Annotated in this window: 49 protein-coding genes, 5 tRNA genes and 4 pseudogenes (2 of these 58 running past the window's edge); 19 read left to right on the forward strand and 39 right to left on the reverse strand. The window is 49.7% G+C overall.

Going from position 1 to position 57,671, the window contains the following annotated elements:
• Window positions 1-256: the 3' portion of a VOC family protein gene (locus tag VN24_RS00810; RefSeq protein WP_045668872.1), read on the forward strand. The gene continues 167 nt to the left of window position 1, outside the view; only the last 256 of its 423 coding nucleotides appear in the window; its start codon lies off the left edge, out of view; its stop codon occupies window positions 254-256.
• A gap of 111 nt (window positions 257-367) precedes the next feature.
• On the opposite strand, the gene VN24_RS00815 is transcribed toward VN24_RS00810, so the two are convergent.
• The 9 genes from VN24_RS00815 to VN24_RS00855 form a co-directional block, all read right to left on the reverse strand.
• Window positions 368-1,294: a cyclase family protein gene (locus VN24_RS00815; protein WP_045672834.1), complete on the reverse strand. Its 927-nt coding sequence runs from the start codon at window positions 1,292-1,294 to the stop codon at window positions 368-370.
• Window positions 1,295-1,585: 291 nt separating this feature from the next.
• Window positions 1,586-1,660: transfer RNA gene (locus VN24_RS00820), tRNA-Gly, on the reverse strand.
• Window positions 1,661-1,663: 3 nt separating this feature from the next.
• A tRNA-Leu gene (locus VN24_RS00825) sits at window positions 1,664-1,750 on the reverse strand.
• A gap of 16 nt (window positions 1,751-1,766) precedes the next feature.
• Window positions 1,767-1,839, reverse strand: a tRNA-Thr gene (locus VN24_RS00830).
• A gap of 10 nt (window positions 1,840-1,849) precedes the next feature.
• A tRNA-Glu gene (locus tag VN24_RS00835) sits at window positions 1,850-1,924 on the reverse strand.
• A gap of 44 nt (window positions 1,925-1,968) precedes the next feature.
• A tRNA-Ser gene (locus VN24_RS00840) sits at window positions 1,969-2,059 on the reverse strand.
• A gap of 172 nt (window positions 2,060-2,231) precedes the next feature.
• Entirely contained in the window at window positions 2,232-3,233 is a 1,002-nt protein-coding gene (locus VN24_RS00845; RefSeq protein ID WP_045668873.1) for a Gfo/Idh/MocA family protein, read from the reverse strand.
• Between the two features lie 97 nt (window positions 3,234-3,330).
• The gene (locus VN24_RS00850; RefSeq protein ID WP_045668874.1) at window positions 3,331-5,019 is read right to left on the reverse strand and encodes a glycoside hydrolase family 13 protein; all 1,689 of its coding nucleotides are present in this window, start codon (window positions 5,017-5,019) and stop codon (window positions 3,331-3,333) included.
• Window positions 5,020-5,036: 17 nt separating this feature from the next.
• A complete protein-coding gene (locus tag VN24_RS00855) occupies window positions 5,037-6,041 on the reverse strand; it encodes a LacI family DNA-binding transcriptional regulator (protein WP_045668875.1) in 1,005 nt (334 codons plus the stop codon).
• Between the two features lie 363 nt (window positions 6,042-6,404).
• Between VN24_RS00855 and VN24_RS00860 the strand changes: the two genes are divergently transcribed.
• From VN24_RS00860 to VN24_RS00870, 4 genes are read left to right on the forward strand one after another with little or no spacing between them, the layout of a single operon-like run.
• Window positions 6,405-7,619 (forward strand): ABC transporter ATP-binding protein, encoded by a 1,215-nt coding sequence (locus VN24_RS00860; protein WP_052702717.1) that lies wholly within the window; start codon window positions 6,405-6,407, stop codon window positions 7,617-7,619.
• Window positions 7,579-8,400, forward strand: a complete 822-nt coding sequence (locus tag VN24_RS00865; protein WP_045668876.1) for an energy-coupling factor transporter transmembrane component T family protein — start codon at window positions 7,579-7,581, stop codon at window positions 8,398-8,400. The genes VN24_RS00860 and VN24_RS00865 overlap by 41 nt, the downstream gene beginning before the upstream one ends.
• The gene (locus VN24_RS28360; RefSeq protein ID WP_274520405.1) at window positions 8,397-8,525 is read left to right on the forward strand and encodes a hypothetical protein; all 129 of its coding nucleotides are present in this window, start codon (window positions 8,397-8,399) and stop codon (window positions 8,523-8,525) included. The genes VN24_RS00865 and VN24_RS28360 overlap by 4 nt, the downstream gene beginning before the upstream one ends.
• Before the next feature lie 19 nt (window positions 8,526-8,544).
• Window positions 8,545-9,183 (forward strand): PHP-associated domain-containing protein, encoded by a 639-nt coding sequence (locus VN24_RS00870; protein ID WP_238590793.1) that lies wholly within the window; start codon window positions 8,545-8,547, stop codon window positions 9,181-9,183.
• Between the two features lie 92 nt (window positions 9,184-9,275).
• Here VN24_RS00870 and VN24_RS00875 read toward each other — a convergent pair whose 3' ends face one another.
• The 5 genes from VN24_RS00875 to VN24_RS00895 all read right to left on the reverse strand — a co-directional run bounded on the left by VN24_RS00875 (window position 9,276) and on the right by VN24_RS00895 (window position 15,752).
• Window positions 9,276-9,494 carry a hypothetical protein gene (locus VN24_RS00875; RefSeq protein WP_045668877.1) on the reverse strand — a complete coding sequence of 73 codons (219 nt, stop codon included), beginning with the start codon at window positions 9,492-9,494 and terminating at the stop codon, window positions 9,276-9,278.
• A 45-nt stretch (window positions 9,495-9,539) separates the two neighbouring features.
• Window positions 9,540-11,222 (reverse strand): alpha-amylase family glycosyl hydrolase, encoded by a 1,683-nt coding sequence (locus VN24_RS00880; RefSeq protein ID WP_082083545.1) that lies wholly within the window; start codon window positions 11,220-11,222, stop codon window positions 9,540-9,542.
• A gap of 20 nt (window positions 11,223-11,242) precedes the next feature.
• The gene (locus tag VN24_RS00885; protein ID WP_045668878.1) at window positions 11,243-13,018 is read right to left on the reverse strand and encodes an alpha-glycosidase; all 1,776 of its coding nucleotides are present in this window, start codon (window positions 13,016-13,018) and stop codon (window positions 11,243-11,245) included.
• A gap of 232 nt (window positions 13,019-13,250) precedes the next feature.
• The gene (locus VN24_RS00890; protein ID WP_052702718.1) at window positions 13,251-14,276 is read right to left on the reverse strand and encodes a LacI family DNA-binding transcriptional regulator; all 1,026 of its coding nucleotides are present in this window, start codon (window positions 14,274-14,276) and stop codon (window positions 13,251-13,253) included.
• Window positions 14,277-14,441: 165 nt separating this feature from the next.
• Window positions 14,442-15,752, reverse strand: coding sequence for a sugar ABC transporter substrate-binding protein (locus VN24_RS00895; RefSeq protein WP_045668879.1), 1,311 nt, complete (start codon window positions 15,750-15,752; stop codon window positions 14,442-14,444).
• A gap of 322 nt (window positions 15,753-16,074) precedes the next feature.
• Between VN24_RS00895 and VN24_RS00900 the strand changes: the two genes are divergently transcribed.
• Window positions 16,075-16,845 carry an ANT(4')-I family aminoglycoside nucleotidyltransferase gene (locus VN24_RS00900; protein ID WP_045668880.1) on the forward strand — a complete coding sequence of 257 codons (771 nt, stop codon included), beginning with the start codon at window positions 16,075-16,077 and terminating at the stop codon, window positions 16,843-16,845.
• Window positions 16,846-16,944: 99 nt separating this feature from the next.
• Here the strand turns inward: VN24_RS00900 and VN24_RS28365 are convergent, their stop codons facing one another.
• Together VN24_RS28365 and VN24_RS00910 are read right to left on the reverse strand one after the other, a co-directional pair.
• Complete coding sequence (locus VN24_RS28365) at window positions 16,945-18,573, reverse strand: PEP-utilizing enzyme (RefSeq protein ID WP_045668881.1); 1,629 nt, start codon at window positions 18,571-18,573, stop codon at window positions 16,945-16,947.
• 17 nt (window positions 18,574-18,590) lie between these two features.
• Complete coding sequence (locus VN24_RS00910) at window positions 18,591-19,409, reverse strand: PEP/pyruvate-binding domain-containing protein (RefSeq protein ID WP_052702719.1); 819 nt, start codon at window positions 19,407-19,409, stop codon at window positions 18,591-18,593.
• Between the two features lie 180 nt (window positions 19,410-19,589).
• Here VN24_RS00910 and VN24_RS00915 point away from each other — a divergent pair, with 180 nt between their 5' ends.
• From VN24_RS00915 to VN24_RS00935, 5 genes are all read left to right on the forward strand, one after another.
• The gene (locus tag VN24_RS00915) at window positions 19,590-22,529 is read left to right on the forward strand and encodes an AAA family ATPase (protein WP_045668882.1); all 2,940 of its coding nucleotides are present in this window, start codon (window positions 19,590-19,592) and stop codon (window positions 22,527-22,529) included.
• 197 nt (window positions 22,530-22,726) lie between these two features.
• Window positions 22,727-23,401 (forward strand): hemerythrin domain-containing protein, encoded by a 675-nt coding sequence (locus tag VN24_RS00920; RefSeq protein WP_045668883.1) that lies wholly within the window; start codon window positions 22,727-22,729, stop codon window positions 23,399-23,401.
• A gap of 23 nt (window positions 23,402-23,424) precedes the next feature.
• A complete protein-coding gene (locus tag VN24_RS00925; RefSeq protein WP_045668884.1) occupies window positions 23,425-24,318 on the forward strand; it encodes an SDR family oxidoreductase in 894 nt (297 codons plus the stop codon).
• Between the two features lie 70 nt (window positions 24,319-24,388).
• Window positions 24,389-25,093 (forward strand): hypothetical protein, encoded by a 705-nt coding sequence (locus VN24_RS27925; protein ID WP_202967407.1) that lies wholly within the window; start codon window positions 24,389-24,391, stop codon window positions 25,091-25,093.
• A gap of 370 nt (window positions 25,094-25,463) precedes the next feature.
• A complete protein-coding gene (locus tag VN24_RS00935; protein ID WP_202967422.1) occupies window positions 25,464-26,834 on the forward strand; it encodes a glycine--tRNA ligase in 1,371 nt (456 codons plus the stop codon).
• Between the two features lie 14 nt (window positions 26,835-26,848).
• Here the strand turns inward: VN24_RS00935 and VN24_RS00940 are convergent, their stop codons facing one another.
• On the reverse strand, window positions 26,849-27,454 hold the full coding sequence (locus VN24_RS00940; RefSeq protein ID WP_045668886.1) for an SRPBCC family protein: 606 nt from the start codon (window positions 27,452-27,454) through the stop codon (window positions 26,849-26,851).
• 186 nt (window positions 27,455-27,640) lie between these two features.
• On the opposite strand from VN24_RS00940, the gene VN24_RS00945 reads away from it, so the two are divergent.
• Window positions 27,641-28,507 carry a helix-turn-helix transcriptional regulator gene (locus tag VN24_RS00945; protein WP_045668887.1) on the forward strand — a complete coding sequence of 289 codons (867 nt, stop codon included), beginning with the start codon at window positions 27,641-27,643 and terminating at the stop codon, window positions 28,505-28,507.
• Between the two features lie 98 nt (window positions 28,508-28,605).
• On the opposite strand, the gene VN24_RS00950 is transcribed toward VN24_RS00945, so the two are convergent.
• Window positions 28,606-29,016 (reverse strand): helix-turn-helix transcriptional regulator, encoded by a 411-nt coding sequence (locus VN24_RS00950; RefSeq protein ID WP_238590794.1) that lies wholly within the window; start codon window positions 29,014-29,016, stop codon window positions 28,606-28,608.
• A 122-nt stretch (window positions 29,017-29,138) separates the two neighbouring features.
• Between VN24_RS00950 and VN24_RS00955 the strand changes: the two genes are divergently transcribed.
• Complete coding sequence (locus VN24_RS00955) at window positions 29,139-29,864, forward strand: alpha/beta fold hydrolase (protein WP_045668888.1); 726 nt, start codon at window positions 29,139-29,141, stop codon at window positions 29,862-29,864.
• A 337-nt stretch (window positions 29,865-30,201) separates the two neighbouring features.
• On the opposite strand, the pseudogene VN24_RS28645 reads toward VN24_RS00955, so the two are convergent.
• Window positions 30,202-30,291, reverse strand: a pseudogene (locus VN24_RS28645) (hypothetical protein); the annotation flags it as partial.
• A 132-nt stretch (window positions 30,292-30,423) separates the two neighbouring features.
• On the opposite strand from VN24_RS28645, the gene VN24_RS00960 reads away from it, so the two are divergent.
• Window positions 30,424-30,879 (forward strand): GNAT family N-acetyltransferase, encoded by a 456-nt coding sequence (locus VN24_RS00960; RefSeq protein WP_045672841.1) that lies wholly within the window; start codon window positions 30,424-30,426, stop codon window positions 30,877-30,879.
• A 387-nt stretch (window positions 30,880-31,266) separates the two neighbouring features.
• Here the strand turns inward: VN24_RS00960 and VN24_RS00965 are convergent, their stop codons facing one another.
• Window positions 31,267-32,127: a helix-turn-helix transcriptional regulator gene (locus VN24_RS00965; protein ID WP_045668889.1), complete on the reverse strand. Its 861-nt coding sequence runs from the start codon at window positions 32,125-32,127 to the stop codon at window positions 31,267-31,269.
• 224 nt (window positions 32,128-32,351) lie between these two features.
• Here VN24_RS00965 and VN24_RS00970 point away from each other — a divergent pair, with 224 nt between their 5' ends.
• A complete protein-coding gene (locus tag VN24_RS00970; protein WP_045668890.1) occupies window positions 32,352-33,146 on the forward strand; it encodes an SDR family NAD(P)-dependent oxidoreductase in 795 nt (264 codons plus the stop codon).
• 113 nt (window positions 33,147-33,259) lie between these two features.
• Here the strand turns inward: VN24_RS00970 and VN24_RS00975 are convergent.
• Window positions 33,260-33,520: pseudogene (locus VN24_RS00975) on the reverse strand (DUF2164 family protein); the annotation flags it as partial.
• Between the two features lie 407 nt (window positions 33,521-33,927).
• On the opposite strand from VN24_RS00975, the gene VN24_RS00980 reads away from it, so the two are divergent.
• Window positions 33,928-34,188 (forward strand): hypothetical protein, encoded by a 261-nt coding sequence (locus VN24_RS00980; RefSeq protein WP_045668892.1) that lies wholly within the window; start codon window positions 33,928-33,930, stop codon window positions 34,186-34,188.
• Complete coding sequence (locus VN24_RS00985) at window positions 34,185-34,565, forward strand: pepsin/retropepsin-like aspartic protease family protein (RefSeq protein WP_045668893.1); 381 nt, start codon at window positions 34,185-34,187, stop codon at window positions 34,563-34,565. Before VN24_RS00980 ends, VN24_RS00985 begins: the two co-directional genes overlap by 4 nt.
• Window positions 34,566-34,730: 165 nt before the next feature.
• Here the strand turns inward: VN24_RS00985 and VN24_RS26705 are convergent.
• The 4 genes and pseudogenes from VN24_RS26705 to VN24_RS01000 all read right to left on the reverse strand — a co-directional run.
• A pseudogene (locus tag VN24_RS26705) lies at window positions 34,731-35,047 on the reverse strand (DUF817 family protein); the annotation flags it as partial.
• Window positions 35,048-35,186: 139 nt separating this feature from the next.
• A pseudogene (locus tag VN24_RS00990) lies at window positions 35,187-35,642 on the reverse strand (GrpB family protein).
• Window positions 35,643-35,681: 39 nt separating this feature from the next.
• Window positions 35,682-37,169, reverse strand: coding sequence for a hypothetical protein (locus VN24_RS28780; RefSeq protein ID WP_045668894.1), 1,488 nt, complete (start codon window positions 37,167-37,169; stop codon window positions 35,682-35,684).
• A 324-nt stretch (window positions 37,170-37,493) separates the two neighbouring features.
• Window positions 37,494-40,037: a glycoside hydrolase family 31 protein gene (locus VN24_RS01000; protein WP_045668895.1), complete on the reverse strand. Its 2,544-nt coding sequence runs from the start codon at window positions 40,035-40,037 to the stop codon at window positions 37,494-37,496.
• A 371-nt stretch (window positions 40,038-40,408) separates the two neighbouring features.
• Between VN24_RS01000 and VN24_RS01005 the strand changes: the two genes are divergently transcribed.
• Window positions 40,409-42,277: a glycoside hydrolase family 66 protein gene (locus VN24_RS01005; RefSeq protein ID WP_082083551.1), complete on the forward strand. Its 1,869-nt coding sequence runs from the start codon at window positions 40,409-40,411 to the stop codon at window positions 42,275-42,277.
• 58 nt (window positions 42,278-42,335) lie between these two features.
• Here VN24_RS01005 and VN24_RS01010 read toward each other — a convergent pair whose 3' ends face one another.
• The 14 genes from VN24_RS01010 to VN24_RS01075 form a co-directional block, all read right to left on the reverse strand.
• Window positions 42,336-43,334 carry an ROK family protein gene (locus tag VN24_RS01010; protein ID WP_045668896.1) on the reverse strand — a complete coding sequence of 333 codons (999 nt, stop codon included), beginning with the start codon at window positions 43,332-43,334 and terminating at the stop codon, window positions 42,336-42,338.
• Window positions 43,335-43,348: 14 nt separating this feature from the next.
• Window positions 43,349-44,047 (reverse strand): copper homeostasis protein CutC, encoded by a 699-nt coding sequence (locus VN24_RS01015; protein ID WP_045668897.1) that lies wholly within the window; start codon window positions 44,045-44,047, stop codon window positions 43,349-43,351.
• A gap of 23 nt (window positions 44,048-44,070) precedes the next feature.
• Window positions 44,071-44,910 (reverse strand): carbohydrate ABC transporter permease, encoded by an 840-nt coding sequence (locus tag VN24_RS01020; protein WP_045668898.1) that lies wholly within the window; start codon window positions 44,908-44,910, stop codon window positions 44,071-44,073.
• A 1-nt stretch (window position 44,911) separates the two neighbouring features.
• Window positions 44,912-45,838 (reverse strand): carbohydrate ABC transporter permease, encoded by a 927-nt coding sequence (locus VN24_RS01025; protein ID WP_052702721.1) that lies wholly within the window; start codon window positions 45,836-45,838, stop codon window positions 44,912-44,914.
• An 84-nt stretch (window positions 45,839-45,922) separates the two neighbouring features.
• Window positions 45,923-47,206: an ABC transporter substrate-binding protein gene (locus VN24_RS01030; protein WP_045668899.1), complete on the reverse strand. Its 1,284-nt coding sequence runs from the start codon at window positions 47,204-47,206 to the stop codon at window positions 45,923-45,925.
• A gap of 96 nt (window positions 47,207-47,302) precedes the next feature.
• Entirely contained in the window at window positions 47,303-48,316 is a 1,014-nt protein-coding gene (locus VN24_RS01035; RefSeq protein WP_082083552.1) for an asparaginase, read from the reverse strand.
• Between the two features lie 21 nt (window positions 48,317-48,337).
• Window positions 48,338-49,519: an ROK family transcriptional regulator gene (locus tag VN24_RS01040; protein WP_045668901.1), complete on the reverse strand. Its 1,182-nt coding sequence runs from the start codon at window positions 49,517-49,519 to the stop codon at window positions 48,338-48,340.
• Window positions 49,520-49,967: 448 nt separating this feature from the next.
• Entirely contained in the window at window positions 49,968-51,443 is a 1,476-nt protein-coding gene (locus VN24_RS01045) for a protein adenylyltransferase SelO (protein ID WP_045668902.1), read from the reverse strand.
• A gap of 349 nt (window positions 51,444-51,792) precedes the next feature.
• Complete coding sequence (gene hxlB, locus VN24_RS01050; RefSeq protein WP_045668903.1) at window positions 51,793-52,341, reverse strand: 6-phospho-3-hexuloisomerase; 549 nt, start codon at window positions 52,339-52,341, stop codon at window positions 51,793-51,795.
• A complete protein-coding gene (hxlA, locus tag VN24_RS01055) occupies window positions 52,334-52,990 on the reverse strand; it encodes a 3-hexulose-6-phosphate synthase (protein ID WP_045668904.1) in 657 nt (218 codons plus the stop codon). Before hxlA ends, hxlB begins: the two co-directional genes overlap by 8 nt.
• Entirely contained in the window at window positions 52,987-54,270 is a 1,284-nt protein-coding gene (locus tag VN24_RS01060) for an MFS transporter (protein ID WP_045668905.1), read from the reverse strand. The genes hxlA and VN24_RS01060 overlap by 4 nt, the downstream gene beginning before the upstream one ends.
• Window positions 54,267-55,232: a sugar kinase gene (locus VN24_RS01065; protein WP_193790092.1), complete on the reverse strand. Its 966-nt coding sequence runs from the start codon at window positions 55,230-55,232 to the stop codon at window positions 54,267-54,269. Before VN24_RS01065 ends, VN24_RS01060 begins: the two co-directional genes overlap by 4 nt.
• Window positions 55,229-56,008, reverse strand: a complete 780-nt coding sequence (locus VN24_RS01070) for a sugar phosphate isomerase/epimerase family protein (RefSeq protein ID WP_052702722.1) — start codon at window positions 56,006-56,008, stop codon at window positions 55,229-55,231. The genes VN24_RS01065 and VN24_RS01070 overlap by 4 nt, the downstream gene beginning before the upstream one ends.
• A 128-nt stretch (window positions 56,009-56,136) precedes the next feature.
• Complete coding sequence (locus VN24_RS01075; protein WP_045668906.1) at window positions 56,137-57,162, reverse strand: LacI family DNA-binding transcriptional regulator; 1,026 nt, start codon at window positions 57,160-57,162, stop codon at window positions 56,137-56,139.
• 309 nt (window positions 57,163-57,471) lie between these two features.
• On the opposite strand from VN24_RS01075, the gene VN24_RS01080 reads away from it, so the two are divergent.
• Window positions 57,472-57,671: the 5' end (the start) of a VanZ family protein gene (locus tag VN24_RS01080; RefSeq protein WP_045668907.1), read on the forward strand. Its footprint extends 232 nt past the window's final position; 200 of the gene's 432 nt are visible here — the first part of the coding sequence; its start codon is at window positions 57,472-57,474; its stop codon lies off the right edge, out of view.

Consider the following 57,671-nt stretch of genomic DNA (forward strand, 5'->3'; position numbering starts at 1 on the left):
GCGTCTTACCATTAGCGGCAGCAATGTGATGTTTTCGGATGTTTTTCCCGGCATGCCTTTCACAGCAGGAAACAACATCAGCCTTTCGATCGTAACCGACAACAAGGACGAAATTGAATCCGCCTTTAATAAACTCGCTGACGGCGGCACGGTAGGCATGGAGCTGCAAGAAACGTTCTGGAGCCCGTTATACGGCAGTGTGACCGATAAATTCGGCATCATTTGGCAGTTTAATCTCGGCACCGGGGAATGGTAACGCATATCAAGAGTGAATACGTCCGGCTATTTGAGAACCTTGCGCCAATCGGCGCAAGGTTTTTGTGTTGACCAGCCTTTAGTCATTGTTCATTCCATTTACGGAAGCGAACTAGTCGACGGCAGAGGTTACTTTAGCCCACGCGCGAACAGGGAAAGCGCTCATACCTTGAAGCTTCATCGGCACCGCAGAGAATCGGAACCCTTCCGCCGGGAGTTGCTCCAAGTTGCACAGGTTCTCCACGATCGGAATTCCTGCTTCAAGCAAAATCGAATGAACGGGACGATGCGGATCGCGGGTGTCATCGATGTTAAGACTATCCAGTGCGACGAGATGGGCTCCCTCTTCACGTAAATATTCCGCAGCATCTCGGGTAAGATACGGGTGTTCCTCAAAATAAGCAGGCGTACCCCACAATTTCCCATGTCCTGTCTCGATAAGAACAGCACGGTCGCGGACATTACATGCAGCAAGTGCTTGCCGTGAAATTGCCCTCCCCTTCATCCCTTCGAGACGGATGACAACGCCATCAAGATCGGCGACCGAATCGATAGGCAATCCGGCAACGTCCGCCTTCCCGGCAAATCGGTGAGCAGGGCTGTCAATTGCGGTACCCGAGTTGGCAACCATATCGACTCGTCCAATATGAAAGGTCACTCCGGGTGCGTAACGCCCTTCAGAAGCCTCATAGCTCAGATAATCGGAGACTTGCGGTTTCGGAAAGCCCGGATAAGTTTCCATACCGCTCACAATCGTGTGGCTGAGATCAATCAGGTTCGGTCGTTGCCCGGTTGAGCTTGCGGTTGTCGCCTTGCGCTTATGGCGTTCTTGGATAATCTGTTTGTTAAGAATCCGCACCTCTTCCACCATAAGCAGGCGCAGATCTCTGATGATGTAGTCCGCTAACTCGCGGTCCGGGATATCATCGCCGTCGATGTCAAGTCGAAAGCCTTGTCCTTGAATTCCCCCTCCATTGGAAAAATCCACTTCGAAATCGAATTGTACCCGCTTATCCTTAACTGACGTAATGTCTGTCATAACCGATTCTCCCTTTCCAAAGTTAATGCATGATTCACATTTATAGTAAATCGAATATGAATGGTTTTCATACGGATATTCCGAATCTATCCATCGGAAAAAATGAACCGGATTGGACTGCGGGGGACGGGGAAGTCCGAAACGGCGGCAAAGCTGACTGAACAGCTGAAGAGGCGTATCCACGCTTCATTCCTCCTTGCGTCCATCAAGCTCCACTCTTTTTTTCATGTTACTATATTCGATATAACAAAAAAACTCTTCGCTGAGCGCAAAGAGTTTGATGTGAACATATGGAGCGGAAGACGGGAATCGAACCCGCGACCCTCGCCTTGGCAAGGCGATGCTCTACCGCTGAGCCACTTCCGCAGATGGTGCGGTCAAGAGGACTTGAACCTCCACGTCATTGCTGACACTAGAACCTGAATCTAGCGCGTCTGCCAATTCCGCCATGACCGCAAGTATGAAGTTACAGTGCCGCCGAGAGGACTTGAACCCCCAACCTACTGATTACAAGTCAGTTGCTCTACCAATTGAGCTACAGCGGCAAAAGTTGAATGGTGACCCGTAGGGGATTCGAACCCCTGTTACCTCCGTGAAAGGGAGGTGTCTTAACCCCTTGACCAACGGGCCGCGATGGACTTTCAGGATTCATTTCACCCGAATGATGAAATGAATGGCGGAGAGCGAGGGATTCGAACCCTCGATACGCGGTTAACGTATACACGATTTCCAATCGTGCTCCTTCGACCACTCGGACAGCTCTCCATATCTATCATAATCAGCTGCAGCTAATATTTTTCCGTGACAACGAAGAATAGAATAACATACTCCATACCAATAATGCAATACTAAAAATTTGTAAATTTTAAAGCCCTTGAAATTGATATTAAAAATGGCAACATCAAGGGCTTTAAAATCAGGTTGCACGTCCGGCCGCTTACGGCTGCAATTCGGACAACGCAACGGTTCGTCCTTCTTTCGCGGACCGATTGGACGCTTCCATCAACGATGTGAGATCAGCGGCGAGACGAATATTTTCGTCGGCCCGGGTCCCTTCCTTAATATGAGTCACCCAAATCTGAAACGCGCCGGGAACGTTCGGGAGCTTGTCGATCACGCTCCATTCCGGTTGACCCGTGCCGGTTTGCCTTGAGCTTCTGAACATCAGTTGGTTGTCGTGCGTGCTGAACAAAAGAGTGCCGTCTTTCCCGTGAACTTCAATCGAAAAAGGTGAATGCGCGTTAACGAAACCGGCCTCCACAATTCCGATCGCGCCGTTGTCATACTGCAGCACGGCCACCGCATTGTCTTCCGCTTCTCGTCCGGTAACATACCCGTAGGCTGCTTGGACGCGGGCCGGCTTACCGAGAAACAATCGCGTCAAATACATCGGATGGCAGCCGAGATCGATCATCGCTCCTCCCCCGCTTTCAGCCGGGTTGAAAAAGTGCTCCGGCAGCCAGCCGGCCGTTGCTCCATTGTGCGACAGGCGGACGCGGACAAGCGTCAAATCGCCAAGCAGCCCTTTTTCCAGCATCGATTGAATCGTCCGGGTGTAGCCTTCATACAGGCGGGGCAGCGACACGGTCAGCGCCACATTCGCTTCGTCTGCAGCCGCGATAATTTCGCCGGCTTCATGCGCGGTAGCCGCGACTACCTTTTCGGTAAAAATATGCTTGCCTGCCCTTGCCGCTTTGATCATCACCTCGTGATGGACGCTTGTCGAGGTCGTTACAATTACCGCATCGATGCGATCGCTTGCAAATAGCTCTTCAAGCTCGGCATAATAAGGAACGCCGCGTCTTTCCGCTTCACGGCGCCCGCGCTCAGGATCCTCGTCCCAGACGGCGGCAATTTCGGTATCCGGGTGTTTCAACGCTTCCTCGGCGTAATCTTTCGCATGGACATGCCAGAAGCTGAGTAACCCGATTCGGATCATTTTTGTATGCGCCTCCCGCTCCAGAATACATCCACTATAACGCATAACCCATTTCAGCGCACTACAGTCCATTGTATTAATCCCTTACAAATCAATTTCAGTGAATCCCATGCAATTTATATACTCGGGCTTCATACGGCCGGAGTGCAATTTGACGTATGTCATCGTCGTCTGCCACTTCATAATTGCTGATTAATAACTGTTTCGTTTCATATTGGACGGACTCTTCCAGCGTAAAATCTGCCGGCGTTTCAAAAAAGTTGAGAACGACAAGCAGCTGCTCATTTCCGAGCGTCCGCACGTAAGCAAAGACGTGATGGTCGTCCTCCATAAGCGGGCGATAATCAGCGTAAACGGTTACGTTATGTTCCTTCCGAAGACGGATCAATTTTTTGTAATAATGAAAAATGGAATCCGGATCGTTCAGCGCCTGCTCGGCATTAATCGTCGTATAGTTCGGATTGACGGCGATCCAGGGGCTTCCGGTCGTAAAGCCGGCATGCGGCCCGTCATTCCACTGCATCGGCGTGCGCCCGTTATCCCGGCCCTTGCTGTAGATTGATTTCATGATCACTTGTTCGTCATGTCCGGCAGCGATATATTCGTTGTACATATTCAGCGTTTCAATATCTTTGTACTCCAGAATCGAATTGAATTGAACGTTCGTCATGCCGAGTTCTTCGCCCTGGTAAATATATGGCGTTCCCTGCAGCGTATGAAGCAGCGTCCCCAGCATTTTAGCCGACTGCTTATGGTACGTGGAATCGTTTCCAAATCGGGACAGCATGCGCGGCTGATCGTGGTTGTTGAGATATAAGCTGTTCCAGCCTTTGCCGTGCAGCCCGGTTTGCCATTTCGAGATGATCCGTTTAAAGTCGGCCAGGTTCCACGGCTTTACGTCCCATTTGCCGCCCGGACCGGAGTCGACATCCATCAGTTCGAAATGAAACACCATGTTCAATTCATTGCGGTCCTCACCTACGTACAATGCCGCATCTTCGGGTGTCACGCCGATCGCTTCGCCAACTGTCATGATATCGTACTTGGACAGCACTTCCCGGTTCATTTCTTGAAGATACTCGTGGACGCGGGGGCCGTTCATGAAATATTGTCCTCCGAAGTGGTAGGAACCGGAGCTGCCGTCGCCGACACTCGGAAGCTCTTGATCTTTCGATATCAGGTTAATGACATCCATCCGGAAGCCGTCGATGCCTTTATCGAGCCACCATGTCATCATCTTATATATTTCCTGGCGAAGATCCTGATTTTCCCAGTTCAGATCGGGCTGTTTTTTGGAGAACAGATGCAGGTAGTATTCGTCCGTTTGTTCTTCATACTGCCAGGCGGAGCCGCTGAAGAAGGAGCCCCAGTCGTTCGGCTCCCGGCCGCCTTGTCCCGGACGCCAAATATAATAATCGCGATAACGGTTATCCTTGGACGTTTTCGCTTCGGCAAACCAGGCGTGCTCATCGGAGCTGTGATTCACGACAAGATCCATAATCAATTTCATTCCGCGTCCGTGCAGCCCGTCAAGCAGAGCTTCCCAATCGGCAAGCGTTCCGAAATCGTCCATAATCGTTTGGTAGTTGCTGATATCGTAACCGTTATCATCATTAGGCGACTCATAAACCGGGCACAGCCAAATGACGTCGACTCCCAACTCTTTTAAGTAATCAAGCTTTGAAATGATGCCTTGAATATCGCCGATTCCGTCCCCGTTGCTGTCCATGAAGCTGCGGGGATAGATTTGATAGACGACGCTTTCCTTCCACCATATTTTGTTCATCGGTCTTCTCCTCGCCGTTAAATGACATTCTTTACCGTTTGTCTTTCCATAATTGCATGCGGCACAATGCTGCTTGGTACGGCTTCTCCGGTTTCAACCATCGTAATGAGCTTCTCGGCAGCGATTCGGCCCATTTCATTGAGCGGCTGATGAACCGTCGTCAATGCCGGAATCAACATGCTGGAAAGCCTCAAGTTGTCGTACCCGATAATAGAAATGTCATCCGGCACCCGCATCCCGTGCCGGCTCGCCTCCGTGATTGCTCCGATCGCCATTTCATCACTGGCGGCAAATACGGCTGTTAGCGGCCGTTTGATCTGCAGCAGTGATTTCATCGCTTCGCAACCGCTCTCATAAAGAAAATCGCCGTACCGTACCAGCTCATCGTCATATTCGATACCATGATCGTGCAGCGCGAGAAGATAACCTTCGAAGCGGGTCGTCCCTGCGATCGGATCTCCTTTCGTTCCGCTGATCATGGCGATATCCCGATGCCCCCGCTCGATCAAATATCGGGTCGCATCGTAGGCGGCCTGCTTGTCATCGACTTTCACATACGGGACATCGGGCCGCTCCGATTGTGAAGCGACAAGCACGACCGGAATTTGTGCCGATTGCAGTGCGCTGTAATATTCATCTTTCAACGTCTCACTTGCAAAAATGACGCCGTCAATTTGTTTCTCCCGGAGCAGCTGCAAATATTTCAGGGTCCGGGTACCGTCAATCTCGGTATTGCACACCAATACGCTGTAATTGTTGTCATGAGCGTAATTCTCGATCCCATACAAAATTTCCGAAGAAAACTCGCTGGAAACGAGCGGAAACAGGACGCCGATTGTCTGCGTGCGCTTATTGTTCAAGCTGCGCGCAATGGCATTCGGCTGATAGCCCATTTCTTCAATCGTCTGCAGCACCTTCTGTTTCGTCTTGTCCGAATAGCCCGTTAAATTATTCAGGATCCGGGAAACGGTAGCAACGGAAACATTGGCTCTTTTTGCAACATCTCTTATCGTGGGGTTCATCGTTGTTTTTTCCTCTCTGGCCATTGAGATCAAAAACGTAAGCGGTTACCGTAACCGGTTACCCTCATTATATCAGAGGTATATTTGCTGTCAATCATTAACAATGAACAATGTTATCGTGAATATAGGTAGGGGCAGAAAAAGAAGCTTCCAGCCGTATATGATCAGCAGGCTTGAAAGCTTCATCGTTTGAATATTGGAGCCGGCTCCTAACGGTTTGCCTGTCGTATGCATCGATGTTCAGAGTTAACGCGGCAAAAGAGATCCGTACTTCCGACGGAGTCCGCTTAGCCTCTCAAGCCTCTGCACGGTTGCTTCCTTTTCACGCTTGCCGACGCTGAGAATCAGATTCTTCTGAGGGACTTGAACGAGGTCTACGGCAAAACGATTATCGTCATTGAGCATCATACCGAGTTCATTGCGGACTATTGCGGAACCGTCGCCCTGATGGACGGCGGGCGGCTGCTGTGGAAGCGGCCGACGCGTGAAGCGTTGTCCGACGTCGAGGCGTTGACGGCGCGGGGCATCTTTCCGCCGCCGGTCACACAAGCCGCGGCGTCGCTCGGCATAACGGTCGGTACGGAAGGTCTTTATCCGATTCGGATGGAAGAGGCTGCGGACGCATTCGGGTCGGCAGCTATTGCGGACAAGAGGGAACCGGCACCGCCTTCGTCGCTGAGTTCATCTAGCAATGACGGCTTTGCAAAGACAACCGTCGAGTTCCGCAGCGTATCCCATGCGTTTCAGACTGTAAACCGGAAGTTCAAACCGGTGCTGCAGGACATCACGCTCAGCTTGCAAGCCGGCGAACGGATCGCGCTGGTCGGCAACAACGGTGCCGGAAAGTCGACGCTGATGAAATTAATGACGGGCATCACCCGGCCCAAAAGCGGAGCGGTATTCGTAAAAGGCACGGATACGCGTTCGGTCTGGCCCGAGAAGTTGAGCGACACGGTTTCTTTCATCTATCAGAATCCGGAAGCCATGTTCATCGACGATACGATCCGCAAGGATATCTCCTACTTCTTGAAGGCGCGGGGCGTACCGGACGTGGAAATGCGCGTCGACGAAGTACTGGAACGGTTCGAACTGACCCATCTGCAGCACCGCGACGGGCGGCTCCTGAGCGGCGGGCAGCAGCGAAAGGCGTCGCTCGCGATTGGAGCGGCAATGCGCCCGGCAGTGCTGCTGCTCGATGAACCAACCTCGAACCTGGACATGGCGGCGCGCCGCGAGGTTCAGCGGATGCTGCAATGGCTGGATGGCTACGTCGAGACGGTCGTTATGGCTTCACACGACATGCAGCTGGTCGCCGAATGGGCGGACCGTATCGTCGTCATGCACCAAGGGCGTATCGCAAGAGACGGCGACCGCGACGACGTGTTCCTTGACATGGCGCTGATGCGCAGAGCCGGTTTAGTGCCGCCGCAGATGCTCGAGTTAAGCCATCGTCTCAACCTCGTTCCGCCGGCATATACATTTGCAGAATTCATTCAGAGGCACAATTACACTCTTGTGCCCGGAGAGGAGCGTACCGTTGGAACTGGTCCGAAGCTTTCTGAACAAAATATCGGTTGAACAGATCAAGATTGAGCTGCTGAACACCGCTTATGGGAACGGACATACATTTCTGGCCCGGCTTGATCCTCGTACGCTGATCCTGTGGTATTTGTTTTTTGCCATCGCCCCCTGGTTCATCTTTAACGAATGGATCTTGTTCGGCTTGCTTGCGCTAATGACTGTAACGACGGTCATGTCGCGCGTCAGTCCGCTGATCATCGTCATTTTGATCTTCGGCCTTGTCAGCCAAGTCGGATATTTGTTCGTCTTTACGCTCTTTTTCGGCGGATCTCTCGAAGGGGCGCTGCCGCTGCTGGTGCTTACGATGAAGCTGTCGGTCATTTCGCTCGCCAGCATCACCGTTTTCTCAAGTTTGGATCCGGAACGGTTAAGCGACGGCCTGCTCAGTCTCGGCTTGCCGGGTCACGTCTCGTTCAGCATCGCTTACGGTTACCGGATTCTGCCCACACTACTGGAAGAATATCATCATCTCTTCCTTTCGTTCCGGCTGCGCGGCCGGTCGCCGGGCAAAAACGGCTTTTTATATTGGCGATCGATCTATTACTTTATAAAGATTTCGATTTTATGCTTCTACCCGCTCTTTTTGAGCACGGCGAAGCGCGCCCGCACGACTGTAGAGGCCCTCGAGACGCGCGGCTTCACTTACGCGTTTAACCGGGCTGAGGTGAAGCGCCTGAAGCTCTCTTACTTGCGCTTCAGCCGGCGCGACGGGGCATTTATCGCTTGCTCGGCCGTTTATGTAGCGGCTGTATTATGGATTGGAGGAATGCTACCATGAATTTCGATTTTCACACCCACGGCAAACTGACCAAATCTGTCCCTTTTTCCCTTGACTACTTTAAAGACATGATTGCCGAAGCCCGAGAGAACGGGCTGCAGGCGCTGGCGCTTACGGAACTTTAATACGCTGCGCTTTCATGATATGTATGACGCATTGGATGCGGCCTTTCCTTATGAGGAAGATTTCTACAAGATCGACGGTTTCCGCGTCTTTCCCGGCATAGAGGTCGACATTGCGGAGACCGGCCATATTCTGCTGATCGGCCGTCGCGAAGAGATTCGCTCAGTTCGTGCCGAGCTGGAGGAGCACACCGAAGAGGAAAACTTCATTCCGTTCAAGTCATTGCTCGACGCGACCGAGGACCGCGGATTGCTTCGAATCGGGGCGCACCCGTTCCGCGTCAGCACTCCGCTCCACCCCTTGGAAGCTCCGCTGCTGGCCCGGCTCGACGATCTGAACGCCAAAGATTTGTATGCCGCAGGCGAAGACGCCTATATGGACAGACTCGTTCCCTTTGCAGCCGGGCTTGGCAAACCGATTGTAGCCGGCAGCGATACCCATCAAAGCCTGCAATACGGCAGTGTATGGAACGAGCTGAATGATGACGTGCGCACGATCGGCGAGCTGAGAGCGGCTGTGTCCGACGGACGTTATATTCGGCGGGTGTCCCCATGCCTGCGAACGAAAGTGAAGGCGGCGAAAATGGTCAAGAAGCTATCCGCCACCATCGTACCGCCGTTCGAACGCTGCATTACCTCTGCTCGCAGAGGTAATAAGTGAAAAGCCTGCGTTCGTACATCTTTTTTCTTGTTATTGATCGAAAATGTTAAAATTCCTGCAAAAATGCTTTTTTTGTCCATCCCATCTCACGTTCAGGCCATAAGAGCCAGGAATTCCTGCACAATCGCAGGCATTCCCTCCAGACAAGCATTTCCGGTCGAAAAAGCCTGCACCATCGCAGGTTTTCCCTCCAGACATGCGTTTTCGGCCGATAAAACCTGCACCGTCGTTGCAGATTTAGCGACGAAGGACCTCCAGTTCACCGACTCCGCTGCTTTGCCGGCGATGAACTGGAGGTCCTTTTTCGTCATATTTGGGACGCGCTCTTTCATGCGAACGCTTATGAAACAGCCCCGTTAACGCCCCAAAATGACGGAGCTATAAGAAGGAAGCACCAGCACTTTACCGCCATCGGCCAATTCGCTGCCGTTCTTTGTTGACATGATAACTCGCGCAAACTCGTTCGGGATCGCGAGCGTCAGCTTTTGTTCATCACCTGTTGTATTGTGTACGACGAGCACGCGCTCATCATTCGTCGCTCTGATAAATGCGGTAAGTTTCATATTATCGCTCTCATACTCTTCCATACCGCCGTCACGCAGTGCTTTCAACTTGTTCCGCACCCCGATCCATTTGCGGTAATGGCTCAGCAGCGACTGGGGATCGTTTAATTGACGTTCAACGGAAGGGGTTTCGAGATTGAATTTGGAAGGTTCCCAGCTCGTCTGTCCCGCTTTTGCTTTGTCATACCAAACCATCGGCTCCCGCACAAATTCATCCGGCTTCATGCCCTGCATTCCGATCTCCTCGCCGTAATAAATAAACGGGTTGCCGGGCAGCGACAGCAGCAGGGAGGCGGCTGATTTCGCGCGCTCCACATTTCCGTACAAGGTGCTCATCGCCCTCGTCTGATCATGATTCGTGAGGAATGGAGCATCGACGAACGTCGGATCGGACATCCTGGCAAACAAATCGTAGGTCCTTTTCAACGTAAAGCCCAAATCGGCGCTCTGCTCCAGCTTCGCCATATTGACCAATTGTTCGGCTAGCCCAAAGTTAAACCCGGAATCAAAAGGCTGCAAATACGGAGCGATAATCGCCGGTGATTTATCCATCATTTCGCCGACGATGTATGCACCCGGGTTAACCTCGTTCATCGCCTCCCTGAATTCGTTCCACCAGGCGATGTTTTTGTCCAGCTTCTCTTTGGCGGTAACGTCATCTTTCGTGTCGATATAAATATGTTTGGCCGCATCCAGGCGAAATCCGTCCACACCTTTTTCCAGCCAGAACTTGCCGATCCGGATCATTTCCTGTCTCACTTCCGGGTTATCGTAATTCAGATCCGGCATATGATCGGAGAAAATACCCAAATACTTGCCGCCGCCCAGCGTATGCCACGCGTCCCCGCTGCCCGCAGCGCTTGCCGCGCCGCCTGTGTCCTCTTCCTTGTTCATCCAGTAATACCATGAACGGTACTTGCTGTCCGGATTTCGGGAATCGGCGAACCAGGGATGCTCCAAGCTTGTATGGTTGAAAACCATATCCATGATCACTTTTATGCCGCGCCGGTGCGCCTCTTCGATTAAACGCCCGAAATCTTCAACCGTCCCGTATTCGGAGTCGATCCCGTAAAAATCCGTTATATCATAACCGTGATAACTCGGGGAAGGATTGACCGGCATCAGCCAAATGCCTCCGATACCCAGATCGGTATCCGTATTCGGATCGCCGTCATTCAAGTAATCCAGCTTCTCGATGACGCCGCGCAAATCGCCGATCCCATCCCCATTCGAATCATAGAAAGAACGGACGAAAATTTCATAGTAGACCGTGGACGGCTGTTCATCGATTTCAATGTCCCGCTTCTGACTGCCTGTGTGTTCGGCGGTTGCAGTCGTCTCGCCGTTCTTTTCAGCTTGTCCCGACTTCTCCGCCTTCTGGGCGGGTTGCTCCGCTTGTTGCGTCTCATCGCTGCAGCCGGTCGCCGCAAACAGCAGCGCCAGAACAAGCAGTGTAATTATCCGATAGTTGTTCAATGTCTTCTGCTCCACCTTTTCTACTTAAATACCATATATCCATAAGGCGCTAGACTAACCGTCATGTCGCCGGCCACGTTAATCTGCTGCCCGCTTAACAGCTCGACCGCCGTGCCGCCATCCGCTTTCCAGAAGAAAGAAACGTTCACTTCCTGCTCGCGCGGACTGTTGTTGATCAGCATGCCGGCAACCTCATCCCCCCATTTTCGGATATAACCGTACACATTGCGCAGCTCGTCTTCCACCCATGTTTCAAAATGGCCTCTTCTCAGCTCCGGATGCGATTTGCGCAGTTTGATGATCGTTTGGTAATGTTCGAACAGCTCCCGGTTCTGTAAACTCTCGTCCCAGACCATCGGTTTGCGGCAGTAAGGGTCGTTTTCTCCGTCCATCCCGACCTCGTCGCCGTAATAAATCATCGGCATGCCGATGTACGTCAATTGGAAAAATGCGGCCAGCTTCATCCTCTCCAGCGTATGAAGTCCGACGTTCCACCCCATCCCGCCCTTCGCGCAGGAGGTTATAAACCGTTCCGTATCGTGGCTGTCGATCAAATTAAACATCGCGGCATTGGCCTGATCGGCATAAATCATGCGCGAATGGGTAAGCCGGCTGTTGAAGGAGCGGACGCCGATGTTTTGTTTGGCAAAAAAATCGATCAGCGCTTCCTTGAACAAGTAGTTCATGACGCCGTCGAACTGGTCTCCCCGCAGCCACGCCCTGGAGTCGTTCCAAACTTCCCCGATAATGACCGCTTCAGGATTCGCTGCTTTTACCACTTTGCGGAATGCCCGCCAGAAATCGTGATCCACCTCGTTGGCCACATCCAGCCGCCAACCGTCGATACCCGCCTCCTCAATCCAGTAACGGGCGATATTCAGCAAATATTCCCGTACTTCCGGGTGACTCGTGTTAAGCTTCGGCATGTTGGCGATATTGTTGGCAAACGTCTCATAATTGACTTTCGGCTGCTGCTGAACAGGAAATTCGTCGATAAAAAACCAGTCGGCGTATTTGGAGCTGCCGCCGTTTGCCAGTACGTCCTGAAACGCAAAGAACGTATCGCCGCAGTGATTGAAGACGGCATCGAAAATAACCTTCATTCCTCTGCGGTGTGCCTCGGCAACGAGAAGCTTCGCCGTTTGAATATCGCCAAACTGAGGATCGATGCGGTAATAGTCGGTCGTGTTGTATTTATGGTTGGAGGTCGACGCAAATAGCGGAGTCATAAAAATGACGTTCACACCGAGCTCGTCCAGATACGATAGCTTGTCGATGATTCCGGCCAAATCTCCTCCGTAATAAACGTTCCAATCGGTCAGCGGCTCGTTCCATTCGAGCGTGCCTTCGGAATCGTTGGACGAGTCGCCGTTGCGGAAGCGTTCGGGAAAAATTTGATACACGATCCCGTCATGAACCCAGTCGGGAATGACGAACCGATCCTGCTTCGCAATATAAGCGAACTGAAAAAATCCCGCCCCTTCGCGGTTCGCGGCAATGCCCTTTTCCCCGTACCAGAGATGCTGCCCGTCGCTGCCCGTCAGATGAAACAGATAGCGTACACGTTTGGTCGGGCTTACAATAACGCCTTCGAAATAGTCATACAGATCGTCCCAAGCGACTTTGGATATTTCCATTGCGCTTTCCAGCCCTTCGGACTGATACCGGTCACCGTGTAAAATGCTGCACCGGATAGCGTCTCCTTTTTTCATGCGCAGTCTCACTTTAAGCTCATGATCACCTACGGCGAAAGCGAACGGATGGTCGGCAATATGCAGCAAAGCTTCTTTCAACATCTCTAAACACACTCCTAACTGTTCAACTGTTTGGGCAAATCGCTTTGACATGAAAAAAAAGGCACAATCCTCCGAAACAAACGTTCAGAGGTTGTACCTTTGCAGATAGCATTGCCTTCAAGTTTTCAAAGCGGCCGATTGACCGACTTTCTAAATCATATCAAGAAATCATTTTCCCGTAAAGAAAAACGAAGCCGGAGCGCGGCTGACCGCTTAAGAGCAATGGGGGTCCTTAGTCGGACGTTTGCGCTACGGATTCTCTCTCCACAATGTTGTAGGGCAAGTAGTACGTTCCCGGCTTCATTTCCGCGGGGTTCTTGATCGCCTGAATCAGATGATTGACCCCTTCGACTCCAATGTCGGCAAAAGGCTGCGATACGGTTGTAAGTCCCGGACTGAACATACCGGAAATGGATAAATTGTCGAAGCCGATCACCGAAATATCTTCCGGCACTCGAAGCCCCGCATCGCGGACTCGTTTCATGGCGCCGAACGCCAGCTCGTCCGTTGCGGTAAATACGGCCGTAATCCCGGTTATGTCCCTCGCCGCGAGCAGTTCGTTCATCGCTTTATAGCCGTCCTCGAAACGGATTCCGCCGCTCACCAGCTGTTTGTCATGAAATGGAAGCTGGTAGAAATCGATCGCGTTTTTGGCGCCGATGTACCGCGGCTCCCCTACCACCGGGTTCGAAAGCGAACCGGAGATGATGCCGATCCGTTTATGGCCGCGCGTCACAAGGTAGCTTACCGCATCGAAAGAAGCTTTAATATCGTCGATTTTGAAAGCCGGGAGCATGGCGCTTTCATGATGGGCAAGAACGAGAACAACCGGAAGCTTCAAACGGCTGATCGCCAGATCGTAATCCTTTTCCACGAACTGGCTGGACAGCAATATCCCGGAGACCCCTTGCTGCTTGCAAAACGTTAATGCATCCATCAGCGACTGCTCCCCGCTTTCGTCGTGCAGCTCGTGAAGCACGATGCGGACATTTTGCGCTTTTGCCGTCCGGCTAATTCCTTTGTACAGCTCTCCGAAGTAATAGGACGAGATATACGGAATAATGATGCCGACCGAAATCTCCTTCGTTTTGGAGCTTAACAGCTTTGCTTTTTCATTCGGATAATATTCCAGCTGGCGGACCGCTTCCATGACCCGTTCCCTTGTTTCCGTGCTCACCTTGTCCGGATTGTTCAATGCCCTTGACACGGTGGCGATTGAAATGCCGGCATGCTTTGCTACATCTTGAATCGTGCTCATAATACGCGTCCTCCAGAACCTAATGAATCCCATGTAAGAAAATTTTTACGCTTTATTAATTATAGCGCATTCTGTCGGGTCGCGGATATTCATTGTTGTAGTAAATAAACAGGCCACCCGGATAAACGCCGAATGGCCGACAATTACGCTGCTATTAGCCCGTCTTTACTTGCTTGCGGCTATGTTGGTTTTCATTTTTTCCGCCGCTTTATCAAGCGTTGCTTTAATATCAGCGCCGTTCCAAATTTGCTCAAGCGCCGGCGTCATGCTTTCCCAGAAGTAATTCATTTCCGGAATACTCGGCATATGCTGCGTGTTTTTAATCTGCTTCATAAAGCCCTGCATCATCGGATCGTCTTTGAAAACCTCGTTCGTTTCATCCATGCCGCTGGCGACCGGAATGACGCCGGTAACCTGGTAATTTTTGATTTGCGCTTCTTTGGTCGTCATAAAATGCGCAAACAGTTTCGCCGCGTTCGGGTATTTCGTATATGCCGTCACAAAGTAGCCGCTCACGCCGGCAAAAGCGACCGGGCTTTTTCCTTCCGTCATAACCGGCAAAGGCACGACTCGTACTTTAAACGGCAGTTTTTTGGCCGGACCCATGTTCCAGCTGCCATCCATATTGATTGCCACTTTGCCGTCCTGCCACAGCCCGTCCTTGACGTCCCGTGTAAGATCGGTCAGCTTGAGCGGCAGGATGTCCTTGATCGAGCGGAAAAATTCCATTCCTTTTACGGCGCCTTCATTGTTAACGCCGACATCGTTCTTATCCGTCCCTTCCTTGCCGAAGACGTAACCGCCGTACCCGGCCATAAAGGAGTAATCAAAGAACAGCGAAGCTCCGGTTCCCTCGAACATAAAACCGTATTTATTGTTTTTAACATCGGTAAGTGGCTTTGCGACGGCCTTCACTTCGTCCCACGTGTCCAGCTTGGCGCCCTTCACCAGATCGTCGTTTACGTACAAAGCGTACGTGTACAAATATTGAGGATATCCGTACATGATGCCGTCGTAAGTGAGTGCATCTACGGCCGTCTTAATATTGGACGCCTTCGCATCCTCCTCGAAATAATCGTTCGGAAGAACGATCCCCGATTTCACCGCATCTCCAAGACGGTCATGTCCGAATACGATCAAATCCGCCCCAAGACCTGCCGGACCGTCGGTTTTCAGCCGGTCTACCGTCTCCGTGTAGAACACATCTTCCAGTTTTACTTTGACGTTATATTTTTTTTCAAATTCGGCAATCGATTGGACGACAAAGTCGTCCTTTTTCGTCCAGAGGGTCAGCTCGGCACCCGGTTCCGGTTTGAGTTCGTCTGTCGCGTTTTCCGCAGTCTGTTCGTTAGCAGCCGTATTGCTGCTTCCGGTTTGAGCGTTTCCGCTTTCGTTTTCGCTGCTTTTGCTGCCGCAGGCAGTCATCGATAATGCCATGACGGCGGTTAACGCTAACAGTCCAAGTTTCTTTTTCATTGGATACATAGCTCCTTTAGTCGATGAAATTCAAAACAATTGCAAACGCGACAGACCTGTCATTGGCCTATAAAACCGGATACAGAAAGTAGTTGCCGCCCCCTTTTTCATCTTTTACATTTATCGTTTACATCATGAATTTACATTAATCGATCCTTTGTTAAATTGTCAACAAAAAAGTCAAGATTTCGTCAGGTAATATTACATAATAATGACACAATAAAGATGAACTGCATCTTTTGACTTGTTAAGACAAGAGCGGTCCAGTACAATTTTCCATAAGAGACGAATATAAGGAGTGATCAAAAGGAGGTGCGCGCTGATGAACCTGAATGGACCGGAAAAAATGTCTCAAAGCGAAAGACTTCAAACATGCCATGAAATTGCTGAGAGACTGCATGAGGTTTACGGAGATCAAATCCAAGCGATAGGGGTTTACGGTTCGGTTTCGCGGGGAACGGACGGTCCTTATTCGGACATTGAGATGTTTTGCGTGTTACGCGAGTCGGGTGAAACGATTGAATTCAGCTATGAATGGTCGTCTGGTCCATGGAAAGCGGAGGTGGACATTTACAGCTCGGACATTTTGCTTAAACAGGCCGCTATTGTTGAAGGCAGATGGCCGCTTACTCACGGACCTTACTTTTTTACGCGCAGCTTGTACGATCCGGATCAATTTTTTCCGGCTCTTAAGAAGGCGGCGGAATCTCCGACCCGTTCGGATTTCAGCCGCGCAATAAGTGAAGTTCTTGTCGGTGAAATGTATGAGTTTGCCGGCAAGCTGAGAAATGTGAACCTGAATGGTCCTCACAGCTACTTGCCGTACTTGGCGATGGAATTCGCCCATTACGGAGCCATGTTGATCGGCTTGCACAATCGGAAGCTGTATTCAACCGGGGCGATGGTTCTGCCGGAAGCATTGGAGCTGCCGCATCGTCCTGCCGGATTCGATACCGTTGCCGAGCTGGTGATGTCCGGACAATTAACGGAGCCCGCGCGGATCGTATCCGCCTGCGAACAGTTTTGGAATGGACTCGTCGATTGGGCAGCCGAGCATGACTACGTCATCCATTCCAAACGAATCCCATTTTGATCGCGTAATCCTGCACTAACAGCCCTGCAAGAATATGTATAAAATTCTTTATCGGGAGTCCCGCCCGGATTTCGACAGTGAAAGACAATGCCCTCCTCATCAAACCGTTCCAATCGAAACAACCCCGTTCGTCCCATCTACCGTGACGTAATCCCCGTCCTTCAGGATGGACGTCGCCACCTTCGTCCCAACTACGGCCGGAAGCTTATATTCCCTGGCAACAATGCTCGCATGGGACAAGATGCCACCGGCGTCGGTAATGAGCGCCCCGGCAATCGGGAATAGAACGGTCCAAGGCGGTGTCATCGTTTTGCAAACTAGGATATCGCCTTTCTGAAGCTTGGCGAAGTCTTCTTGCCCGTTAATGACCTTCACTTTCCCGGTATATGTTCCGGCAGAAGCGGCATATCCCGTCATGGTGTTCAACTGAGCTTCGGTGACATCTCTTGGCAAACCGAAAATGCGCTCGACAACCGGATCTGGCAGCAGCTTCGGCGGAACTCCGAAATAAGGCTTGGGCTGTATGCTCTGATACTCCTGATAATGATGTTTATTTTGCTCGACCACCGTATGAAGAGGCTTAGGATCACGCAGAACCTCCAGCAAATCGTCCAGATACAGGAAGAAAATATCCTCTTGTCCGGAAATGACTTGATGCTGCACCAGGCTTCGTCCTACATTCTTGAGGAAGCAGCGGGATTTCGCAGCGATCATCGCGTCAATGTAGAAATGATGGTCTTCATCCACACCCCAACATGTTAAAGCCCATTCATAGATCTTCCGAAAACGGTTTGTCATTTCACCGGCGGGAAGACGCTCGAACAGCTCCTCCGCCTTTGCGCGGCGTTCCGCAACCACTTGCTTGAACTCCGCGTCGAAATCGTAATCTTGCTGCAGATAGCTCGCAATGATGGACAGGGCATAGGATGGATTCTCAACCCAGATCTCTTCTGTGAACGAATGGGTAATTGCCGTCCGGTGACCATAAATGTTTAAGAAACTTTGCAGATCCCGCCAGAAATCCCGGCCTTCGGCTGTCTGATTCAGCGCTTCGGCCGGATTTCCGGTTGCCGTAAGCACGGCGCGCAGCAGCGGTGAAGATTTAACCTGATTGGCCATAAGCCATAACCCGCGGTCGGTCTCCAGGGACATGTTCATGACACCCTGCAGAAGATCGTATACCTCCTTCGTATTCGCCGAACCCGTCAACTGCCCGTAAGTTTCCTCCAATGCGATCGCGAGCGAAGTGCGGGGGATAGTGATTTCAAAGTGGTACTGCCACGCTTTCGTATAGAATTGCTGCAATTCTTCTACATCCAGCAGCGCCTCTTGCAACGATAAGCTACCTGCGGATCGTTCCGACAGCTTATTATAGAACGGCATATAGAATTCATCGACGATGCGTTCCAAATACGGCTTGATCTGAGGATAGAGCTCCTCCATCTTGTTTTTGTGCTTGCTCATTCGCTCTTCGAACGGTTCGGGATGAGGAGGCATCGACTGATAATAATAGCCGTGGTCCGTCTTCACCGTGAATTGAATGAGCGGCATTTTCATCGTTTCGAACGCTCTTTGGGTTCCTTTTGTTACAGCAGGCAGCATAAAAGAAGCGAACAACGGCGTTAACGGTCTGGAGAAGTGCGTGTCATCCAGCATCCAGAATCCTTGCTGTTTGTCCGCTTCACTCAAGAACAACGTTTTCTTGAAGTCAGATAATGGAGTACTCACGCTCACGTTCCTCTCCTCTACGATGTAATCGGTCTTGCCTGCAGGATATAGGGCTTTCCTTGCCGGTACGCAAACTCCAGATCAACGGAGTATCCCAGAAGCGCTTCGATCGCCATAGCCATGTTCGTCAGCTCATCCAGTTGTTCATCCCGTAAACTGAAACTCGATTTTTCCTCGGCGGTTGTTTCCCTGGTGCGCGTCCCGACTGGATCGAGAACGAGCTTGCAGTCTTTGTCGCCAAGCTCCTTCTTCACAATCGCTGAACTTCGCTTGGAAAGGATATAATAATCCGGAGTGACTCGTCCGGACACAACCGTCTCCCCCAATCCGAAACTGGAATTAATGATGATTTCGTCTTCATTTCCTGTAACCGGGTTTTTGCTGAAGATAACACCAGCTACTTCCGCATCAATACATTCCTGAACAAGAATGGCCATGGCCGGTGCCCGGTCGCATGCCGGGACTTTTTCTACAAGATAGGATCTGGCATGGGCTTGACCGTCTGACTGCCGGCAGCGTTTTATCGATTCCAGCATGTTGACGGAGGTCACGTTCAGAATCGTCTCGTATTGTCCGGCAAACGAAGCGAATCCAAGGTCTTCGATGGAACAGGAGGAACGGACAACCGCCGGAGGGACAATATACTTGCGGTACGCCTCTTCGATTTCTTGATGCAGCTCTTCAGTGAAACCGTACGCAAACGCGTAAGACGGAATAATGAACCCTCCGGGAACCGGAAAATGGGACTGGAGGAGCAGCGCAATCGTTTTCGCTTTTCCGCCGATGACGAGAGCATCCTCTGCCGCTGCCTCTGACAATGGAATAATGCTGCGCACAATTGCCCCCCCTTACTCGTTATGCTTCCTGAATCCATATTACGTGAATTGAAAGCATACTTCTATCCGGAGAATGACGTATTTGCAGGAAAGGAAAACAGTGGAAGCGAGTAGAATAACTATATATTTGTTGAATGATCGAATGAACGATGCAACCCGGGGGAGGATCATTTTCCAATCATGACGAGAAAGACACTGCGGATCGTAGAAAGGGATCAATACGTTAACCAGATTCCTGCAATACTTGCAAACCTTGCGGATGGCAAGGGCACTGTTATTGCCATTACAGGTGAGCCGGGTATTGGGAAAACGCGGCTGGCCCAGGAGATTGTGAAGATCGCAGCCGGACATCCATGCAGCATTCTGCAGGGCCGATCTTATTCGGTCGGAAGCGATACCGCTTACACGCCGATTATTGAGATGTGCAATCAATATTTCCGGGGCCTTGCTCCAAAGATTGTAACCGCTTGGACGAGCGACCTGCCGGATTTAGGGAAGCTGTTTCGCCGGCTTCAGCTCCCTGAGCCTGCTAAAGTCGGGGATCCCGCATTAGAAAAGACACGTCTGTTTGAGTCGCTGGTCTGTCTTGTGGAACGAATGGCGGACGGAAAACCGCTTGTGATCATTCAAGAGGATTTGCATTTTGCGGATTTCGCTTCCTTGGAATTTCTCCATTACTTGAGCCGAGGAATGACCATCTATCCTCTTCTGCTCATTGTTACGATCGATACATTTGAACTTTCGAACAATGCCGGCGCGAATGCCTTTATCCAATCCTTGCGAAAAGAAGAGTTTTTTCGGGAATTTCGCCTGAACCGCCTGAGCGGGCAGGGAGTTGTCCATCTGCTTGAAGATCGGCTCGGGCCTGCCCTTCCGGATGGCTTCGTATCTATGATCATAAGACATTCCGAAGGAGTTCCTTTGTTTATTGATGAATTGCTGCAAGCCCTGCTTGAAACCGGTGTATTATCGATGCGAAATGACGTTTGGGTTCTGTCCATCCAGTCGATCGATACCATTCCGCATCGGTTGAAAGAGCTGATCAAAGATCGGATTGCGCGTATTCACTCCGAGGACCATAACGTCCTACTTTACATCGCCATCTCTAAGGGTACCGTTTCCCACCGCATTCTCCATCGTCTGACGAAGATGAACGAAGATGACTTCCTGACCGTCATTCATCGGCTCAAGGCTTCCGGACTTGTATACGAAGAGATTCAAGAGATGGAAGTCCATTACGGCTTCTATCATGCGATCGTGAACGACGTTGTTTATGAGGAGCTTCCGATCATGATCTGCCGCCGCGCACACAAAGCTTTTATTGACGTGCTGGAGGAGAGCGGCTTCGAGGATGTCGAGTACTTGGCCCGCTTGTATTTCGGGGCAGGAGCCGAAGTCGACCCTTTGCAAACGATACGCGTGTTTCTTAAGGAGGCGGAGCGGGCTCACCTGCTGTACGCATATGCGTCCGCCGCCAAGTATTACAAGTCCGTTCTCCAGCTAATCCATGCCAATAAAATATCGGAGGAGAAAAGCCGAGTCCCCTGGCTCCTGCAACGATTGGGCGAGGTTCACTACATGCTGGGAGAGCGCTCCGAGGCCGCACGGTATTGTCTGGAGTCCATACGCACCTATGTTCAATATGAGAATCAGACCGAGATCGCGCGATTGCACCGGTTACTGGCAAATATATTTTGGGAATCGGGAGACATTGAGCAATCTTTGCAATATTTGGAGGATGGGCTGGTCATTGCCAGAAAGCTGCCGGATTTCCCTGAAATCCGCTATCAGCTTCTGCATACAAGCCTGATGTTTCTGAGCCGGCTCAAGCGGCCTGATGAATACTACCAAGTATATGAAGAAATTCAAGCGGTACACCGGTTAATTGGAACCACTCAAGCCGCGGCTCAAGCGATCGTAGCGGAAATCGACTTTTGGACCAGCTATGTCCGCAAGGAAAATTATAAGCCCCGGAAGGTTCAAGTCTTGATCGAAAATCTGGAGCAGATGGAGGTTGACGATGAGACGCTGTTTCGCGGCCTCTATGTAAGCGCAATTAACTTCACCTTCTGCGGTCAATATGCGTTAAGCAGAACCTGTTCACAGAAAGCCTTGGAGGCTGCCAGGCGATTGCATATTGTGGAATATGAAATCCGCAGCTACTGGATACAGGTTCTGGCCGATCTCTTAAGCGGCGAATGGAAGCTGACAGTGCCCAAGATGGAGTCGATCATGTCGAAGGCGAGGCGGATCGACGCCGGCAGACCGTTAATCTATGCCTATATTACCAAAGGGATCGTTTATGCATGGATAGGACGTTACGCGGAGGCTCAGTCCTGCCTGGACGAAATGAATGGTCTGTTTCCACTCTTTTCAACCAAGGACGGGCACGTCGCGGATATGCTGGCTCCGATCGAAATGATGATTGCTCTTGGTACGGACCGTGCAGCGGACTATTATTCCTTCATGAATCGGACAAGGCCTTATTACGTAGCATGTCCTTGGCTGAATCTGGCGCTATGGGGGGAGATTCAATTGTCCGCAGGCGATCGGCCTGGAGCCATGGATACCGCCAAGGACCTTCTAGCCGACACGAAGGAAGAAAACAGGTACGCTTGGGCGCTTGGAAAACGATTATCCGGCAAAGTGGAATTCGCTTCCGGAGAGAAGGAACCCGCCTTGACCTCCATTGATGAAGCAGCCCGCACTTTCAAGGAAATGCGAATGCCGTTAGAGCATGCTCGTTCCTTGCTCCTCATTGCCGGGATGATGCTCAAGGACAATCCGGAAGAAGCGAGCCGGATGCTGCTCCAAAGCATGGAGACCTTCGAACATTTGGATGCGGGAGAGGATTTGCTCATGGCGCAAGCGCTGATGAAAAAACTTGGGAGTCGTTTGCCGAAACGCAGTACGTCGAACGCTGCCGGCAAAGATACCGAACTTAGCAAGCGCGAGAAAGAAGTTGCCCGTCTCGTTGCGGAAGGATTAACGAACATCGAGATTGCGGATGCTTTGATTATAAGTCCGCGGACCGTAAGCACCCATCTGGAGAACATCTACCGGCGTCTTGGGATCAACTCCAGAGCCTCTCTGGTGAAGTATTTGATGGAAACGGAATGAGAATTGCCGCCTGTTGCCCGGCCTGAACGGGAATAGGCGGTTTTTTGCGTATATCCCGGGGTGAGCCGAAGCGAAGAATACGTAATCGGATTTCGAAAGAATACGTAATTTAACCGATACGCTCTCTTTCGCTGGCGTGGTACTTTTACAAACGTGAACGAAATGTTCATAAACAAAAACCTAGAGGAGAGTTGATGATGGTTCACCGTTTTGATTTGTATGCTCCCGTCCACAAGGGAATTCGCTTGGCCTTAAGCAATTTATGCCATCAGGCCGGATCGACCGACAGTACGGACGAGGAGAAAGTAAGCGCGTTTGTCGAGGAATTCAGGCGGGTCGTGATCATTCTGGAAGCCCACTCGAGAGATGAGGATACGCATATTAACGAAGCTTACGAGAAGTATGCGCCCGAGACCTTGCAGCAACTGGAGAAGGAGCATGGCGCCCTGGAACAAATGCTGGAGAAGCTGATTGCCCTCGTGGATCAGTTGGAAGCCGGCAAACAGCAAGCCGACGAGCAACGGAAGATCTGGTACCAAATTGGCAAAGAGCTGAACCGCTTCACAGCGGATTACTTGATCCATCTGCAAACCGAAGAAGGGCCTGGCATGAAGACGCTGTGGGAGAATTTGACGGACGGCCAGATCAAAGAAATCTCCAAAAACATCCGTTCCTCCATTCCGCCGCAGACCATGGCGATTTTCATGCATTACATGATTCCGTCAATCAGTCATCAGGATCGGGTGGAGATGTTCAGCGAGATGAAGAAATTTGCGCCGAAGGAAGCGCTGGCCGGTATGTTGGGATTAGCGGAGATTCGCCTGGATCAACCGAGCTGGAACCAGCTTCAAGCTGCGCTGAAAGAATTATAACCGGAAGGGGTTCATTTCTAAATATGACTATTCTTGTTGTCGGAGGTACAGGTACAGTAGGCAGCCGGCTCGTTCCAGAGCTTCTCCATCGTAAAGCATCCGTCCGCATCCTTGCACGAAATCCGGGCAAATATCAGCATATGGATTCGAACATCGAATGGGTTCAAGGCGATTTGGAGGTCCCTGACAGCTTGGGAAAGGCGTTCGAACAAGTGGATGCGGTCTTTCTGTTGACTGGTATGGCAAAGACGGAAACAAGCCAGGGGATTGCTGCCGTTGAGGCGGCATGTCAAGCCGGCGTTCCCAAAATCGTATTTCTGTCCACGCCAATGACGGCGCAGATGCTTCATATTCCTCATATCAAAAGCAAAATTGGAATCGAAAAAGCGATCCAGCAATCCGGGATGGCGTACACCATTTTGCGGCCGAACAATTTCTTCCAGAATGACTACTGGTTCCGCGATGCCATTCTTCGATACGGGGTTTATCCGCAGCCGCTCGGTTCGGTAGGCTTGCATCGTGTTGACGTTGGGGATATCGCCCATGCCGCTGCCAACGCTCTCCTTTTGGACGGGTATGACGGGAAAACCTATCCCCTTAACGGACCCGAATCATTAACAGGGGAAGCGATCGCTGAAATCTATAGCCGGCATGCCGGCGCGAAAGTTCGTTATGTTGGCGATAATCTGGACGAATGGTATCAACAAGCGGTTACGATGATGCCGGAATGGCTGGCTCAAGATTACCGGGTGATGTACGAATGCTTTCAGAAGTATGGCTGCCTGGGAACGGAACATGATTTCGCGCGCCAGAAGGAGCTTCTGCAGCGTGATCCCCGTTCATTCGACGCTTTCGCAGCCGAATCCGTTGCTCAGTGGACAGATGGATGGAACGGGACCCGGCATATCAACGTTTGAAGCCGGGCTAGGACGACGGTCCGGACTTGCTTCGCAAGTGACATTATGAAGGAAATGGAGTGTATTATCGATGAAAAAGATGATTGCAATAGCAATCGGTTTGTTTATTCTGCTCGGCGGCAGCGTATCTGCGCATGGAGCGGAATCCCATGGCGGGAAAAGCGGCGTTATCACGGTTCAGGTCAACGGCGTTGAAGTGAAGTCCGAGGCCAATCATTCGACGCCTGACGGTAAAGTATACGTTTCCGTCAAAGCCTTTGCCGATTTGTTCGGCAAACCGTTTACGGTCAGCGAGAGCCGCCGGACTGTCCAATTCAACGGCAAAACGATTTCGGGTATCCGGATGAAGCATGGCGAACCGACGGCCTGGATCCGGGATTTGGCAAGCGCGGCGGGCGCACAGAACGTAAGCTGGGATGTTGCAAATCGGGAGATCTACGTACTCGCTTTGCCCGAAGGATCCGTTAAAATTTCGGAGGTCGTGCCTGCGATGGGCGAGCATTGGGGAAATCCGCAAGCCGGAGAGCTTCCTGTCGGACCGATTTATGGCGTATACAACGGGAAACTCGTATTCCTCGAATATATGATTGACCAGGATGCTTTTGTCAACGGGAACAGCTTTGTCAACCTGGGGGGCATGAAAGGAGTCCCGTCACCCGCCGTCGTCCAATTGGATATCGAGTACCAGCCGCAGGGGCATCCGGGTTTTGAAGATCCGCACTACGACATTCATGCGTACTTTATTACCGACGAAGAGCAGCAGAAGATTAAATGATAACGACCAAGGGTTCTTGTCGTACCCAAGAAGTCATGTCTAATAACCATGTCTAATAACCACTTGAATATTACTTTATTTTTCGGTAATATTACCGAAAGGTTTATATTGGCTGTGATGGACCAATAGTACTTGATTGTCTTGTTTCACAGCGATTCGGGGATGGTGAAAGCCCGGAACAAGCATCAGGGAAACGGCAGTCCGGAGCCGAAACTTGTAAAAAAGAGGACGATCTGTACGGATCGTCAACTAGGGTGGAACCGCGGGTGCAAATCGCTCTCGTCCCTTGGCATCGAAGTTTGATGCCTTGGGATGAGAGCTTTTTTATTCTAAAGTGAAGGAGAGGTCAATCATGAGCAGCAGCAAAACAATGGAGCAAGTCGTCGCACTGGCCAAGCATCGCGGATTTATTTTTCCGGGATCGGAAATTTACGGCGGTCTGGCGAACACTTGGGACTACGGCCCGCTCGGCGTCGAACTGAAGAACAACATCAAACGTGCATGGTGGAAAAAATTCATTCAAGAATCTCACTGGAACGTCGGCCTCGATGCGGCGATTTTGATGAATCCGCAAGCTTGGATCGCTTCCGGCCATGTCGGGAACTTCAACGATCCGATGATCGACTGCAAACCGTGCAAGGCCCGTCATCGTGCGGATAAAATTATTGAGAACGCCCTTCATGCGAAGGGTATTGAAATGGTTGTCGACGGCTTGACGTTCGATCAGATGAAGGCGCTGATCACAGAACACCACATCGCTTGTCCGGATTGCGGAAGCCACGACTTTACGGATATCCGCCAGTTCAACCTCATGTTTAAGACATTTCAAGGTGTTACAGAATCCAGCTCCAATGAGATCTATTTGCGTCCGGAAACGGCACAGGGCATTTTCGTCAACTTTAAAAATGTACAGCGCACCATGAGGAAGAAACTGCCTTTCGGCATCGGACAAATCGGCAAAAGCTTCCGAAATGAAATCACACCCGGAAACTTTACATTCCGGACCCGCGAATTCGAACAAATGGAGCTTGAGTTTTTTTGCAAGCCGGGCGAGGATCTGAAGTGGTTCGAATACTGGCGCAGCTTCTGCCGCGATTGGCTCTTAACGCTCGGGATGAACGAGAATAATATCCGCTTACGGGATCACTCGGAAGATGAGTTGTCGCACTACAGCAATGCAACGACCGATATCGAATACCGGTTCCCGTTTGGCTGGGGAGAACTGTGGGGGATTGCGGATCGTACCGATTATGATCTGAAACAGCATATGGATCATTCGGGTGAAGATTTTCACTACAATGACCAAGAAGCGAACGAGCGCTATATCCCGTATTGCATCGAGCCTTCGCTCGGGGCGGATCGCGTCACGTTAGCTTTTTTGATCGATGCCTACGAGGAGCAGCAGCTTGAAGATAACGATAGCCGCACCGTTCTTCGTCTTCACCCTGCACTTGCACCGTTTAAAGCAGCTGTATTTCCTCTTTCGAAAAAGTTGGCAGAAGGCGCCGGGCGTGTGTTGGCCGAATTAACCTCAGACATCATGGTCGATTACGACGATACAGGTTCAATCGGTAAACGTTACCGCCGTCACGATGAGATCGGTACACCGTACTGCATCACCTACGACTTCGATTCCGAGACTGACGACCAGGTAACTGTGCGTGACCGTGACTCGATGATGCAGATCCGTATGCCGATTTCCGAATTAAAAAAATTTCTCCTGGAACGCATCAGGTTTTAATCACTACGTGAACTCTATGCGCCTTTCAGGTCTTTTTCGCTCTGCTCCTTTGAAATCTGCAGATATTGACGCATATAAGGACCCCAACTGTTTTCGACGAAGCTTTCAAGGAATCTGCCGGTCAGGTTCGATCGCTTGTGGTAGGAGTACGTCCATTTGATGTGCGTTTTGCCGTCGACTTCTTCCCGCTGAAACTCGCCAATGGCGTAATCTGTGGCAAAACGGGCATAGTTGGTATAACCCCATACCTGGTAACGGAACAGATTAGGATTTTCGGCAAGCACTTCTTCCGCCACGTAATGCCCGTCGGAGAGCACGATCATGCGCCGGGCGCCGACTTCATGCCAGGTCCCTTGAATGATCTCCGTGCGGGCAACGCTCGGAATGTCATCCTGCCCCGTCAAGCCGGCTTCAAGCGGCTGTGTCTCGACCCATGCGAGATACTGGTCCAGCGGCATATCGATGATGATCTCTTCAGAATGGGTAATATAGCCGTTTTCGGCGATTTCCGGCCGGGGGCCGGTAAAATCCGGGGGCGTCCTGGGCGGGGACAACAATTGCCGGATTGTGAACGTCGCGGCGAGCGCAAACACAGCAACTGCAGCCAAAATGATATACATAACTCTCCTCCTGGACTTTTGGGCAATCATCGGTTTCGTTCCTCCTCGGTCGAGCTTGCTCAGTCGTCTTCACTCCTTCAAACTTGATTGAAATCAAATACTACGTCAGAGTATACTAGGCGTAAAAACACCGAACCAGTTCTGCATGATCATAGGTCTTTCAGTAACAGGATAAGGGGGATTCGCATGAACGATCCCGAGCGTCGTCACGCCCTCGGCCACTTTTTGCGCAAACGGAGGGAGAGCCTTACGCCTTACGACGTCGGACTTCCATCCGGCGTTCGCCGCCGGACGCCGGGGCTGCGCCGCGAAGAAGTCGCCCAGCTTGCCAATGTCGGTACTTCCTGGTACATTTGGCTCGAACAAGGCCGGGATGTCCAACCTTCGGCACAAGTGCTGGAAAGCGTTGCTCTGGCGCTCCGGTTAACGCCCAACGAACGACGCCATCTGTTTCTGCTTGCCAGGCAATCGCTGCCTCCTCAATCGTCGCCTCCGGAAGAGAAGGTCGGCTCTGTTCTCCGTCAGGTGCTGGATGATCTAGAGCCCACTCCCGCTTACGTCCTGGGAAGACGGTGGGACTTTTTGTCTTGGAATCAGGCCGCCGATGAGGTGTTCTTCATTTCCAGGCCTGCTCCGCCCCATGACCGGAATATGATCTGGCGGATTTTCACCGATCCGGAAGCGAGAACATGTTTTCGGGATTGGGAACAAATCGCGAAGGCCGTCATAGCGGAGTTTCACATTGCCCTTACCCGCTATGCCGGCAATGCTTCATTCGAGGCGCTGTTTGAAGATTTGAAGCGGGCAAGCTCCGAATTTTGCCGGTTATGGCCGCTCTACGAAGCGCCCCGCTCGCTTGGAGGACACAAACGGATGGATCATCCGACCTTAGGGTTCCTGGAATTCCAGCATGTCACGCTGCAAGCTCCCGACGATCCCGATGTTCGGGTCATGATATACACCCCGACGGCAGATACGAGAGCCAAGCTGGAAAAAAGACTTGAAACGATTTCGCTTTCGTCAGAACGCGCGGGTTTGGTGCGGATTCCGTGAAAAACAAACAGACGATAAAAAAGGTAATAAGCGCCAATCATGCTCAGCGATACAAAACCTGCATGGATTCGATTTTTTGCTTCATGTATGCAATTGCTTCAATTGGACCTAATATTTGGGCATCGCTTCCCAGCTGCCAAATTTAAGCGGTCTATCTGTTCCCTTACATCGGCAGGCAAGTAATGATAAAACTTGTGAAGCGCAGAATCAGCCCCCTCGCCAAAAGGTACGGAGCTGAAATAGTCCTTAGACTGTAAAGCAAAAAACATCGCGATCGCTTCACTTTCGGAGAAGCTGATCGGCGGGAGCAGCCTCTCTTGCAGCAGCTTATACCCTCCCCCTCTTCCCTGAATGGAATAAATGGGAACACCGAGTTCACTCAGTTCCTGCAAATCCCGCGTAATCGTTCGGCTGGATAATCCGAATTCATCGGCCAGCTCTTTAACGGTAAATGACTTTTTGGCGTTGATCCTCATAATCATTTGGACAAGGCGCTGTGACTTCTGCAATGGCTCCCCTCTCTCCCGATCGTTTTTTCCATCTTATCATAATAATAAGACATAATCTGTCTTATTTAAGTGATATCATCCTCTTATAAGCACGATTAACCGATCAATTGGGGGAATTGAAGATGAATAAGCAAGAGCGAACATGGGAAAAAACAGGTTTCGTATTTGTGAATGGAGCAGGTCTGGAAAGCCGGATCTGGAGCAAAGTAGTGGAAGGACTTGATCATCCTTATTTACTAGTCGAGTTTCCTCATCGAAATGGTTCAGTGGAATCGAGGAAAGACCTTTCGATGATGGATTATGTGGCCCATATGAAAAGACAAGTGGATGAGTGGGGGACTCGGAAGTTCGTAATCGTGGCGCATTCACTTGGGGGCGTTCTTGCTCTTAAACTGGCATACGAAGTGAGCGATCGATTGGCAGGTTTTGTCGCTGTAGGTGCCGCAATTCCGGAGAATGGCGGTTCATTTTTATCCGTGCTACCATTTCCTAAGAGGATTCTAATGTCTGCTATTCTGAGAAAAATAGGTACAAAGCCCCCAGCGTCCGCCATTCGCTCAGGATTATGCAATGACCTCTCATCGGATCAGGCAGCGAAGATCGTACAAGGATTCATTCCCGAGGCCGTACGCGTATATACAGACCAGGTTGATGCGTCCGTTCCGATTGTACCGAAGCTGTACGTGAAGCTAACCCATGATAAGGAGTTCAGCCCGTCCTTACAAAATAACATGATCTCAAATCTTTCCCCACAATCAGTTCGAATTCTGGAAACCGGACACTTACCGATGCTTAGTGATCCGGATGGACTGAGGTTTGTATTAGAAGATTTCTTGGCAAATATGTAAATTACGCTTTACTAATTGCTAAACTTTGTTTTCCACTCATGCTCTAGGATGCTGAATACCAGGGAGTCACGCCACCCGTCATTTATTAGTCAATTTCCCCGTAATCTTCCTTACTGGGTCATCCCAAGTTTGGTAAGCACCTTTTTGACCCTATATTCCTGAGGTCGCAGGTTGTAAAAACACGCATCATTTTTTTGTGTTTGCTCTATTATTGCGAAGACAAAACGGGTTCTTGGGACTTTTCTAGAATCTTCTATAATCTGATTTACGAAGCTCGTGATGTGTTAAATAGAGTTCTTTTATCCATTAGCGTAATCACGTTCTGTTGTTTAATTTATCATAGGTTTAAATAAATCAATAAACCTGTGCACCCTACAAGAGTACAAATAATACCGCCAAAGCGTATATTCCAAATGTAGAGGTTTGAGGGTCTTCCGTCTCCTTAGAGTTCGCTTTCAAAATGCAATTCAGATTCACTCTATATTACATATTTTTCTTGTATCATCTAGATAATATCTATATATTTGTTATGTCTAAATATGTAATTGGAGTGATTTCTTTGAGAGTCTTAACAGAGCGACTTAAACTTGTCCCAATTGATTTGGTCAATATTCATACTTCTGTGTTCGAGAACTACATTAACAATAAAAAACATATAAAATCATACCTTGAAAAATTAACTATAGATCCTGATTTATTGGGTTGGGGTGTATGGTTAGTGATAAGTAAAGATACTAAAGAAGCAATTGGTGATATTGGATTTAAAGGTAAGCCGGTTGAAGAGACAGTAGAAGTTGGTTATGGCTTCTTACCAGAAGCTAGAAATAAAGGTTATGCAACTGAAAGCGTTGAAGCCCTCATCAAATGGGCGTTCTCTACTCATAAAGTAAACCAAGTTATTGCTGAATGTCTTATAGAAAATCATCAATCAATAAAAGTTCTTGAAAAAATAGGTATGCATCGAGTTGATAATAAAGATGAAATGATATATTGGAAACTTCTTAAAGATAATTGATTTAATCGTTCTTCTCAGCTCTTCGGAAGTTTCGCATAACGTTCTTGCATTCACGAACCCTCTCTACCTTAAGGCCTTTAGGCCGGCCGCGATGCGGTTAGGTGGTGCAGGGTTGTCTGCTGAATTACTCCTCTGCTATGCTTCTGCAGACCAGAGGGGTGTCAGCCCCGCAGCGTGAATACGGTCTTACCTGAAGTAACCGCCTTCTTTGAAACTGCCTTCAAAAATAATTTTAATTCATTTTTCATTTTTATTTTTTTGGTCTTTATTTGTTTTTAATTGGTTTTTCAAGTGAGTATAATTCTTCTTCGAAAAAAGCAATTTTTTGTGGTTATTTTGATTATATGGTTGGAATTGGGATTATAATTTCCAGAATTGTACCTATCCCTAACAATTATGGATATCGAGAACAGTGGTTCCTGTTACCGTTGATAGATATCTTTCCAGTTTTACCCTTGTTACTGTGAGAGGCGTGTAAATCATCACTCTTATATCGGGATCATTGGGGGCTTGGAGGGTAATATGCACAAACTCCAAGTGTCCCATTATAGGATGTTCCATTTCTTTATGTCCTTCAAGAGAACTGGGAACTTCATGAAGCGGCCATAACTGGTTAAACTCAGGACTTTCCCGTTTAAGATCTTCGATTAATCCCTCGAACGACGAGTTTTCAACATATCGAGCTCTTGCAGTATGGAACTCCGCTACTACCCCCCGTGCGATCTGTTCCCAATCTCGAAAGCGTTCCTTCCTTGCTGGGCTGGTGAAAAGACGCCAGATTAAATTGAAATCATGAGGCGGCGACGGTTGGGAAATAGAGAAAACCTCATTTGCAGCTTTATTCCATGCCAGAAAGTCCCACCGTCTTCCTAAGACATATGCAGGAGTCAGATTGAGGTCATCTAACATCCTTTGGAGTGCTGGTTCGATAATTTCTTCGGTAGGAAACAAGTGAGGAGGCAGCGATTCTCCGGCGAGAAGAAAAAGATGACGGCGTTCATTGGGACTAAGTCTGAGAGCCAAAGCAAGACTTTCCAGCACTTGCACCGAGGGATGGACATCACGTCCTTGCTCCAACCACATGTACCAAGAGGTGCCGATATTTGCAAGCTGTGCTACTTCTTCGCGGCGTAACCCATGTGTTCGGCGTCGAGTGCCAAGTGGTAATCCAACATCATCAGGAGAAAGGCAAGCCCTCCGTTTACGTAAAAAATCACCGAGAGCAGAGCGACGCTCGCTATCGTTCATCACAACCCCTCCTCATCCTAGTACTCAGAAACCTATGATTAAGCAACCTCTAGTCTTAAGATTTTTAATAAGTATACTCATGTTGTAGCAAGTAAATCAATCTAACAAGAAGCTTGGGGGGGATAAATGAACGGACCGACATTTCCTTCAAAAATGACAAATAAAACATCAATACTGCGGTAACACTGATACATCTAACAATACGGCAAAAAGGAGGAATTCATATGACAACAATACATCCCAATAACTCAAACGCCACGGGACAATTGCTGGCCAATAAGGTGGCACTGATTACAGGTGCCAGCCGGGGAATCGGCGCCGCCGCAGCCAAACTGTTCGCGCTGGAGGGTGCCACAGTGACGCTTGTCGCGAGAACGGAATCGGAACTGCGCAAAGTAGTGGATGAAATTACGGCGGAAGGCGGAAGTGCCGACTACGTTATAGCCGATGTTGCAGACGCGAAAAGTATCGAACAGGCGGTCCAGACGACGGTGGAACGGCATGGCCGCCTCGATATCGCATTCAATAACGCTGGTATTGCCATCGGATTATCACCGATGATTGATGACAAGGAAGAAAACTTCGACCTCATCCACTCCGTGAACTACAAGGGAGTCTGGTTATCGATGATTGCCGAAATCAAGGCCATTCTCAGCACTGCCGGTTCCGGAGCCATTGTCAATAACAGCAGCGTCGGTAGCTTTAGAGGCAATCCGGGTCTAGCTGCGTACGGAGCAGCCAAACGGGCGGTCAATAGTCTCACCGAAACTGCCGCTATTGAGTACGGACCTATGGGCATTCGCGTAAATGCTGTTGCACCTGGCACCACCATGACCGAGATGATCCAGAGATGGGTTTCTCAAGATCCTACAATTCTCAAAAAACTTAACTCCATTACACCTCTTAGACGCGCAGCCGATCCGAATGAGGTGGCGCAGGCCGCTGCTTGGCTCCTGAGCGATCGTGCCTCCTATGTGACAGGAGTCGTACTACCGGTTGACGGTGGTGCAAGGGCGTGATCCTATGGGATCAACAATGTTAATCCAATAAGAACCACACAGCCCTATGTCCTCAAAATGGATGTAGGGGCTTTTTTACATTAGGGGTGCGGAAACCGAGTGTTGATCATTCCTTACAGTATTTCGGTGGTGTAAGCTACATAGGCACCGCCCCAACAAAAGGGGAATCTTCCTAAAAAATCCCCACAGGTAAGGATCATTTTCAGTTCTCGTTTCATTAGGCATTCAATCTTCAATTGCTTTGTTATAATATATGGGCCTACTTCTTTAATCATAAAATCAACGAATTGTTCTGCTGCAATATTACCTATTGTTTCTGATCTTTCCTCTTCAAAAAAAATTTGCACATTATTAATGATTTGATCCTTTTGTTCTTTAGGTAATTTAAATAGGTATCAAAGCGATTCTCCTTTCTTTATAAAGGTTTCTAATGCTATCTATACCATTGCTTTTTTATTTTCTTATTTTTTTATTGTTTTTTATTAGCGGTAATTTCAGGTAACGTTTTGTGTGTTCCCGACAATCGTGAGGCTTAAGGTGCGATGAGAATCAGGCGAAGCCATTCATCAAAACGGCTGCGCGGCGCGCAGTTAGTCTCTTGAATGTGTCCGGTTGAATCCGCCTCCTGGCTTTTACCTTCGTGCCGGACCAAGGAGCGTCAGCGACGCAGCGGGAATATAGTGTTATACGCTGGTTCGTCTTCTTCGAATTCCTTACAATTGCTTGTTCTTTATAGGGGTTGTACAATGAATCTATACTCTCTTCTCGGAGGTGGTCATCTATGAAATGGGATCAAATTCGCAATCAATACCCAGAACGCTGGGTTCTCGTTGAAGCCTTATCTGCTTACTCTATGAATCATAAACGCAATATTGAAGAAATGTCGGTTATTGCGGGTTATACAAATCCTAAAGAAGCTTGGTCTTCCTATAAAAATCTTCACCTGCTAGAACCTACTCGTGAACTCTATGTATTCTATACAGGTAATGATTATATCGAAGTTATTGAACAGCCCTTTACCGGCATTCGAGGTCTCCAATGAATATCCAATTAATTAATGGTCTTCCCATTATATCGCTTCCACTATCTTACAACAATAAGTCCACTGTTCTCTCTAAGGTTCTTCTTGACACAGGGTGTTCTACGACTATATTTGATACAGATGCCGTTGAACCTATTGGTTTAGAAATCGATTTTATTAATGGAAAATCGGTCCGTATGTATGGGGTTGGTGGCCAGAGTGAATTATGTTACCAACAATCTGTTTCTAATCTTACAATTGAAACTATTCTTCTACAGAACTTTACCATTCAACTTGGATTAACTAAGGAACCTTATGGCTTTGACGCTATTCTAGGGGTTGATATTCTTTCATCTTTTGGTTTGAAAATAGATTTTGAGAATTTAATTGTTTTTTAGCGCCTTAAACGAACTTGCGTATAACGTCTTATTTACGAACTTCGTGAACTTTCCACATATAAGGTATTCACGAAAGGAATAAAACTATCCTCCCGTTACTTCAATGAAAATGGAAGGGATGCATAGCTGCAAACTCCTCCACTATCGTTACACGTTATCTTAATATTAACTGGACCATGAATCGTTCGTTGTTCGACTAGCTTTAACATATTTAAGCTGAGCAACGATTATGACGCTAATGATTACCAGAAGAAACCACGAGCTAATCTTACTGAAACTAACCAACTGCCAGGTTTGGTGCTGGTCAGGGTATTTCCAAGCATCAAAAAATGTGGCTATATTTTCAGCTAGCCAGATGAAAAAACCTACAATGATAAAAGCAAGCGCTAATGGCATTCGATAAGTTATGGTCCGTACCCGATATATAATCCATGTTTTCAGAAGAGAATAAATACAATCGCCGTCAGCCACCAACGAAAATCTGGAAAGTATATGTCGCCAAATAACAATAATAATTACGGTATTTTGGCTAAAATTTGTACCATCGTAAACTGCCCATTAGCGTAATGAGACTGCCGATCGCCGGCAGCCTCATGATGTATTGTTGAGCTATCGTATCCGTTAACGTAATGTTGTCGCAAACCAAGAGAGTGCAAGTTGCTCCAAGTCCTTCACGAATGCTTTTTTTGCTGGGCTATATTCACTTGTATTCTCGAAGCGTTGAAATAATTCTTCTTTAAAGCTACTGTACCTAGCTACTTCTTCTGGATGGCACCGTAAATAATCTCGAAAGATTAGATGCCGCTCGATTTAATGATGAGTTCTATTTTCTCCTCCTTTGCGAAACAATCTCCTTCCTGAAATTCCCCATTCTCCAGCAACGTCATATCCGAGTGATAGCATTTTATCATTGTATAGATCGATTCTTTCTATGTTGTTCACAATACACATCATGTCTATTATAGGTTTCGCCTTCATCCTAGGAACGGATGTACTCCAAAAATGTTCAAACCGTATTATCACATCCTGAAAAATGCGAACCCAATTTTTACTATAATCAGTTAAACGCACCTTCATTTTATGTAATACCCCCTAATGAATCAGTTTCCGCAAAAGCTATTGAACTTGATTGGCTTCTGGAACCCCATCCCAACGTCCCTCCCCCACGATATCGAAAAGATAATCTACTCGATCCTCACAGCCGCTGTAGTGCTCTGCATACACCCTGAACCCGCACGCGGATATCCAGTTTCCTGTAACCGGAAGTTGCTCATTAACGATCTCGTAAACACCTTTTTCATCAACTCCGAATTTGTGACCCTCTTTGATCCCATAATTCACTGGCGTTCCATCCTCCATAAGCTCCAGTTTGACATAGGGATGATCACCGGCTGATCTCAAGTTCATCAAATGTAGTTCAACAACCCTCGCAAAAAAATGTTCAGCAGAGATCTGCCGATTGTATTGCAGCCATTGATCCGTCGAACTGCGTTTAAGCGTGAGAATTTGCTCCTGAACATCATAGACCGCATCTGTATGGATGAAACGACCTTCGTCGCGTTCGACCAAACGAAACGTAAGCTCCAGCACTTCACCGCGGCTCGAAAGAACCATTTCGTAACTTAAAAGCTTTGCTTGTTTACTTACAGGCGCTTGTGCTGTAACTGTCTTCCATACCCCGTCCATACCAAGCTGCTCTATTGAGACATTGCGAATAGCCATTTCTCTAGGATGCCAATCAACCATTCCCGCAAACGCAGGCACGAGTAGTTGTGAAACGTAAACCAGCAGCCCAAGCAGTGCCGCCTTGTTCTTAATCTTGCTGTTAGGCTTCAGTTTTCGAAAGAGAAGCAAATAAACAGTAAAGCCCAGCGGAAGCTTTACTTCATTAATCGAGAGGGTAAAACCGCCAAGAAACAAATAACCGACGAGCTTCCAACCTAGCCAATTTTCCTGAACAGAGCGCCGCCGGTATAACGCCACAAGAACTAACAACAATCCGAGAAACAAAATTGGAATCCAGTATGTCTCAAGTTCACCGTCCAATTGCTGATACCCGTACAAGTTGTAGCCCGAAAAACGAACATAGGCTCCTTGCTCAAACTTATCCCGGTATGGATCATCAATAAAAATCGAAGATATATTCCCCGGTCCGTTACCCGTACCGAAATTGCGATGAAGAATGTCCTGCCCTGCAGGATCTGTGACAACCCATCGATCGAAATTCCCGGATGTCGTAAACGAACCATCGGGAGTAATGAAGGATGTCAATAAAAGTTGCCCCAATTTACGATTCGGGTATGGTATGGCATTGAGCTGAATAAAGAAGTCACGTTCTCGCTTTCCTATCTTCTCCAGTATGATCTTGGTCCCAAACTTATCGTCAATAACAAGATTCAACTGCTTCTCATCGCCGTTCCTCTCCGGAATCCATTCCGGTCTCAGAAAAAATTCCGAAGAAATATGTTCCTTGACTAGCGATACCACGTATCCTCTCTGATGAATAATACGGTCATACACAGCCTCGCTGCGATGATGGTATGCCCATGTACTAGCCAATAGAAGCACAGCGAGCATAAAAACTATTGCAACTTTCCACTTCAATACCGTCACCGCCTATGAAGGAACGTCGTCATGATCTGCTTAAGTATCAATTACAAATTCAGAAAATGGTAATATTTTGTGGTTTATTGTTCCATATTCTATACAAAACCGTGATTGCCCTTCATTCATGCCAATTTGCGATAAGGCTGAACACGCCACTGGTGCTGACATAAACCGTGATTAGAATTGCCCCGCAATTGGATATGTGAACCCGCTTTCTGTTTACCACAGCAAAAAAAAGCAGACGAAGAAACATGAACATTCATGTCCTTCGTCTGCCTTTCGTACGAATCCGATAACTTAGCGTTAAACGCTTAGGATGGCTTAGTTCTCTTTACCGGATTTAATTTTTACTTTTTCGTTCTCATTGACCGGAATCTTCACATAAAGCGTCTTCGATTGCTTGTCGTAGTAGTACGCTCTTTCTTTGCCGTTCAGCTCGTCCGTGCTGCCAGCTGCGTCATATTTGGCGCGTCCGGCTTCTACTTTGCGCGGCTCTTCGGCGTCATGAAGCTTCAACGTGTACGAACGAATCGCGGAATCGTAATTCTGTACTTTTTTATCCTGCTTGAACTCAATCGTACGGCCTTCTTTGTTGAGTTTGAATTCGGTCACGTTGTACTTGCCTTGCTTGTAATCCAACGACTTGGCATCGTCTTCATAGAAGCTGTAGCTTGCTTGCTCGTCCAGGTAAGCATCGAGAATCAGGTTCTCCAGTTTCTTCTCATCCGTGTGCTGTTCAAGTTCTTGACGCGGGATAATGGAATCCTGTTTCACAAAGATCGGCAATGTTCCCAAATCGGCATTGACCGTAATCGTTTGGTTGCCGTCATATTTTTGACCGGTCCAGTAATCGACCCATTTCTCGCCGGCCGGCAAGTACACTTCACGGCTCGTTTGTCCTTGCTTCACAACAGGAGCAAGCATCATCGAATCGCCGAACATGAATTGATCTTCCACATTGTACGTCTTCGGATCATTCTGGAATTGGTAGACAAGCGGCTGTTGAACCGGCTGACCGTTTTCCTCCGATTTCTTGAACTGGTTATACAGGTAAGGCATCAGCTCATAACGCATGGAAATGTACTTGCGGCTGATATCCTCCACTTCTTTACCGAACTGCCATGGCTCTTGTCCTGCTGCACTGCCGTTCTTCGCACTATTATCGTAATGGTCGCGGGCAAACGGCAGGAAGGCGCCGACTTCAATCCAGCGGGCAAACAATTCCGGCGAAGTGAATTCGCCTGTTTTCGCAAAGCCGCCGATATCGTTGCCTACGAACGGAACCCCGGACATACCGACGTTGGCGTTCATCGGAATCGACATTTGCAGATGTTCCCAGTTGCTGACGTTATCGCCGGTCCAAAGTGCGGCATAACGCTGCGTACCTGCGTACATGTCGCGGGTTAATACAAACGGACGGGTATTCGGTTTATGCTTGGCATAAGCGTCATACGTCGCTTCCGCTTCCGCGTGTCCATACAAATTGTGGAATTCCGTATGCAGAACTTTCTCGCCATTGTCCCCTTCGAACACGGTATCCAGCGGCATCGTATGGTGCGGTCCGTCGAACACAGCCGGCTCGTTCATATCGTTCCAGATACCGTCGGCGCCGTTGTTCAGAAGCGTGCCGAGGTGATCCGCCCACCAGTTGCGCACATCTTTTTTCAGGAAATTCGGGAAAGCGGATGGTCCCGGCCAAACTTCACCGATGAAAGTGGACCCGTCCGGATTTTTCGCCCAGAAATCACGCGCCGTGCCTTCTTGATAAATGTTGTAGTTCTCATCTTTCTTGACGGCCGGATCGTTAATCGTAATGGCATGGAATCCTTCCGATTTCAGCGTTTCCATCGCTTTCTTATACTTGTCGTCCCACGTAAATACGCGGTAGCCGTTCATGTAGTCGATGTCAAAATGCATCGTGTCGAGCGGGATTTTTTTCTCGCGGTACGTTCTGGCGATATTGACCAGCTCATCCGCCGAGTAGCCCCATTTGCTTTGGTGGAAGCCGAGCGACCACATTGGAGGCATCGTGATTTTTCCGGTAAGCTCCGTATATTGGTCAATAACATTTTCAATTTGCGGACCGTACACGAAGTAGTAGGTCAGCTTGCCGCCGTTGGCGTAGAAGTAGTAGTAATCGTCGCTTTCGCTCGCCATTTCATAGTAGGAGCGATACGTGTTGTCAAAGAAAATACCGTAGGCCTTTTTATCTTTCAGACCGATAAAGAACGGAATGGAAGTATACAAATATTTGGTATTTTTGTTATAAGCATAAGCGTCTGTATTCCACATGCCCAGGCTTTTGCCACGCTTGTTCAAGCCGCCGGATTGTTCGCCGAAACCGTAGAAGTTCTCGTTTTTGTCCGATTTCTTAAACACGTACGGCTTCCCGTTTTCGTAACCGGCCCCTTGCTCCGCGTCTTCGTTGATGACATTGCCCTTCTTGTCCAAAAATTTGACGCCGAATTTGCCTTTGCGAATTTTTACCGTAATATCATCCGTCTTAAGCGTATATTCATCTTTTCCATCTATTGCTTTAAAACGTGGTTTTTCCCAATCCTTTTTTGCTACGCCCTCGGAAACAAATTCAGGTTCGCCTTTTTTGACAACGGAAACTTTCGCCATCGTGGAAGAATAAAGGCGGATGTAACCGTCATATTCCCCTAAATCAAATTTCACCCCATTATCCAATGCTTCGACCGAAAGCACGGACAACGGCTTTAAATTCTCTTTGTTTAGGGGAGTATCCGCTTCTGGCTGCGTTTCTGCAAACGCATGCTGCACCGGCAAAGCTCCTGCAATCGCCGTTCCGGTTAATAAGCTAAAACATAAAGTCACCTTCATCCAGTTCTTACTAATCGTCATTTTCCCACTCCCGCTCTGATAGATTACGCAAAAGGATCTGGCCTTCTACGCTACACAGACTATAGCCGGGTTCGAAACAAACTGTCACTGTAAGTAATTGCAAATCCAATTATAGGCCCATAGACCTAGTGACACGATAAAATCTAGATTGTAATCGTTTACAAAATTTTTGAAAACGCATACAATACTCCCGTTAAATTAACTCAAAAAGACTAATTATAATAAAATGAATAGAATTTAATATTTTTTCTTTATAATTTATTAAAAAATGACCCCCTTTATTATGATTTTTAATAAAAATTATCCCCTATAAAAGAACGAAATGTTTCGCATATAATGAAAGTGAACATCTGAAAAGGAGGGAGTCCGTGATGAAACTTCGATCCTTTAGTAGTCGAACCTTGTTGATTCTATTGCCCGTGACCGCGTTTGCGATTGTGCTCCTTCTGATTGGTCCCCGGGATGGGGAGTCTCCAAATAATAGTGAAAACTCGGCAAGCAGTGACAACTCGACCGCCCAATACTCTTTAGAAGGCGAAAATTCGGCAACATGGATTACGGGAGTGGAAACCGATGCCGCCAGGTATAATCCCGGGCAGTCGGTAAAGCTTCTGATTCAGATCCAAAATCCGACCGGGAAGCAGCAAAGCGGAAAAATTCAAGTTCGCTGGAAGCATCTGGATGGGCAGGTCGGTGCGAATCAACCGCTCTTCGTTGTGCTGCAACCGAATGAGAAAAGGGATTACACCGTCATTTGGACACCGCCGGCGGACGATTATAAGGGCTATATGGCTGAAGCCGACTTTATTCAGGGCGAGCAGATCCGGGATGGAATCACAACCGCGGTTGACGTCTCAAGCGATTGGTCCCGTTTTCCCCGTTACGGGTATTTATCCGAGTTCCCGGACATGAAGACGGAAGCGATGCAGCAGGTGATCAACCGGTTGAACCGGTACCATTTGAACGGCCTGCAATTTTACGATTGGCAGTGGAAGCATAATGAACCTATTCCAACTGCGGGCGATATCCCGCATAGCCGGTGGAACAATGTTGCGAATCAAGAGGTCCGCTTTGATACCGTAAAACGATATATTGAATTCGCCCATAACAAAAATATGATGGCCATGAACTACAATTTGCTCTATGGTTCCTACGCAAACGAAGAAGGGAGCGGAGTGAAACCGGAGTGGGGCTTATTCGAAGACAGAGAGCATACGAAGCAGGATTTTCATCCGCTGCCCGATTCTTGGGCGAGCAATATTCAGCTGATGAATCCGGCGAATCCGGATTGGCAGCGTTACTTGTTCGAGCAGGAGAAAAAAGTGTTCGGCAATCTCGATTTTGACGGACTGCACGTCGATCAGCTCGGCGACCGCGGCAGCCGGTGGGATGCCCGGGGCAATCAAGTCGACCTGGCTCAAGCTTTCGGCGGCTTTCTAACGGAAGCTCGCAATCAGCTCGGCAATCGGCTCGTTATGAATGCCGTTTCCGGGTACGGTCAGCAGCAGATCGCGGACAGCGGAGCAACCGATTTTCTGTATACGGAAGTGTGGGAGAACCAGCCCACCTATGCGGATCTGAAGCAAATTCTCGATTCCGGCTCCAAACTGACCAACGGATTAAAAAACATGGTACTGGCGGGTTATATGAATTACCGGCTCGCCGATCACCAGGGACAATTTAACAAAGCGGGCATATTGATGACAAACAGCGTTATTTTTGCATTAGGGGGTTCCCATATTGAACTCGGGGACTCCGGAATGCTGTCGAAGGAATATTTTCCGAATAAATCGCTGAAAATGTCCGCCGATCTGGAGCAGGATCTGCAGCGCTATTACGACTTTATTGTCGCCTATGAAAATCTGCTGCGCGACAACGTGCAGGAGGCAAACGTGACGCTTAAGTCCGACAGCCATCCGCTTTCCAGCTCCCCCGCTCCAAAAACGATTTGGTATTTCGCCAAGGAGAAGGAGAACAGGCAGATCGTTCATCTCATTAACCTGATGAACCGCGACGATATTTTATGGCGCGACGATAATGGAACCGCGCCTTATCCGAAGACGCAAGACGCGATTAAGCTCGAGGTTCCGGTTCATAAACTGGTCAAAAAAGTATACATGGCTTCGCCAGATCAGCAGCACGGCAGAAGCCAATCTTTACCGTTCAAGCAGCAGGACGGCCGGATTGAAATTACGGTTCCTTCCCTCTACTACTGGGATATGCTCGTTATCGAAAGTTAAGACGGACATCCGCGTCTGTCTGCCGCTGCCCTCTGAAGCGGAACGCCGTAACGCGCCTTCAACACGTTTGGACAGCGCGCGATAAGGCCGCATACTTCCACCAGAGGGCAGCGCCGACGGCACCGGCAAACAGGCCGAGCCCCGCGCCCGTAAACCGAACGTTGTCGACCATACCGGGAATCCCGTACTCCCGTACAACCTGCAGCATCGAATCGAACAGTAACGGACCGCTCTCGGAAACGCCGCCGCCAAGAACGATCATTTCGGGATTGAGAAGATGGATAAACGTGACGAGACCGGCTCCAAGCGCGGCTCCGGCATCGGCCAGCTTCTGTTTGGCGTATTCGTTCCCGTCTTGGGCGGCTGCCGTTACATGCTTCGCGGATATGCGGTCCGGGTCGCCGCCCGCTGCGGCAACAACCGCTTCAGGCAACCGGCTGCCGCGAGCGATGTCATCTTGAACCCGCCCGGCAATCCAGGTGCCCGAAGCGTACACTTCAACGCAGCCGCGGTTTCCGCATGCGCAGAGCGGTCCGTTCCGGTCGATGCTGATATGCCCAAGCTCCGCAGCGCTGTTCGAAGCGCCGAGCAGCAGTTTCCCTTCACTTATAATGCCGCCGCCGATTCCGGTCGATACGGTTACGAACACCATATTTTTCGTTCCCGCGCCGGCTCCCGCCATCCATTCGCCAAGTGCGGCCGCATTGGCATCGTTCAGCACTTGAACCGGACAGCTGAAGCGCTGCTCCAGCATGCGCCCGACCGGGACGTCGCGCCAGCCGAGGTTTGTCGCCAGCAGTACTGTTCCTTCCTGCGGATCCAGGATGCCGGCAACCGCAATTCCGATTCCGCATATACGCAGCTTGCTTCCGCCTTCGTCAGAATGTTTATCGATTAACGCTTCAGCCAGCGCAATAAGCCGGCTGATTACGCGCTCGCTTCCTTGATCCGCAAGTGTTGCCGCCTGCATATGATCGATCACGCGACCTTCCGGATCTACAAGCGCAGCCAGCATTTTCGTACCGCCCAAATCGATTCCCAAATAAATTTCTTTCATCGTCAGCCTCTTTCTTAATCTCGCGACAAATTTCGTTGCAGTTGTTTAATCGTCATGATCCGGTTCTCGTCAATCCGGCCTTCCGTGCGGTTTCCGATCCGGACGCCGCGCCCGAAATGAACTTCTCGAACCCCGGTTTCCTGAATAAACCCGCTCAGCGTTTCAACCGTCAAACCGCTGCCGGCAAGCAAATGAATGGCCGTTCCCTTCGTTCTGCGAACAAGACGCTTGATCGTCTCCTCCGCATCCAGCACGCTTGGCCTGCCCCCGGATGTCAAAATCCGGTTGACTTGACGAAACACCAATAGATCGTCCAGCGCTTCATCCATATTCCGTGTATCGTCGAATGCCCGATGAAAGGTGACGGCAAGTCCCTCCGTTCCCTCGAGCAGGATGTTCAATGCCTGTTTGTCCACTCTTGCATCCGAAGTGAGCGCGCCCACAACGATGCCTGCGGCACCCGCCCGTTTGGCTACTTCGATATCTTTCAGCATCACCTTGATATCATGCCGGTCATAATGGAAAGACTGATTATGAGGACGAATCATCACATGCACCGGGACGGCCGACAACCGCACCGCTTCTTCCATCAACCCGATGCTGGGCGTCATTCCGCCTTCCAGAAGGCCCGTCACCAGCTCGATCCGGTCGGCACCCGCTCTGACGGCCGATTGTACGTCATCCAAACTTGTTGCAATTACTTCCAGCAGCATATCGAATTCTCTTTCCTTTCCGCTTACCCTTTTACGGCGCCCTGTGAAAGGCCCGCCACAATATAACGCTGCATGATGGCAAATAATACAACGACCGGAAGCAGCGATAAAATGCCTGCCGTGCTCATTTCGCCCCAGTTGACGTCAAACTTTTGCACAAAATTGTTCAGTCCTACCGGAACCGTCTTTACGCTTTCGCTCGTCGTAAACATAATGCCAAAGAACAGATCGTTCCAGGCAGCCGTGAACGCAAATACGAACGTTGCGACAATACCGGGCAGCATAATCGGCAAAATAATGCGCACGACCGTCTCCAGCCTGCCGCATCCGTCAATCATCGCCGCTTCTTCCAAAGCGACCGGGATGCGTTGAAAAAATCCGGAAATCGTAATGAGACAAAACGGGATATTGATCGCAGTATACGTTACAATGAGCGAGGTCAACGAATCCAGCATATTCAACTCGCTGAATGCAATAAACAGCGGCACCAGCATAATAATGACCGGAATCATCTGCGTCCCGAGAAACAGCAGCATGATAACGCCTTTCCCTTTAAAACGGTAGCGGGCCAAGCTGTAGCCGCCGAGTATGGACACGATCAGGACCAGAATGCCGCTGACGATACTGACGATAAAGCTGTTCGCGAAATAATGCGGGAAATTGGACGTTTTGAACGTTTCGATATAGTTGGCCCAAGTCAGCTCTTCCGGCCAAAACGTCAATTTGTCGCCGTAAATTTCCTGCCTGCCTTTCAAGGACGTGATAAACATCCAGTAAAATGGAAGCAGCGTGCCGAGCAGAAATAAAGCGAGCATGACGAACCGAATGAGTCCGGGACCTTTTCTCTTAAGCAGTAGCGGCATGTTAAATATCCCCCGCTTCATCGTATTTTGTCGCACGCAGGAACACAACTGCATAAACGGTCAGGAAAATGAGCATCATGACCCCGAGCGCGGAAGCTTGTCCATAGTCCGTCGAATATCCGATTTTGTTAAAGATGTAAGACGGCAAGTTGTGGGAGCTGTTAGCTGGGCCGCCGTTCGTCATCACATAAATTAAATCGGCGGAATTGAATACCCAAATGCAGCGGAGCAGCACCGTCAAAATAAGGGTCGGTTTAATATAAGGGATCGTAATTTGAAACAGCTGCCGCACTTTTCCGGCGCCGTCAATATCCGCCGATTCGTATACGTCTTTCGGTACCGATTGCAGAGCGGCCAAAATCATAATGCCGAAAAACGGCACCCCATACCAGATCATCGCAGCAATGACGGGATAAATGGACGTCCCGGTCAGCGCCAAAAACGGAACCGCGTGATCGCTCAATCCGAATTTCATGAGCAGCTCATTGATCAGTCCGTTGCGCTCGCTGAACATCAATTTGAAAATCATGCCGATCAGAAATGCGGATACGGCCCAAGGCAGAAACACGATGGCCTGATACACGTTTTTTCCCCGGAACGATTTATTAAGTGCAAGCGCGAGCGCAAATCCGAGCCCAAACTGCAGCCCTACCGTCAACACAACCCAGATGAGCGAGTTGAACAGGATGCCGGGCAAATTGTCTTCGCTTAAAATGGATTTATAATTATCCAAACCGCTGAAATGAATATTGTTCGGTTCAAACAAAACGTAGTGCATAAAGGAAAGCTGGATCGCTTTCGACAGCGGATAACCGAAAAAGGCCGCGATAATAATTAAAGCGGGCAGCAATAACAAGTACGCTTCCATCCGCCGGAAAAAACGTTTTTTTGGATAAGGCGATACAGCTGCCTTAACGTTAGCTGACATGTCGTTCCACCACCTGTAAAAAAATAAAACACGCATAATCAAATAAAGTTTGGTTGATTATGCGTGTTTTGTATGTGCTGCTTCTTACTTACTGGAATTCGCCTTCGTGTACTCCGTTTGCGCATTGGTCAGCCAGTCTGCAAGGTGTTTCACGGTATCGTCCAAGTTCTGTTTGCCCGACATATATTTCTGCGTCTCTTCCACTGCGTACGTCGCGGTAAACTCGCTCAGATTCGTCAAATAGCTTGGCGGTCCGGCAAACACAATGTTGGAATCCGCCATCGCACCTGCATAACCGGCGATCGGACCGCTCTTGAAGAACGGATCGTCCAAGTTTTTCTTGTAAATCGGAATGCTTGTGTTTTGTTTGCTGTATTCCAGGTTGCTTTCCGGCGAGCTCAAAAACTCGATCAGCTTCCAGGCGGCATCTTTATGTTCGGAGTTTGCGGACATCGCGTAAGCGGCGGTAAAGCCCCAGAAGATGTACCGTTTGCCGTCATCCGATTTCGGCATCGGCACGACGTTCCACGTGCCTTCTTTCATATTTTTCCCGGCGACAGCAATAACTTCCGGCGTTTGGTTCAAAATGCCGGTTTGGCCGTTCATGAAGCCTTGCACCATCTCGTTGAATCCCCACGCAATGGATTCTTTCGGCGCGTAACCGTTCATGTACAAATCGTAAAATTGTTTGAAGGCGGCTTTTGCTTCCGGCTTATACAAAATCGACTTGCCGTCCTGGTCATACCAGCTATCCGAGTGGGTAGCCGACATCACATATTCCATGGCGCGGATAATGCCGTTCGCTCCGCCGCGGAAGGAAATGCCGTAATGCCCTTTGGAATCGGTCAATTTTTGCGCCAGCGTGAAGTAATCGTTCCACGTATCGATTTGCTCGGGAAGTCCCTGCTCTTTAAACCAGTTGCTCTGAATAAACAAACCTTGCAGCAGGAATGCGTCCGGAATCGCATATACTTGATCGTTAAACTTGTTGCGTGCTTGTTTGGCCGCTTCGGTCAAATTGCCGACTTGGTCCCATTTATCGTAGTAAGGCTGCAAATTTTCGATATAACCTGCGGAAGCAAGTCCGGCTAGCGACGTATCGTCAATGCTGACGACGTCCGGCAGCGTTTTGGACGCTCCCATCGTAATCCATTTCTTGCTCGCCTGATCCCACGGTACCGACATATATTCGACCTTGATGCTCGGGTTGGCCGTTTCGAATTTACCGATCAGCCCTTCCATAAGCTTCGTCCGCTCCGGACTCGGCAGCGGGTCCAGGTAGGAAATGTTGACCGTTTTACCCGAATCGGATGCTGAATTTGCGCCGCTTTCGTTTTTGCCGCCGCATCCCGCCAGTATGGTTGACATTGCTAATACACCGGATAGTACGAGTGCTGAAGACTTCCATTTAATCACGTAATTTCCCCCTAGATGTCATGTATATATCAATAATGAGATTGATACTTAAGGTTGGATTGACTGCTGTAACGTAAACACCGGCTCGTTGCGGCCGATCACTTTTTGGTTGTCATTTTTGATGTCGAGCGGCGCCAGCTTATACATCCGGGCGATCGTTTCCGGATTGTCGTAGCCGATTTGCTCCAAAATCGAAGCGACGATGATCGGCCATTCGTCCTCGGAGCCGTCAATCACTTTCAGCGCGAAAGCGAGACGCTCTTTTTTCAATCCGAAGCAGTAGACGCCCTTCGCTCCGCCTTTGGCAACAATGTTCGGATCCATCAGCAGACTCGAGCAAATCCGGTCCGTACCAGCGACCATCTCATAATGGGCATTCATACGCCGTACGATCGTCTGCACCGCCGTCCGGATTTCTTCGTTATCGATTAAATCGGGGCAGGCCAGCTTGAGATAAGCGACTGCCAAAGCATGGAGCGGCATTGAAAACACGGGGAAGCCGCAGCCGTCGGTACCGAGATGAATCGCTTCTTTCGGCAGCTCCGCCAAGTAAGCGAGCGTCTCCAAAATCTCCTGCTGGGCAGGGTGATCGAGCTCGCCGTAACCTTCCAGCGGATAACCCATCTTTTTGCACAGCGCAAGAATGCCCAAATGTTTGCCGGAACAGTTATGATAAATGGCCCGTTTGGAAGCGTTCTGGCGAAGCAAATCTTCCGTTGCATATACGCTGAGCGGATATGTAGGATGACAAATCAGATGCTGTTCGCCAATTCCCGTTTTGCGGATGATCGATTCCAAAATCTCGACATGAAACGGCTCGGCGCGGTGGGAGCCGATCGTAATCGCCCCTTCCGCATCGGTAAACCCGAATGCCTGGTCAGCGCCATGCCTTACAACCGGAATCGCCTGAAACGGTTTGCCTGAGGAACGCAGAAACGTCTCGGCTTCCGGATTGCCTGCGGAATAGACAATTTGTCCTTTCTCATTCACACCGCAAATATGACCGTAGTGAACGCACTCTTCAAATCCTCCGCGATATTCTTTAACAAGAGCTGTTTCCACGCTGTTTCCCCCTCCAATAATTTAATCGAGCGGAAGCCCCTGTTTAAGCCGCTGCTGCAGCACAAGCTTGGCCGCTCCGATCCGAACGGAATTCTCGCCCAATTTCGAACGGGACAAATCGAACGTTCCGCTGAACGGTTCCCAGATGAAATCTTTCATTTTTGCCCGCACCATCTCGAACGTGTCGGAATGATGTTCAATAAAGTTGCCCGTTAAAATGATCCGGTCCGGATTATACGTACAGACGACGTTGTTGATCGTGACCGCAATATAAGTACAAGCACGTTCAATGATGTTATAGGCCCACGTTTCGCCATTGCGCATCGCTTCGAAAATGTCTTCCACATGATGGACCGGCCTCACTTGGTTCGCCTCCTGAAGCAGGGACAAGTCCGTAATATACGTTTGCAGACAGCCCCTCTTGCCGCATTCGCAAAGCATCCCATCCGGGTTCACGGTGGAATGGCCGATTTCGCCAGCAATATTGTTGGCTCCCCGATAAATCTCTCCTTCATCCACAAGCGCGGACCCGACGCCGCTGCCGACGCTGACGAGAACGGTTTTGGTTTCGTCGGATTTGGGCCAATAACTGCTTTCGCCAAGCGCCTTAACCTTTAAATCGTTATCCAGGACGACGGGGAGCGGCAATTTGTCTTCGATTAAAGAAGCGAAGCGCTCATTTTTCCATTTCAGCTGTGCCGAAATGATCACTTCCCCGGTGTCGGGATTAATGATGCCCGGTATGCCGATTCCGATGCCGATGAACTTGTTCAGCTCAACCTTTTGTCCGTCCGCCAATTGCCGAATGAGGTCAATAATGCGGCTGGCGACCGTCTCCGGACAATTCGCGCTGTTGTCCGCCTTCTTCTCGGCCTCGGTGATAATGCGGCCATCCAAATCGACAATCGCCGCTTTGATAACGTTCCGGTCCACTTCAACGCCGATCGCTAACAGCGACTGCACATCGCATTCGAGCATCGTCGCCTTGCGGCCGACGCCTGAGGACTGTTGATCGGTCTCTTTAATGAGCCCGGTTTCGATCAGCGTGTTCACGATCCGTCCAACCGAAGCCGGACTCATCTTGGTCATCTTGGCAATATCGGCTCTCGATATCCGCCTGTTGTTTTTCTGGATGATTTCAAGAATGAGAATCTGATTTTTTTTCTTGATGAACTCCTGGTCATGCTTCAACCGATCCCCCATCGTACCAACCTCTCGTCAATTAATTTCATTGCAATAATAATTAAGATGGAAAATATGGGGAAACTTACGATACCAAGCTGATTTATCGCTATTTTTCTTAAAAAAACCGTTTAATTAGTATCATCATGTTATTAACTATAAACGAACCTTCTTGAGCGTGTCAATAAAAAACGTCGAATTATGTCATTTTATCTGACGCGAGGGGAGATAAAAGAAGTGCGGTGAACGTAGGATCGCTGCGCGGCTGGTTCGGATCTCCGATCGCTGTTGAAGCCGGATCGTTAGTATTGTCTAACCCCTTGTAGGGTTACGATCCGTCTTCAAATGCGAACGCTGACGCTTCTCCGATTCCAAACCAGCCGCTTCGCTCTTGTTCACCGCACTTCTTTAAGTGAGAAACAAAACAGGCTGTCCCTTGAGTGGACAGCCTTTCAATTCAATGCTTCGATCAAGTCCCGCAAAAAGTTCGGTAAGGACGGGTTGCTGGCTCTGGCAGCGTGGCGTATTCCGCCTGTTCGGGGGAGTGCGCGAAGGGGCTCGAAAGAGCAACAAGAAGCCGCTCCATCACGCTGTAGTCTCCTTGTTCCACCGCAGCTTCCAGTGCATCTTCTACCCGGTGGTTGCGAGGGATTACCGCGGGATTGCTGCTTTGCATCAACTGTTGCGAAGCGGCTTCGGGCTCCTGCTGCCTGCCTCGTCTCGCCTGCCACTGCTCATGCCACGAAGCAAATTCCTTGGCGTCAAACAGATCCGAATCCTTCGGTTGATCAAAAGTTAATGCGCGGAAAGTATTGGTGTAGTCCGCACCATATTTCTGCATCATGGTTAGGAGACCTTTAATGAGGGATTCATCCTCTTGCTCTTCGTTAAAGATTCCCAGTTTTGCCCTCATTCCCCCGAGCCAATGACGGTGATACAACTCGGAGAAATCAGAAATCGCATCCTCGGCCAGTTTGATCGCCTGCTCTTCGCTGTCATGCAGCAGCGGCAAGAGGGCTTCAGCAAATCTCGCGAGATTCCACGCGGCAATATGCGGCTGATTGCCATAGGCGTAACGCCCATGGACGTCAATGGAGCTGAATACCGTGGCCGGGTCATAAGCATCCATAAAGGCGCAAGGGCCGTAATCGATCGTTTCTCCGCTAAGGGCCATGTTGTCGGTGTTCATCACTCCGTGAATAAAGCCGACGAGCTGCCATTTGGCAATCAGCTTGGCCTGCCGCTTGATCACTTCCTGAAGCAGGACAAGATAGCGGTTCTCATCGGCGTCAATTTCCGGAAAATGTCTTTGCAATGTGTAATCGGTCAACGCCCGAAGGTTCTCCTCGGTACCCCAACTTGCAGCGTATTGAAAGGTGCCGACGCGCAGATGACTGGCAGCCACGCGGGTCAGAATCGCTCCGGGCAGCTCGGTTTCGCGAAATACGGACTCACCGGTCGTTACCACCGCCAGGCTGCGGGTCGTCGGAATACCAAGCGCATGCATCGCTTCGCTTATGATGTATTCGCGCAGCATCGGCCCGAGTGCCGCGCGGCCATCGCCTCGTCGGGAGTATGGCGTTATACCTGAACCTTTCAGCTGAATATCCACCCGCGCGCCCAGGGGAGTGATTTGTTCGCCAAGCAGCAGAGCCCTTCCGTCCCCTAACATCGTAAAATGCCCGAATTGATGCCCGGCGTAAGCTTGAGCAAGCGGCAAAGCGCCTTCGGGAATCCGGTTGCCGGCTAGCGCCGCTACACCATCATTGCTTCGCAGCGCTTGGACATTCAACCCCAGCGCTCTCGCCAACGAATCATTAAGAACGGCCAATTTCGGCTCTCGTACAGGAGTTGGGTTTTGTTTCGTAAAAAATGATTCCGGCAGACGGGCATAACTGTTATCGAAGTTCCATCCTGTTTCGGTTACCGCTGTTTTCTCTGTCATCTTATCTCCTTTTTCATGATGATATTTTTGGTCGTCTACTTTTTATATCAATACAAGGCAGCTCATGTAGTGTTTGCTTTACCAATTTTATTATACCCTTCCATTGTGTTATTCTGCCCGTTACCGATCTGGTGAAAAAGGATCGCCTGACCGCACGGCAGCGGTGTTCTTGCATATTTCAACATTCTTCCTCAACAATCCTGCTGCAGGCTTTATAATGCCCCGCTTCAGATGGATAAAGCAAAATTTAACCATTCTGTTATTTCGAAAAAACCGAAAGAAGGACGGTTTAGGAACCGTCCTTCTTTCGGCCTCTATTATAGACTCGAACGAGTCCGCTTCCGTCGTATTACTCCACGTTGCTGTGCAGGCGCAGCGCCATGCCGCCGTCCACCTGCCGGATGCCGCCATATTCCAGGCATACGGCGTCCAGGACGAGATGGACGCATTGGTCGAACAGCGACCCAAGCGGTTGAATGCTTGCCGCTTCGCCCTCGCGTCTATATTTCGTGGCTGCCGGAATGTGCAGGAGCTTTGTCGCGCTGCGCCCCAGCTGAGACTGTTCGTCCGTTGTTACGCCGATCACGGTGCAGCCCAGCTCTCGCGCTTTTTCCGCAACCCACACGACATTTTTCGTCGTTCCCGAGCCGGACACCGCGACCAAAATATCGCCGGCGGCCATCGAGGGCGTAATCGTCTCTCCGACGACATACGACGTCGCGCCAAGATGCATCATGCGCATCGCAAACGATTTGGCCATCAGTCCCGACCGGCCCTCTCCGACGACGAAAATTCTTTTCCCTTCCGCCAAAGTCGCTGCCGTCTCCTGAATAGCGCCGGCCTCCAGCTTGTTCAGCACCGTTTCGATTTCCCCGATAATAGCCGGAATTTTATCCATAGATCCGTCTCTCCCTCTGCTCATTCATCACTTGTCTTATTTGAAATGCCGCCTGCCGCGGGTCGGCCGCCTTCGTAATCGCGGACCCGATAATGACCACATGCGGCTTAAGCAGCATCAAACCCGGCAGCGATTCCAGCGTGATCCCTCCGGCCATCGCCAGCTTCAGCCCTTCATCTGCGCGAACTCCTCCAGCTTGCCGACTGACATTCTTAAGCTGATGCCCCGCTTGCTCCTGCTCATCTTTGCTGACATGGATGCAGTGAACGGCATCGTTGAATTGATGCAATGTATTCTGCTGTTCAGTCGAAGTATGGAGAAGATCGATCATGACCTGCGCGCCGAACCGGGCGGCAGTCTCCATACACGTCTCCACCGTCACGAGCGGAGCGGCTCCCATTACCGTAGCAACATCCGCGCCGGCATTGAAGCATAGCTCGAACTCATACTTGGCGTTATCGAACGTTTTCATATCGGCCACAATCGTTTTATCCGGAAATGCCCGCTTGAGCTCCTTGACGCTGTCCATACCAAATTCTTTAATGAGGGAAGTTCCCACTTCGATCCAATCCACTTCGTCCTGAACGATTCGCGCCATATCAACGGCCTCTTGGATCGTCATCCGGTCAAGAGCTAATTGAATATTCATCGCGGATTCACTCCCACCTGTGAACGTATTCCTACTTGTTTCGTTCTGCCTACCATTATCGTCAAAATCGCGGAAAGCAGCAATGAGCTTGCCATGAACATATAGGAAGCTCCAAATCCGCCCGTCGATCCGTTCAAATAGCCGACAATGTAGGAACCGGCAAACGAACCGAGCGCCCCCATGCTGTTGATCAATGCCATCGCTCCTCCTGCGACGTTGCGCGGCAGTATTTCCGGAATAATGGCAAAAAACGGTCCGTACGGCGCGTACATAGCTCCTCCTGCAATAATGAGCAAAACAAAAGATATCCAGAACTGGTCGGGTCCGATTGCATAAGAGGCGTAGAAAGCGATTGCACCGATTAGCAGGAAAGGCCATACAAATCTTTTTCGATGCAGCGTTTTATCCGAGAAGTAAGAGGCCAGAAGCATAAGCGCAATCGCGAGCAGATAAGGGATCGACGACAGCCATCCGGTGGCGATCATACTCATATTCGGGGCCGCTTTGACGATCGAAGGAAGCCACAGCACGAAACCGTACACACCGATGCTCCAGAAAAAATATTGAAAGGCAAGGATGATGACGCTTGGCGAGCGAAACGCTTCACGATAATTTTTAACCGCTTTCAAATCTGCTTGTTCGCGATTCATCTCTTCCGACAGCGCTCTTTTCTCTTCATCGGTAAGCCATTTCGCATCCTTCGGCTTATCGTTCACAAGCTTCCACCAAATAAAGGCCCAAATCACCGCCGGCAGCCCCTCAACGATGAACATGCCTCTCCAGCCGATCGAAGTGACGAGATATCCGGACAGAACCGACATCCACAGCACCGTAACCGGATTGCCGAGAATGAGAAACGTATTGGCCCGGGAACGTTCTTTTTTCGTAAACCAATGGCTTAAAAAGACGAGCATCGCCGGCATGACAGCGCTCTCTACAACGCCAAGCATAAAGCGAATGCCAATCAGCAGCGTTACATTAGTGACCATCCCTGTAGCGGTAGCCAGAAGCCCCCATAATATGAGCGCGACAAAAACGAGCTTCTTGGCGCTTTTATTTTCCGCGTAGTACGCTCCGGGTACCTGAAAGAAAAAATAACCGAGAAAAAACAGCGCGCCCAGCAGCGATGACATCGACGACGTAATGGACAAATCTTCGGCCATTCCGGCCGCTGCCCCAAAACCGTAATTTGCCCGGTCCAAATAGGCAAGACTGTACGTGATGAAAATAACCGGTATTAACCGGAACCAGCGGGAGGCGGATAATTGAGGTTTGCTCATGAACATCTCGCTCCTTTCAGATGCTGTTTAATAAATGACGTCAGCGAGGCTTCCTCCGGATAACCTTCATGATCGCCGTAGGTTTGGACAGCCATCGCTCCAATCGCATTGCCGCGCACAACCGAATCCGCTACGCCATAGCCGAGCAGCAGGCCGCTGATCAAGCCGACCGAGAAGCCGTCTCCGGCTCCGACCGTATCGATAACGTTGTCGACCTTGAATCCGGGAACGGCGCCTTCCTCCGTCCGGCTGCAATAATAGGCTCCTTCGGCACCCAACTTGATGACGACTAGCTTGACTCCGTGCTGCAGGTAAAACTCGGCAATCGCCTTTACATTCCGCGTACCGGTCAGCAGCTCCGCTTCCTCGATACCCGGGAGCACCCAATCGCACTTGAAGGCGAATGCATTCGTTACCGAAATCATTTCCTCCCGCGAAGCCCACAGGGACGGCCGCAAATTCGGATCAAACGAGACCGTTCGTCCCGCCTGCTTCATCAAGTTCAACGCCTCTGCGGCAAACGCGCGCGTGTTCTCCGAAATTCCAAGCGGAATGCCGGTCATATGCAAATGCCGGGCGGACAGAAAATAGTCGCGGCCCAGCGCTTCCGTTCCCATAAAGCTTGCCGCCGAACGTTTGCGGAAATATTGCACCTGCGGGTCGCCTGCTTCGACACGGGATTTCAGCTGAAAGCCGGTCGGGTTCCGCTCATCGGTCGTCACCGAGTCGATATTCACCTTTTCCGACCGAAGCTTTGCTTGAATAAACTGACCGAAGGCGTCCTTCCCCACTCTGCTTGCCCATCCGCTGCGAAGGCCGAGCCGCGCGAGCCCGATTGCGACATTCGTTTCCGCTCCGGCCAAACGGCGCGTGAACTGACTGACTTCCGCCAAATCGCCGGGCGAATCGGCGACAAACATCGCCATCGCCTCTCCGAAAGTGACCACATCCAGCTTGTTCAAGTGATTTCCTCCTTCTCCATCGCTTTTTTCAACAGGGCGATATAATCACGCAGCATGCTTGCATCCGCAACAGGAAATTCAATGGCGGCCGGCGCGTCCGCAGGCAGCCGTTGTAATAGCTGTCTCCAGTCCGCGTTCGGCTCCTTAGTTATTGGAACCGTTTTCAATTGATCGCCATCCTGTTCGACATGCTTACAATGAACATACACGACATGCCTGCTCAGCAATTCGGCCGCAGCGAACGCATTTTCCCCGGAGTACGCCCAGTTTCCGATATCAAACGTCATGCGGACAGGGACGGCATTTTCTGAAACCGCTTTAAAAAATGCGTTCAGCTGCTGCAGATTGCCTCCGTAAGCCGTCTGGTCATTTTCCACCGTTAAGATCATCGACTTAGATCCTTGGAGATTACGACCTAATAAACCAGATATTGCGTTTACATTTGATCGAACAGCATCATAATGACCTAACGGCATTTTCACAATGTCCGCTTGAATCGCTTGCGCTTCTTCAAGGATCACTTCTAAACCGCTTTCATTTAACTCGCCGCTTTCAAGCCAAAGTTCCACCGGAGCCGAATAGACACAATTGAGCTGATGCTGCTCAATGGCACGCCGGCACTTTTCTAATGGAAGATCCTCGGTACGAAACAGTTCCCGCCTGATTTCAATTCCTTGTCCGCCGTTTGCCGCAATGAATGCTGCATACTTTTCCTGGCCGTCTACCGCTGGATTTTGCGGGTCAAATACCGAGGTGGGAATAATAACTTTATTCAAGTAGAAGCTCACCTCCTGCGATTGTGATAAATGGTTTAATCTTCATAAACCGATTTACTAAACCGGTTTATCTATTTGACGAAATTATACTGCACCTCTTTTTAAAATTCAAGCACCCCGCCAAAAAATTATTTTTCGGCAGGGGTGCTTCTTAAGGTGGATTCACGTACAACCAGTTTGCATTCAAAAATCCGCTCGCGCGGCGAGGCGTCGATTTGCCCGTCGGCCTTAATCCGCTCATGGAGCAGTTCCCCGGCGGCTTTGCCCATTTCCTGCGAAGGCTGGATGATTGAAGTGAGCGTCGGCTGCAACAAATGCGCGAATGAGATGTTGTCAAAGACGATCAGCGCGAGCTGCTCCGGCACCTTGATCGCATTCGCTTTGATGTGGGCAAGCACCTCCAGCAGCACCAAATCGTTGCCGGCAATAATCGCCGAAGGCTTGATCTCCCCCGCAAAGAGTTTGTTCAGCCTGCTCTTCATTTCGGCCATTTCGCAGCTGATCATGAACGGCTCATGTTGTTCCAGTCCGAGCTCCTTCACCGCCCTTTTGTAGCCTTCCATCCGCTCCATGCGCGAACTGATCGTCAGCGGCGCCGTCAATATGGCGATCTTCCGGTGGCCTTGCTCCGCCAAATGTTCAATCGCCTTATAAACCGCTTCACCGTTGTTCACGGCGATGATGTCCGTGTTAATCCCTTCCACTTTGCGGTCGATGAACAGGATCGGGGTGCGCTGCTTCGTCAGCTTTTTGTACAGCTGCTTGTTTTTGCCGGTCGGAAACAAAATGATGCCGTCCACCTGCTTCGCCTGCAGCATTTCGATATACATCTTCTCTTTCTCCGCATCCTCGTACGAGTTACACAGCATGACATTCATGCCGTACTCCTGAAAATAATCTTCAATCGCCCGGCAAATTTCCGTCGAGAAGCTGTGCATAATGTTCGCCACAATGATGCCGATCGTTGACGTCCGCTTTTGCTTCAAGCTCCGCGCCAACGCGTTCGGCTGGTACTCCAGCTCTTCAATCGCTTCTTCAATTTTCGATCTCGTTTCCGCACTCATATATTCGTACCGTTTATTTAAATATTGGGAAACGGTGCTTTTGGACACACCGGCTTTTTCCGCCACATCGGCCATTGTAACCTTGACCACGAACTCACTCCTCTTGTCTCTCTCGCCGGCTAAATATAAACCGGTTTACCGTTCATCGATGATTTTTTCTTTCATCATGTTAACAAGTAACATCAGGAGCTTCAAGTCCTTTGCTATGGCTGCTTCCGGAACACGGATATCTGTGCACGCCGATAAAGACTTTTTCATCAAGTTGTTCGTCATCACTTATATGGATGTGGATTTTATAAGAATTGCAGCCTCCCGAAACTAGCAGCTCGTCTTGGAGGTATGCTTGGAGAAAAATCGATCTATACTAGATTTATATATGAATAAGACAGGTGAGAAACAATGAAGCTGAAAACCCGAATTTTACTGGCGATGTCATGGACAAGCATCCTTTTTATTTTCACATGTACGGTCAGTTTAAGCATGCTGCTGAAGCATCAATATATTCATTTTAATTTCAATCCGGATCCTCACTTTCGGCAATTTTTCCGGCTGATGGACATCAATAAAATTCATGACGAATGGATCGTCGTCAAGCTCGG

Origin of the sequence: Paenibacillus beijingensis (assembly GCF_000961095.1) — a bacterium.
GTDB lineage: Bacteria > Bacillota > Bacilli > Paenibacillales > Paenibacillaceae > Paenibacillus_O > Paenibacillus_O beijingensis.

What these genes read in the sequence shown, in the direction of transcription:
- VN24_RS00815 (WP_045672834.1), bottom strand. Translation starts at nt 1,294, where the DNA reads ATGACAGACATTACGTCAGTTAAGGATAAGCGGGTACAATTCGATTTC.
- VN24_RS00845 (WP_045668873.1), bottom strand. Translation starts at nt 3,233, where the DNA reads ATGATCCGAATCGGGTTACTCAGCTTCTGGCATGTCCATGCGAAAGAT.
- VN24_RS00850 (WP_045668874.1), bottom strand. Translation starts at nt 5,019, where the DNA reads ATGAACAAAATATGGTGGAAGGAAAGCGTCGTCTATCAAATCTATCCC.
- VN24_RS00855 (WP_045668875.1), bottom strand. Translation starts at nt 6,041, where the DNA reads ATGAACCCCACGATAAGAGATGTTGCAAAAAGAGCCAATGTTTCCGTT.
- VN24_RS28360 (WP_274520405.1), top strand. Translation starts at nt 8,397, where the DNA reads ATGAATTTCGATTTTCACACCCACGGCAAACTGACCAAATCTGTCCCT.
- VN24_RS00870 (WP_238590793.1), top strand. Translation starts at nt 8,545, where the DNA reads ATGTATGACGCATTGGATGCGGCCTTTCCTTATGAGGAAGATTTCTAC.
- VN24_RS00875 (WP_045668877.1), bottom strand. Translation starts at nt 9,494, where the DNA reads ATGACGAAAAAGGACCTCCAGTTCATCGCCGGCAAAGCAGCGGAGTCG.
- VN24_RS00885 (WP_045668878.1), bottom strand. Translation starts at nt 13,018, where the DNA reads ATGTTGAAAGAAGCTTTGCTGCATATTGCCGACCATCCGTTCGCTTTC.
- VN24_RS00890 (WP_052702718.1), bottom strand. Translation starts at nt 14,276, where the DNA reads ATGAGCACGATTCAAGATGTAGCAAAGCATGCCGGCATTTCAATCGCC.
- VN24_RS00895 (WP_045668879.1), bottom strand. Translation starts at nt 15,752, where the DNA reads ATGAAAAAGAAACTTGGACTGTTAGCGTTAACCGCCGTCATGGCATTA.
- VN24_RS00900 (WP_045668880.1), top strand. Translation starts at nt 16,075, where the DNA reads ATGAACCTGAATGGACCGGAAAAAATGTCTCAAAGCGAAAGACTTCAA.
- VN24_RS00915 (WP_045668882.1), top strand. Translation starts at nt 19,590, where the DNA reads ATGACGAGAAAGACACTGCGGATCGTAGAAAGGGATCAATACGTTAAC.
- VN24_RS00920 (WP_045668883.1), top strand. Translation starts at nt 22,727, where the DNA reads ATGGTTCACCGTTTTGATTTGTATGCTCCCGTCCACAAGGGAATTCGC.
- VN24_RS00925 (WP_045668884.1), top strand. Translation starts at nt 23,425, where the DNA reads ATGACTATTCTTGTTGTCGGAGGTACAGGTACAGTAGGCAGCCGGCTC.
- VN24_RS27925 (WP_202967407.1), top strand. Translation starts at nt 24,389, where the DNA reads ATGAAAAAGATGATTGCAATAGCAATCGGTTTGTTTATTCTGCTCGGC.
- VN24_RS00935 (WP_202967422.1), top strand. Translation starts at nt 25,464, where the DNA reads ATGGAGCAAGTCGTCGCACTGGCCAAGCATCGCGGATTTATTTTTCCG.
- VN24_RS00940 (WP_045668886.1), bottom strand. Translation starts at nt 27,454, where the DNA reads ATGTATATCATTTTGGCTGCAGTTGCTGTGTTTGCGCTCGCCGCGACG.
- VN24_RS00945 (WP_045668887.1), top strand. Translation starts at nt 27,641, where the DNA reads ATGAACGATCCCGAGCGTCGTCACGCCCTCGGCCACTTTTTGCGCAAA.
- VN24_RS00955 (WP_045668888.1), top strand. Translation starts at nt 29,139, where the DNA reads ATGAATAAGCAAGAGCGAACATGGGAAAAAACAGGTTTCGTATTTGTG.
- VN24_RS00965 (WP_045668889.1), bottom strand. Translation starts at nt 32,127, where the DNA reads ATGAACGATAGCGAGCGTCGCTCTGCTCTCGGTGATTTTTTACGTAAA.
- VN24_RS00970 (WP_045668890.1), top strand. Translation starts at nt 32,352, where the DNA reads ATGACAACAATACATCCCAATAACTCAAACGCCACGGGACAATTGCTG.
- VN24_RS00980 (WP_045668892.1), top strand. Translation starts at nt 33,928, where the DNA reads ATGAAATGGGATCAAATTCGCAATCAATACCCAGAACGCTGGGTTCTC.
- VN24_RS00985 (WP_045668893.1), top strand. Translation starts at nt 34,185, where the DNA reads ATGAATATCCAATTAATTAATGGTCTTCCCATTATATCGCTTCCACTA.
- VN24_RS01000 (WP_045668895.1), bottom strand. Translation starts at nt 40,037, where the DNA reads ATGACGATTAGTAAGAACTGGATGAAGGTGACTTTATGTTTTAGCTTA.
- VN24_RS01005 (WP_082083551.1), top strand. Translation starts at nt 40,409, where the DNA reads ATGAAACTTCGATCCTTTAGTAGTCGAACCTTGTTGATTCTATTGCCC.
- VN24_RS01010 (WP_045668896.1), bottom strand. Translation starts at nt 43,334, where the DNA reads ATGAAAGAAATTTATTTGGGAATCGATTTGGGCGGTACGAAAATGCTG.
- VN24_RS01015 (WP_045668897.1), bottom strand. Translation starts at nt 44,047, where the DNA reads ATGCTGCTGGAAGTAATTGCAACAAGTTTGGATGACGTACAATCGGCC.
- VN24_RS01020 (WP_045668898.1), bottom strand. Translation starts at nt 44,910, where the DNA reads ATGCCGCTACTGCTTAAGAGAAAAGGTCCCGGACTCATTCGGTTCGTC.
- VN24_RS01025 (WP_052702721.1), bottom strand. Translation starts at nt 45,838, where the DNA reads ATGTCAGCTAACGTTAAGGCAGCTGTATCGCCTTATCCAAAAAAACGT.
- VN24_RS01030 (WP_045668899.1), bottom strand. Translation starts at nt 47,206, where the DNA reads ATGTCAACCATACTGGCGGGATGCGGCGGCAAAAACGAAAGCGGCGCA.
- VN24_RS01040 (WP_045668901.1), bottom strand. Translation starts at nt 49,519, where the DNA reads ATGGGGGATCGGTTGAAGCATGACCAGGAGTTCATCAAGAAAAAAAAT.
- VN24_RS01045 (WP_045668902.1), bottom strand. Translation starts at nt 51,443, where the DNA reads ATGACAGAGAAAACAGCGGTAACCGAAACAGGATGGAACTTCGATAAC.
- hxlB (WP_045668903.1), bottom strand. Translation starts at nt 52,341, where the DNA reads ATGGATAAAATTCCGGCTATTATCGGGGAAATCGAAACGGTGCTGAAC.
- hxlA (WP_045668904.1), bottom strand. Translation starts at nt 52,990, where the DNA reads ATGAATATTCAATTAGCTCTTGACCGGATGACGATCCAAGAGGCCGTT.
- VN24_RS01060 (WP_045668905.1), bottom strand. Translation starts at nt 54,270, where the DNA reads ATGAGCAAACCTCAATTATCCGCCTCCCGCTGGTTCCGGTTAATACCG.